54 protein-coding genes (2 of these 54 running past the window's edge) are annotated in these 57,671 nt (G+C 56.7%); 33 read left to right on the top strand and 21 right to left on the bottom strand.

Annotated elements, in window-relative coordinates:
* The 25 genes from nifE to EH206_RS10275 form a co-directional block, all read left to right on the top strand.
* On the top strand, nucleotides 1-558 hold the final stretch of the coding sequence (gene nifE / locus EH206_RS10155) for a nitrogenase iron-molybdenum cofactor biosynthesis protein NifE (RefSeq protein ID WP_009112676.1). Its footprint begins 819 nt before the window's first position; only the last 558 of its 1,377 coding nucleotides appear in the window; the start codon falls outside the window, past its left edge; it ends in the stop codon at nucleotides 556-558.
* A gap of 15 nt (nucleotides 559-573) precedes the next feature.
* The gene (nifN, locus tag EH206_RS10160; RefSeq protein WP_009112677.1) at nucleotides 574-1,974 is read left to right on the top strand and encodes a nitrogenase iron-molybdenum cofactor biosynthesis protein NifN; all 1,401 of its coding nucleotides are present in this window, start codon (nucleotides 574-576) and stop codon (nucleotides 1,972-1,974) included.
* Nucleotides 1,962-2,420, top strand: coding sequence for a NifB/NifX family molybdenum-iron cluster-binding protein (locus EH206_RS10165; RefSeq protein ID WP_009112678.1), 459 nt, complete (start codon nucleotides 1,962-1,964; stop codon nucleotides 2,418-2,420). The genes nifN and EH206_RS10165 overlap by 13 nt, the downstream gene beginning before the upstream one ends.
* Nucleotides 2,421-2,573: 153 nt before the next feature.
* Nucleotides 2,574-2,891 carry a hypothetical protein gene (locus EH206_RS10170; protein ID WP_009112679.1) on the top strand — a complete coding sequence of 106 codons (318 nt, stop codon included), beginning with the start codon at nucleotides 2,574-2,576 and terminating at the stop codon, nucleotides 2,889-2,891.
* A gap of 33 nt (nucleotides 2,892-2,924) precedes the next feature.
* A complete protein-coding gene (gene nifU, locus EH206_RS10175; RefSeq protein WP_009112680.1) occupies nucleotides 2,925-3,791 on the top strand; it encodes a Fe-S cluster assembly protein NifU in 867 nt (288 codons plus the stop codon).
* 11 nt (nucleotides 3,792-3,802) lie between these two features.
* Entirely contained in the window at nucleotides 3,803-4,993 is a 1,191-nt protein-coding gene (gene nifS / locus EH206_RS10180; RefSeq protein WP_009112681.1) for a cysteine desulfurase NifS, read from the top strand.
* A gap of 17 nt (nucleotides 4,994-5,010) precedes the next feature.
* Entirely contained in the window at nucleotides 5,011-6,156 is a 1,146-nt protein-coding gene (nifV, locus tag EH206_RS10185) for a homocitrate synthase (protein WP_009112682.1), read from the top strand.
* Nucleotides 6,157-6,168: 12 nt separating this feature from the next.
* On the top strand, nucleotides 6,169-6,516 hold the full coding sequence (locus tag EH206_RS10190) for a nitrogenase-stabilizing/protective protein NifW (protein ID WP_009112683.1): 348 nt from the start codon (nucleotides 6,169-6,171) through the stop codon (nucleotides 6,514-6,516).
* Nucleotides 6,513-6,959 carry a nitrogen fixation protein NifZ gene (locus EH206_RS10195; RefSeq protein ID WP_009112684.1) on the top strand — a complete coding sequence of 149 codons (447 nt, stop codon included), beginning with the start codon at nucleotides 6,513-6,515 and terminating at the stop codon, nucleotides 6,957-6,959. Before EH206_RS10190 ends, EH206_RS10195 begins: the two co-directional genes overlap by 4 nt.
* Nucleotides 6,946-7,800, top strand: a complete 855-nt coding sequence (nifM, locus tag EH206_RS10200; RefSeq protein ID WP_009112685.1) for a nitrogen fixation protein NifM — start codon at nucleotides 6,946-6,948, stop codon at nucleotides 7,798-7,800. The genes EH206_RS10195 and nifM overlap by 14 nt, the downstream gene beginning before the upstream one ends.
* A gap of 407 nt (nucleotides 7,801-8,207) precedes the next feature.
* The gene (locus tag EH206_RS10205; RefSeq protein WP_009111724.1) at nucleotides 8,208-8,726 is read left to right on the top strand and encodes an Hcp family type VI secretion system effector; all 519 of its coding nucleotides are present in this window, start codon (nucleotides 8,208-8,210) and stop codon (nucleotides 8,724-8,726) included.
* Nucleotides 8,727-8,886: 160 nt separating this feature from the next.
* Nucleotides 8,887-11,196: a type VI secretion system Vgr family protein gene (locus EH206_RS10210; protein ID WP_009112686.1), complete on the top strand. Its 2,310-nt coding sequence runs from the start codon at nucleotides 8,887-8,889 to the stop codon at nucleotides 11,194-11,196.
* Nucleotides 11,197-11,209: 13 nt separating this feature from the next.
* The gene (locus EH206_RS10215; RefSeq protein ID WP_009112687.1) at nucleotides 11,210-11,821 is read left to right on the top strand and encodes a DUF4123 domain-containing protein; all 612 of its coding nucleotides are present in this window, start codon (nucleotides 11,210-11,212) and stop codon (nucleotides 11,819-11,821) included.
* Nucleotides 11,808-12,194 (top strand): hypothetical protein, encoded by a 387-nt coding sequence (locus EH206_RS10220; RefSeq protein WP_009112688.1) that lies wholly within the window; start codon nucleotides 11,808-11,810, stop codon nucleotides 12,192-12,194. The genes EH206_RS10215 and EH206_RS10220 overlap by 14 nt, the downstream gene beginning before the upstream one ends.
* Nucleotides 12,195-12,221: 27 nt before the next feature.
* Nucleotides 12,222-13,181, top strand: coding sequence for an HNH endonuclease (locus EH206_RS10225; protein ID WP_009112689.1), 960 nt, complete (start codon nucleotides 12,222-12,224; stop codon nucleotides 13,179-13,181).
* A gap of 1 nt (nucleotide 13,182) precedes the next feature.
* Nucleotides 13,183-13,698: an SMI1/KNR4 family protein gene (locus EH206_RS10230; protein WP_009112690.1), complete on the top strand. Its 516-nt coding sequence runs from the start codon at nucleotides 13,183-13,185 to the stop codon at nucleotides 13,696-13,698.
* A 48-nt stretch (nucleotides 13,699-13,746) separates the two neighbouring features.
* Complete coding sequence (locus tag EH206_RS10235) at nucleotides 13,747-14,511, top strand: cell division cycle protein 123 family protein (RefSeq protein ID WP_009112691.1); 765 nt, start codon at nucleotides 13,747-13,749, stop codon at nucleotides 14,509-14,511.
* A 13-nt stretch (nucleotides 14,512-14,524) separates the two neighbouring features.
* A complete protein-coding gene (locus EH206_RS10240) occupies nucleotides 14,525-14,881 on the top strand; it encodes a DUF4123 domain-containing protein (RefSeq protein WP_009112692.1) in 357 nt (118 codons plus the stop codon).
* On the top strand, nucleotides 14,868-15,251 hold the full coding sequence (locus tag EH206_RS10245) for a hypothetical protein (RefSeq protein ID WP_009112693.1): 384 nt from the start codon (nucleotides 14,868-14,870) through the stop codon (nucleotides 15,249-15,251). The genes EH206_RS10240 and EH206_RS10245 overlap by 14 nt, the downstream gene beginning before the upstream one ends.
* An 18-nt stretch (nucleotides 15,252-15,269) precedes the next feature.
* Nucleotides 15,270-16,235, top strand: a complete 966-nt coding sequence (locus EH206_RS10250; RefSeq protein ID WP_009112694.1) for an HNH endonuclease — start codon at nucleotides 15,270-15,272, stop codon at nucleotides 16,233-16,235.
* Complete coding sequence (locus EH206_RS10255) at nucleotides 16,195-16,761, top strand: SMI1/KNR4 family protein (protein ID WP_232216585.1); 567 nt, start codon at nucleotides 16,195-16,197, stop codon at nucleotides 16,759-16,761. Before EH206_RS10250 ends, EH206_RS10255 begins: the two co-directional genes overlap by 41 nt.
* Nucleotides 16,762-16,770: 9 nt before the next feature.
* Nucleotides 16,771-17,364, top strand: a complete 594-nt coding sequence (locus EH206_RS10260; protein WP_009112696.1) for an HNH endonuclease — start codon at nucleotides 16,771-16,773, stop codon at nucleotides 17,362-17,364.
* The gene (locus tag EH206_RS10265; RefSeq protein WP_009112697.1) at nucleotides 17,365-17,889 is read left to right on the top strand and encodes an SMI1/KNR4 family protein; all 525 of its coding nucleotides are present in this window, start codon (nucleotides 17,365-17,367) and stop codon (nucleotides 17,887-17,889) included.
* A gap of 46 nt (nucleotides 17,890-17,935) precedes the next feature.
* Nucleotides 17,936-18,700, top strand: coding sequence for a cell division cycle protein 123 family protein (locus EH206_RS10270; RefSeq protein ID WP_009112698.1), 765 nt, complete (start codon nucleotides 17,936-17,938; stop codon nucleotides 18,698-18,700).
* Between the two features lie 13 nt (nucleotides 18,701-18,713).
* On the top strand, nucleotides 18,714-19,013 hold the full coding sequence (locus tag EH206_RS10275; RefSeq protein WP_009112699.1) for a PAAR domain-containing protein: 300 nt from the start codon (nucleotides 18,714-18,716) through the stop codon (nucleotides 19,011-19,013).
* Nucleotides 19,014-19,242: 229 nt separating this feature from the next.
* Here EH206_RS10275 and EH206_RS10280 read toward each other — a convergent pair whose 3' ends face one another.
* From EH206_RS10280 to rsxA, 8 genes are read right to left on the bottom strand one after another with little or no spacing between them, the layout of a single operon-like run.
* Nucleotides 19,243-19,770, bottom strand: coding sequence for a flavodoxin (locus EH206_RS10280; protein ID WP_009112700.1), 528 nt, complete (start codon nucleotides 19,768-19,770; stop codon nucleotides 19,243-19,245).
* A 45-nt stretch (nucleotides 19,771-19,815) separates the two neighbouring features.
* Nucleotides 19,816-20,082 (bottom strand): RnfH family protein, encoded by a 267-nt coding sequence (locus EH206_RS10285; RefSeq protein ID WP_009112701.1) that lies wholly within the window; start codon nucleotides 20,080-20,082, stop codon nucleotides 19,816-19,818.
* Complete coding sequence (locus EH206_RS10290) at nucleotides 20,079-20,816, bottom strand: electron transport complex subunit E (RefSeq protein WP_009112702.1); 738 nt, start codon at nucleotides 20,814-20,816, stop codon at nucleotides 20,079-20,081. Before EH206_RS10290 ends, EH206_RS10285 begins: the two co-directional genes overlap by 4 nt.
* A complete protein-coding gene (rsxG, locus tag EH206_RS10295) occupies nucleotides 20,809-21,459 on the bottom strand; it encodes an electron transport complex subunit RsxG (protein ID WP_009112703.1) in 651 nt (216 codons plus the stop codon). Before rsxG ends, EH206_RS10290 begins: the two co-directional genes overlap by 8 nt.
* Nucleotide 21,460: 1 nt before the next feature.
* Nucleotides 21,461-22,432, bottom strand: a complete 972-nt coding sequence (locus tag EH206_RS10300) for an RnfABCDGE type electron transport complex subunit D (RefSeq protein ID WP_009112704.1) — start codon at nucleotides 22,430-22,432, stop codon at nucleotides 21,461-21,463.
* Nucleotides 22,426-23,871, bottom strand: a complete 1,446-nt coding sequence (gene rsxC / locus EH206_RS10305; protein ID WP_009112705.1) for an electron transport complex subunit RsxC — start codon at nucleotides 23,869-23,871, stop codon at nucleotides 22,426-22,428. Before rsxC ends, EH206_RS10300 begins: the two co-directional genes overlap by 7 nt.
* Nucleotides 23,864-24,412 carry an RnfABCDGE type electron transport complex subunit B gene (locus EH206_RS10310; protein WP_009112706.1) on the bottom strand — a complete coding sequence of 183 codons (549 nt, stop codon included), beginning with the start codon at nucleotides 24,410-24,412 and terminating at the stop codon, nucleotides 23,864-23,866. Before EH206_RS10310 ends, rsxC begins: the two co-directional genes overlap by 8 nt.
* Before the next feature lie 10 nt (nucleotides 24,413-24,422).
* Nucleotides 24,423-25,001, bottom strand: coding sequence for an electron transport complex subunit RsxA (gene rsxA / locus EH206_RS10315; RefSeq protein WP_009112707.1), 579 nt, complete (start codon nucleotides 24,999-25,001; stop codon nucleotides 24,423-24,425).
* Between the two features lie 334 nt (nucleotides 25,002-25,335).
* Between rsxA and nifL the strand changes: the two genes are divergently transcribed.
* The 5 genes from nifL (at nucleotide 25,336) to EH206_RS10340 (ending at nucleotide 30,950) form a co-directional block, all read left to right on the top strand.
* A complete protein-coding gene (gene nifL / locus EH206_RS10320) occupies nucleotides 25,336-26,820 on the top strand; it encodes a nitrogen fixation negative regulator NifL (protein WP_009112708.1) in 1,485 nt (494 codons plus the stop codon).
* 4 nt (nucleotides 26,821-26,824) lie between these two features.
* Nucleotides 26,825-28,411: a nif-specific transcriptional activator NifA gene (nifA, locus tag EH206_RS10325; protein ID WP_009112709.1), complete on the top strand. Its 1,587-nt coding sequence runs from the start codon at nucleotides 26,825-26,827 to the stop codon at nucleotides 28,409-28,411.
* A 179-nt stretch (nucleotides 28,412-28,590) separates the two neighbouring features.
* A complete protein-coding gene (nifB, locus tag EH206_RS10330) occupies nucleotides 28,591-29,991 on the top strand; it encodes a nitrogenase cofactor biosynthesis protein NifB (RefSeq protein ID WP_009112710.1) in 1,401 nt (466 codons plus the stop codon).
* Nucleotides 29,991-30,518 carry a nitrogen fixation protein NifQ gene (locus EH206_RS10335; protein WP_009112711.1) on the top strand — a complete coding sequence of 176 codons (528 nt, stop codon included), beginning with the start codon at nucleotides 29,991-29,993 and terminating at the stop codon, nucleotides 30,516-30,518. Before nifB ends, EH206_RS10335 begins: the two co-directional genes overlap by 1 nt.
* Before the next feature lie 108 nt (nucleotides 30,519-30,626).
* Complete coding sequence (locus EH206_RS10340) at nucleotides 30,627-30,950, top strand: hypothetical protein (RefSeq protein WP_009112712.1); 324 nt, start codon at nucleotides 30,627-30,629, stop codon at nucleotides 30,948-30,950.
* 60 nt (nucleotides 30,951-31,010) lie between these two features.
* Here EH206_RS10340 and EH206_RS10345 read toward each other — a convergent pair whose 3' ends face one another.
* The 5 genes from EH206_RS10345 to EH206_RS10365 all read right to left on the bottom strand — a co-directional run bounded on the left by EH206_RS10345 (nucleotide 31,011) and on the right by EH206_RS10365 (nucleotide 36,355).
* Complete coding sequence (locus EH206_RS10345; protein ID WP_009112713.1) at nucleotides 31,011-31,463, bottom strand: spore coat protein U domain-containing protein; 453 nt, start codon at nucleotides 31,461-31,463, stop codon at nucleotides 31,011-31,013.
* The gene (locus EH206_RS10350) at nucleotides 31,460-33,769 is read right to left on the bottom strand and encodes a fimbria/pilus outer membrane usher protein (RefSeq protein ID WP_009112714.1); all 2,310 of its coding nucleotides are present in this window, start codon (nucleotides 33,767-33,769) and stop codon (nucleotides 31,460-31,462) included. Before EH206_RS10350 ends, EH206_RS10345 begins: the two co-directional genes overlap by 4 nt.
* Before the next feature lie 35 nt (nucleotides 33,770-33,804).
* The gene (locus EH206_RS10355; RefSeq protein ID WP_009112715.1) at nucleotides 33,805-34,530 is read right to left on the bottom strand and encodes a fimbrial biogenesis chaperone; all 726 of its coding nucleotides are present in this window, start codon (nucleotides 34,528-34,530) and stop codon (nucleotides 33,805-33,807) included.
* Nucleotides 34,531-34,547: 17 nt separating this feature from the next.
* Nucleotides 34,548-35,051, bottom strand: a complete 504-nt coding sequence (locus EH206_RS10360) for a Csu type fimbrial protein (RefSeq protein WP_009112716.1) — start codon at nucleotides 35,049-35,051, stop codon at nucleotides 34,548-34,550.
* 230 nt (nucleotides 35,052-35,281) lie between these two features.
* Nucleotides 35,282-36,355 carry a helix-turn-helix domain-containing protein gene (locus EH206_RS10365; RefSeq protein ID WP_168709105.1) on the bottom strand — a complete coding sequence of 358 codons (1,074 nt, stop codon included), beginning with the start codon at nucleotides 36,353-36,355 and terminating at the stop codon, nucleotides 35,282-35,284.
* A gap of 198 nt (nucleotides 36,356-36,553) precedes the next feature.
* Here EH206_RS10365 and EH206_RS10370 point away from each other — a divergent pair, with 198 nt between their 5' ends.
* Both EH206_RS10370 and EH206_RS10375 read left to right on the top strand, forming a co-directional pair.
* Nucleotides 36,554-36,877: a DMT family transporter gene (locus tag EH206_RS10370; RefSeq protein ID WP_009112718.1), complete on the top strand. Its 324-nt coding sequence runs from the start codon at nucleotides 36,554-36,556 to the stop codon at nucleotides 36,875-36,877.
* Nucleotides 36,874-37,455, top strand: a complete 582-nt coding sequence (locus tag EH206_RS10375; protein WP_009112719.1) for a TetR/AcrR family transcriptional regulator — start codon at nucleotides 36,874-36,876, stop codon at nucleotides 37,453-37,455. Before EH206_RS10370 ends, EH206_RS10375 begins: the two co-directional genes overlap by 4 nt.
* A 190-nt stretch (nucleotides 37,456-37,645) precedes the next feature.
* On the opposite strand, the gene EH206_RS10380 is transcribed toward EH206_RS10375, so the two are convergent.
* Both EH206_RS10380 and EH206_RS10385 read right to left on the bottom strand, forming a co-directional pair.
* Nucleotides 37,646-39,007 (bottom strand): NTP/NDP exchange transporter, encoded by a 1,362-nt coding sequence (locus EH206_RS10380; RefSeq protein WP_009112720.1) that lies wholly within the window; start codon nucleotides 39,005-39,007, stop codon nucleotides 37,646-37,648.
* Nucleotides 39,004-39,918 (bottom strand): LysR family transcriptional regulator, encoded by a 915-nt coding sequence (locus EH206_RS10385; RefSeq protein WP_009112721.1) that lies wholly within the window; start codon nucleotides 39,916-39,918, stop codon nucleotides 39,004-39,006. The genes EH206_RS10380 and EH206_RS10385 overlap by 4 nt, the downstream gene beginning before the upstream one ends.
* A 104-nt stretch (nucleotides 39,919-40,022) precedes the next feature.
* Between EH206_RS10385 and EH206_RS10390 the strand changes: the two genes are divergently transcribed.
* On the top strand, nucleotides 40,023-41,072 hold the full coding sequence (locus EH206_RS10390) for an alpha/beta hydrolase (RefSeq protein ID WP_009112722.1): 1,050 nt from the start codon (nucleotides 40,023-40,025) through the stop codon (nucleotides 41,070-41,072).
* 229 nt (nucleotides 41,073-41,301) lie between these two features.
* Here EH206_RS10390 and fyuA read toward each other — a convergent pair whose 3' ends face one another.
* The 6 genes from fyuA to EH206_RS10420 form a co-directional block, all read right to left on the bottom strand.
* On the bottom strand, nucleotides 41,302-43,323 hold the full coding sequence (fyuA, locus tag EH206_RS10395) for a siderophore yersiniabactin receptor FyuA (RefSeq protein ID WP_009112723.1): 2,022 nt from the start codon (nucleotides 43,321-43,323) through the stop codon (nucleotides 41,302-41,304).
* A gap of 130 nt (nucleotides 43,324-43,453) precedes the next feature.
* Nucleotides 43,454-45,031 carry a yersiniabactin biosynthesis salycil-AMP ligase YbtE gene (gene ybtE, locus EH206_RS10400; RefSeq protein ID WP_009112724.1) on the bottom strand — a complete coding sequence of 526 codons (1,578 nt, stop codon included), beginning with the start codon at nucleotides 45,029-45,031 and terminating at the stop codon, nucleotides 43,454-43,456.
* Between the two features lie 3 nt (nucleotides 45,032-45,034).
* Nucleotides 45,035-45,838 carry a yersiniabactin biosynthesis thioesterase YbtT gene (gene ybtT, locus EH206_RS10405; protein ID WP_009112725.1) on the bottom strand — a complete coding sequence of 268 codons (804 nt, stop codon included), beginning with the start codon at nucleotides 45,836-45,838 and terminating at the stop codon, nucleotides 45,035-45,037.
* Entirely contained in the window at nucleotides 45,835-46,932 is a 1,098-nt protein-coding gene (ybtU, locus tag EH206_RS10410) for a yersiniabactin biosynthesis oxidoreductase YbtU (protein ID WP_009112726.1), read from the bottom strand. Before ybtU ends, ybtT begins: the two co-directional genes overlap by 4 nt.
* Entirely contained in the window at nucleotides 46,929-56,411 is a 9,483-nt protein-coding gene (gene irp1, locus EH206_RS10415; RefSeq protein WP_009112727.1) for a yersiniabactin polyketide synthase HMWP1, read from the bottom strand. The genes ybtU and irp1 overlap by 4 nt, the downstream gene beginning before the upstream one ends.
* 77 nt (nucleotides 56,412-56,488) lie before the next feature.
* Nucleotides 56,489-57,671, bottom strand: the 3' end of a protein-coding gene (locus EH206_RS10420) for a non-ribosomal peptide synthetase (protein ID WP_009112728.1). The gene runs 4,925 nt beyond the window's last position; 1,183 of the gene's 6,108 nt are visible here — the last part of the coding sequence; the start codon falls outside the window, past its right edge — the gene reads right to left on this strand; its stop codon occupies nucleotides 56,489-56,491.

Below are 57,671 nucleotides of genomic sequence, written 5' to 3' on the forward strand. Positions count from 1 at the left end.
TTTTACGGCGTACGGGAGATGTCGAGCTCGCTGCGTGCCCTGGCCGGCGCACTGAACGATAAGGATTTACAGGCCAGAACCGAAAAACTCATCGAACAGCAGGAGCGGGCGGCCGATCTGGCGCTGGAGCCCTATCGCCGGCGCCTGCAGGGCAAGCGCGCCCTGCTTTACACCGGCGGCGTGAAGTCATGGTCGGTGGTCTCCGCGCTGCAGGATTTGGGGCTGGAGGTGGTGGCCACCGGCACCAAAAAATCCACCGAAGAGGATAAGGCGCGCATCCGCGAACTGATGGGGGAGAACGCCGTGATGCTGGAAGACGGCAACGCCCGACTGCTGTTGGACACCGCGTATCGCTATCAAGCCGACATCATGATTGCCGGCGGGCGCAACATGTATACCGCCTATAAGGCCCGGCTGCCGTTTCTGGATATCAATCAGGAACGGGAACACGCTTTCGCCGGATATCAGGGGATTGTCGCCCTGGCTCGCCAGCTGTGCCTGACGCTGGAAAGCCCGATCTGGCCGCAGGTGAACAGCCGGGCGCCCTGGCAGAGCTGAGAAAGGAGAAATTCAATGGCGCAGATTTTGAAATCACCGAAACCGCTGGCCACCAGCCCGATTAAAAGCGGGCAGCCGTTGGGGGCAATTCTGGCAAGCATGGGGCTGGAGGGTTGTATTCCGCTGGTTCATGGCGCCCAGGGGTGCAGCGCTTTCGCCAAGGTGTTTTTTATTCAGCACTTTCACGATCCCATTCCCTTGCAAACCACGGCGATGGATCCGGTCACTACCATTATGGGGTCGAACGATAACGTCCTTGACGCCCTGTCTCTGCTGTGCGAGCGCCATAACCCGAAGATAATGGTGGTGCTGAGCACCGGCCTGTCGGAGACCCAGGGCGCGGACCTGGCTCTCGCCTTACGCCAGTTCAGAGAGACGTATCCTAAACATCACGCCGTCGCAGTGGTCACCACCAGTTCGCCGGACTTTTACGGCTCGATGGAAAATGGCTATGCCGCCGTGCTGGAAAGCGTGATTGAACAGTGCGTGCCGCCATCCCCGAACGTCAGCGCAATCCGAAAAAAGCGGGTAAACCTGCTGCTGGGGCATATGCTGACCCCCGGCGACCATGAACAGATCCGCAGCTATGTCGAGGCTTTCGGCCTACAGGCGATCGTTTTGCCCGATCTGGCGGGGTCGCTGGACGGCCATCTGGCGGAGGGCGATTTTTCCGCCTTGACCCAGGGCGGTACGCCGCTACGTCTGCTTGAACAGATGGGGCAGAGCGCGTCGACCATCGCCATCGGCGTGTCGCTCCAGCGGGCCTCGCGCCTGCTGGAGGGCCGCAGCCATACGCCGTCGTTCTGGCTGCCGCATTTGATGACGCTTGACCAGTGCGATGCCTTTATCGAGCACCTGCGCCAGCTATCCGGTCGCGACGTGCCCGCCTGGATCGCCCGCCAGCGCGGCCAGTTGCAGGACGCGATGATTGACACCCACATCTGGCTCCAGGACAAACGGCTGGCGATTGCGGCGGAAGGCGATCTGCTGGCCGCCTGGCTGGATTTCGCCCTCAGTCAGGGGATCCGCCCCGAGTGCGTGGTCGCCCCGGCGAACCAGCCCGGCTTATCCGCACTGCCGGTGGCCGAGGTGCAAATCGGCGATCTGGAGGACGTGGATGACAGGTTACAACGTCACACGGTGGATATGCTGTGCGCCAACTCGCATGCGGCGCCGCTGGCGCAGAAATACCATCTGCCGCTGGTGCGCATCGGTTTTCCGCTATTCGATCGCCTCGGCGAGTTTCGTCGCCTGCGCCAGGGCTATGGCGGGATGCGCGATACCCTGTTTGAGCTGGCGAACGCCATGCGTCAGGCGCATCGCCAACTCCCGGTTTATCACTCTCCTCTGAAACAGGCTTTTCCGTCCGCCGCTATGCAGAACCCCATTATGGAGACAAAGCCATGCGACATTTAACCCGTCAGTTGGCGATCCCCTCCGTCGACAGCTGGATTATTCGCATTGCGTTTGCCAGCGTCGATTTGCGCGTCGTCGATCAGCATTTCGGCTCATCGCCGCGCCTGGCGATTTATGGCATACGCCGTGATGAAGTACAGCTACTGGAAGTGGCCGACTTCACCGTCTTGCTCGGTCACAGCGAAGATAAACTCACCAGCCGCGTCAACGCCGTGGAGGGTTGTTTCACCCTCTACTGTACGGCCATCGGCGATACGGCGTTCAGGCGGCTGTTGGCGATCGGGGTGCGGGCGGTGAACGTGGCCCGCAATACCCCGATAGCGGTGCTGTTGGCCGATGCGCAGGCGCTGTGCTCCGACGGCGGGATCAAGAAATCGTTGCGGAAAAAAGACCGCGGCCGTTTCGATGCCATGATGCGGGAAAGCAGCTGGTACGACGAAGAGTGAAGCTTGTCGGCTGTGCGACAAAACCGACAATTAGCGGCGTGTATGTCACAGCTTGCCAATCATTTATTCCAGCTATCTTACTGATAAAATAGGTTTTTTGTGACTGGCATCACATTTGCTCAGTGATAAGCGTCAGGTACCGGAGCCAGAACCATGATCCAAATCGATGCGACGACCTTAAACCAGCTCAGACAACGCCAACGCCAGCGTGTTCAGCCGACCGCCGGCCTGGCGTTGGTGGTGATGGGGGCCGCCTGCCGGGGCTGGACGCTGCGGATGACATGGCGCGCGCAGCCGCTGCCGGGCGACGAATGCCGCGACATCGCCGGGCTGCGGCTGTTGGCTTCCGAACAACATTGGCGGCACCTGGCGCAGGCGCGCATCAGCTCCGACGCGCAAGGCGTCTGGGTGGAGTTTCAGCCGGTGGGATGCCGCTGCGAAGAGGGGGCGTGCGCGGCGGCAACAGCATAACTCGGCAAGCGGTAACCAACGGGAGAATAGAGCATGTGGAATTATTCCGAAAAGGTAAAAGAGCATTTTTTTCATCCGCGCAACGCCCGAGTGGTTGAACAGGCGAATGCGGTCGGCGACGTCGGTTCTCTCAGCTGCGGCGATGCCCTACGGCTGATGTTGCGGGTCGATCCCGCCAGCGAAGTGATTCAGGAAGCCGGATTTCAAACCTTTGGCTGCGGCAGCGCCATTGCCTCCTCATCGGCGTTGACCGAACTGATTATCGGTAAAACGCTGGAAGCCGCCGCGCGGGTCACCAATCGGGATATCGCCGATTATCTTGACGGCCTGCCGCCTGAAAAGATGCACTGCTCGGTAATGGGACAGGAAGCGTTGCGGATGGCGATCGCCAACTATCGCGGCGAAACCCTGGATGAGGAGCATGAAGAGGGCGCGCTGATCTGCAAATGCTTTGCCGTCGACGAAGGGCAAATCAAACGCGCGGTGCTGACCAACGGGCTGACCACGCTGGAAGAGGTCATCCATTACACCAAGGCCGGTGGCGGCTGCGCCGCATGTCATGAAAAAATCGAGCAGGCGCTGAGCGCGATCCTGGCCGCCGCCGGCGATAACCCGGCGGCGGCGGTGGAAGAAAAAAGCGAACGCTGGCGGGCGGTTGAAGAGATCGTTGCCGGGCTGCGGCCGCATATCCAGATGGACGGGGGCGACATTACGTTGATCCGGGTGACGGACGATGAGGTGCGGGTAGCCCTGTCAGGCAGTTGCAATGGCTGCATGATGACGGATATGACGCTGGGCTGGCTGCAACAAAAACTGCTGGAGCGGCTGGGCTACTTTATCCGCGTGGTTGCCGATACGCCCGCCGCCGCCGGGGTTATTTTCCAGACTTCAGACTGCTAAGGAGCGTGCTCGTGAAACCCATCTATCTGGATAACAATGCCACCACCCGCCTGGATCCGATGGTGCTGGAAGCCATGATGCCGTTTTTGCAGGATCAGTACGGCAACCCGTCGTCGATTCATGACTTCGGCGAACCTTCGCGGCGGGCGCTGGCCAAAGCGCGCGAGCAGGTCGCCAGTTTTCTCGGCGCGCACCACGACAGTGAAGTCATCTTCACCTCCTGCGCGACCGAGGCGACCTCGACCGCCATTCTTTCCGCGGTGGAAGCCTTTCCCGCGCGGCGCGAAATCATCACCACCGCCGTGGAGCACCCGGCCACTCTGGAAGTGTGCGAGCACCTGGAACGGCAGGGCTATAAAATTCACCGGCTGGAGGTAGACCAGCAGGGCGCGCTGGACCTGGATCGCTACCGCGCCTTGCTGCACGACGGCGTGGCGCTGGTAAGCGTCATGTGGGCGAATAACGAAACCGGGGTGTTGTTTCCGGTTGAACGGATGGCGCAGCTGGCCCATGAACAGGGCATTCTGTTTCACTGCGATGCCGTGCAGGCGCTGGGGAAGGTGGCGGTCGCGGTGGCGGATTCGGCAATTGATATGCTCTCCTGTTCGGCACATAAAATTCACGGACCGAAAGGCACCGGCTGCCTGTGGCTGCGTCGCGGTACGCGCTTCCGTCCGCTGTTGCGCGGCGGGCATCAGGAGCGCGGCCGTCGGGCGGGTACGGAAAATATCGCCGGTATCGTCGGCATGGGCATGGCGAGTGAACTGGCCGCCATCCATCTGCCGATGATGGCGGCCAGCGTCGCCCCGCTGCGCGACCGGCTTGAAGCCGGACTGCGGACCATTGCCGGCACTAGAGTGATGGGGGCCGGGCAACCGCGCACGCCGAATACGCTGAATATCGCCTTTGAGTTTATCGAAGGGGAGGCCATTCTGCTGATGCTGAATCAGGCGGGGATCGCCGCCTCCAGCGGCAGCGCCTGTACCTCCGGCTCGCTGGAACCTTCCCATGTGATGCGGGCGATGAGCATTCCCTATACCGCGGCGCACGGCAGCATCCGTTTTTCGCTGTCGCGCTATACGCGTGAGAAAGAGATCGACTACGTACTTGAGCAGATCCCGCCGGTGATCGACCGCTTACGCGCGCTGTCGCCCTACTGGCAGCAGGGAAAACCGGGGGAATTCACCCCCGCCTGGGGTTAACCGGGGAGATTGCGCCGATGAAAACCATCGTCATTAACGACACCACGCTGCGTGACGGCGAGCAAAGCCCCGGCGTGGCGTTCAGCGCCGATGAGAAACTGACGATTGCCGAATCTCTGGCGCGGGCGGGCGTGCCTGAGCTGGAGGTCGGCACGCCCGCCATGGGCGAAGAAGAGCGCGCGCGTATCTATCGCATTCGCCAGCGCCTGCCGGATATCACCCTGATGGCCTGGTGTCGTCTGAATGAACAGGATATCCGGCAGGCGGCGCGGCTGGGCGTGGACTGGGTCGATATTTCACTGCCGGTGTCCGCCTGTTTACGGCAGTACAAAGTCGGTCTGGCGTGGCCGGATATGTTGCAGCGGCTTGGCGAGCTGACCTCCTTTGCGCTGTCGCTGGGGCTTAAGGTCTGCGTGGGCGGCGAGGACGCCTCACGCGCCGACGAGGCGGATTTGGCGGCGGTGGCGCAGGTCGCCGGCGCCGCCGGTGCCGGCCGGTTGCGTTTTGCCGATACTCTGGGACTGCTCGATCCCTTGGCGACCGGGCGGCAGATCCGGCGGCTACGGCGCTATTGGCCGGGCGAGTTGGAGATCCATGCCCACAACGATTTCGGCATGGCGACGGCAAACACCCTGGCGGCGGTGCGCGCCGGGGCGACGCACGTCAGCACCACCGTTCTGGGATTGGGCGAGCGAGCGGGCAACGCCGCGCTGGAGCAGGTGGCGCTGGGGCTGTCGCATATGCGGTTGGGTGAAACCCATATCGATACCCGACAACTACCAGCCCTGTGCCAGTTGGTCGCCAGCGCCGCCGGGGAGAGCGTCCCCTGCCGGCAACCGCTGGTCGGCGAACGGGTATTCACCCATGAGTCTGGCGTGCACGTGGCCGGTTTGTTGCAGGGGGTTGAGAGTTATCAGAGCGTTGCGCCGCAGCTGCTGGGGCGCGAGCATCAGCTGGTATTGGGCAAGCATTCCGGCCGGCGAGCGCTGGAGGCGGTGTTCTCGCAGCTTGGCCTGCCGCTGAGCGCGGCGCAAATCCCGCTGATTCAGCAGGCGCTGCGCGCCTTTGCCGAAAGCGATAAACGCAGCCCCACCGGCGATGAGCTTTACCGGCTTTATCGCGGGATAAGCGAAATACCGGCCGGTGCGCTTAATGTTGTTTGACGGAGAAACAGTATGGACTGGTTTAATGAACTGCCTGGAATAAGCCAGTTGGAAAGCGCCGAAGACTTCCTGCGCTTTTTCGCCATTCCGTTTGATGAACGCAGCGTACGGGTTAAACATCTGCATATCCTGCACGCTTTCAACCTGCGCCTGCGGCGCTATCAATCCCTTGATGAGCCGCCGCTCGCGCCGCAGCAGCGTCAGCAATTCCGGCTGCAACAGGTACGCGCGATGCTGCTCGAAAGCTACCGCCACGTTGTCGGCGGCGAACTGCGGGAACGTTCGCCACTGAAAGTGTATCAGCGTACCGCCCGCTGTTTTATCCCCTGGCTGCTGCTGGATGAAGGAGAAAACGGATGAAGCCGCGTTTTGAGTTTGGTGAAGCGGTGCGGGTGATCCGTACGGTGCGCAATGACGGCACTTTCCCTGCTATGGCGCGCGGCGAGCAACTGGTTCGGCGTGGTGCGGTCGGCTATGTGCGTGAGTGGGGGACGTTTTTACAGGACAATATTATCTACCAGGTCCATTTTCTGGATAACGATCGCATCGTGGGGTGCCGCGAGCATGAACTGATACCGGCCGCGGCACCCTGGGTCGACGGAGCGTTTCAATACGGCGACTGGGTATCCGCCGCCATGATCCTGGCTACCGATCGCCATATCCGGGTACAGGCCGGCGATGTCGGTCAGATAATGGGTGTGGAGCGCGACGTGCGGCCGATGCAGTTTATCGTGTTGTTCGGCGGTACGTTGTTGCAGGTGCCGGAACATGCTCTGGAGGCGATCGATCGTGACGACCTGTAGTGTCGATGTGCCGACCATGTGGCAGCGTTATTCCCGGCTCAAGCTCTCCTTATCGCTTTATCAGTGTTTGCCGTGGCGGCAAACGCCCGAACAACGGGCGGCGTTCGCCGGACAGGTCGCACGGCAATGGCGGCTGGAAGCCGCTATCCGCGACCGGGCGCAACGGCAGGGAATTGACGCGCCGCGGCAAAATAGCGGCGACGCGCAGTATCTGCTGCGTAGCTATTTCGCTGACGAACAGGACTGGCAAAACGCCTTGCAACGCGAGGGCATTGACGCCGTCGGCCTGTCGCAGGCCCTGGTCCATGAAACCCTGCTTACCGCCATGCTGGAAAACGTGGCCGACCAAGCGCCAGAGGTAAGCGAGCGGGAAATCGATGCATGGTATCGCCATAACGCCCATCGCTTCCAACGCCCGGAGCAACGGCTGGCGCACCATTTACTGCTGGTGATTGACGATACGCAGGCCGATTGTGACAGTGTAACGGTTACCGAACGAATCGCCACGCTGCGCCGCCGCCTGCAGACCGACCCGCGGCGCTTTCCCCGGCTGGCCGGACGCTTCTCGGAATGTCCGACGGCGCTGGAAGGCGGGAAAATCGGCTGGGTGAGCCGGGGTATGCTGTATCCGGCACTGGATAGCCAATTATTTTCCCTGGCGGCGAATGACCTCAGCCCGGTAGTGGAAAGCCCGATGGGGCTGCACGTTTTATGGTGCGAGGAAATCCGGCCTGCAAGTGAACTGCCCAAAGCGGACGCATTGGCGCAAATCCGCCGGCAGTGGCGGGAAAAGCGCCGCCAACAGTATCAGCGCCAGTGGCTGGCGGAGATCTTGCGGTGAAATAAATTAAAAAGGAGCCAAGCGCTACGGCTTCTTTTTCTTCGCCTGTTTTGGTTACTGGCTAAACTATTAACTGGCTTGATATTAGGCTTTTAGTAAATATTATCCATAGTCAATACCTTTTAAATAGCCCCCCTTTTTATCTCTAAATCAAACTATCAGAACAACTGCAAAATCTGCGCAATTTCTTGCTCACTTCCCAGCATAAATCCCTGTTTGCGCAATGTTTGCAGACGAAATGCGCAGTCTGCGCAACTTCTTGCTCAAATTTCACTTAGGGATGGTTTTACTTAAGGAAATTACCTTTAAAAACAGATGGATAAAAGTTGGCATGGTCGTTGCTATACAGAGCAGGTGCAACCAAACACATGTTCAATAACCCGTTTTAATCAACAAGGAGCAAGACCATGCCAACCCCATGTTATATCAGCATCGAAGGGAAAACCCAGGGCAATATCACCGCCGGCGCCTTCACTTCCGACTCGGTCGGCAATATCTACGTGCAGGGCCACGAAGACGAGATGCTGGTGCAGGAATTCCAGCACGTGGTGACCGTTCCCACCGACCCGCAGTCCGGCCAGCCCTCCGGCCAGCGCGTTCACAAACCCTTCAAGTTCACCGTGGCGCTGAACAAGGCGGTCCCGCTGCTGTACAACGCCCTGGCCTCCGGCGAAATGCTGCCGACCGTGACCCTGAAATGGTATCGCACCTCGGTGGAAGGCAAGCAGGAGCACTTCTTCTCCACGGTGCTGACCGACGCCACCATCGTGGATATCGACTGCCAGATGCCGCACTGCCAGGACCCGTCCAAGGCGGATTTCACCCAGCTGATTCAGGTGTCCGTGGCGTACCGCAAAATCGACTGGGAGCACACGGTGGCCGGGACGTCAGGCTCTGACGACTGGCGCGCGCCGGTGGAAGCCTAATCCCTCTTTAACCCGGGCTTGCCCGGGTTTTTTGCGTGTGCTGCGGTGTGGGCGGACCCAGACCGCAACACGGGCGTTTTATTTTTCATCAGGGTAGTTGCATGTCGCACCGGGCGGTAACGGGGCGTGCGGTAGCCATGGCGGAGGGAGGAGGTACAAGGTGGCAAACAGTACGGGACTACAGTTCACCGTGACGCTCGGCGCGCTGCCGGCGAGCACGTTCGCGGTGGTGGATTTCAGGCTGGACGAAGGGTTGAACCGGCCGTTCAGCCTGGCGCTGAATCTGGCGAGCGCGCTGCCGGATGTGGATTTCGGCGCGGTGCTGGACCAGCCGTGCGAACTGCTGGTGTGGTACGAGGGGGAACTGCAACGGCGGGTGAGCGGCATCGTCAGCGCCTTCAGCCAGGGCGACACCGGCTTTCGGCGCACGCGTTATCAGGCGGAGGTGCGGCCGGCGCTGTGGCGGCTGGGGCTGCGCACCAACGCGCGGATATTTCAGGCGCAGAAGCCGCAAGCGATTATCGGCACGCTGCTGGAGGAAGCCGGGATAACCGATTACGCGTTTGCGCTGCGCCACGACCATGGGCAGCGGGAATATTGCGTGCAGTACCGGGAGAGCGACCTGGCGTTCGTCAGCCGGCTGGCGGCGGAAGAGGGGATGTTTTTCTTCCATGAATATGAGGAAGGGAAGCACCGGGTGGTGTTTGCCGACGACGCCGGGGCGCTGGGTAAAGGACCGGGGCTGTTCTTCAACCTGGCGAATCAGGGGCTGTCGGAAGGGGCGTATGTGCGGCGTTTCCACTATGCGGAGCGGGTGAGCATGGCGGAGGTGGCGCTAAAGGACTACAGCTTCAAGACCCCGGCGTACGGGCTGCTGCACAGCAAACAGGGCAGCGAGCTGGCGCACCAGCGGGAGAGCTACCAGCACTACGACTATCCGGGGCGTTTCAAACAGGACCCGAGCGGGAAGGCGTTCACCGGCTACCGTCTGGACGCGCAGCGCGCCGGCGCGGTAACGGGCGGGGGCGAATCGAACTGCGCGGGGCTGATGCCGGGCAGCGCGTTCCCGCTTACGGAGCACCCGAACGCGGCGCTGAATATCGCCTGGCAGATAGTGAACATCACGCATAGCGGGCAACAGCCGCAGGCGCTGGAAGAGGAAAGCGGCGGCGAGCCGACGACGCTGAGCAACAGTTTCAGCGTGGTGAAGGGCAGCACGACGTGGCGGACGGAGATGGCGCACAAGCCGATGGTGGACGGTCCGCAGATAGCGACGGTGGTGGGCCCGGCGGGAGAAGAAATCTACTGCGACGTGTATGGCCGGGTGAAGCTGCAATTTCCGTGGGACCGCTACGGGGCGAGCGACGACCAGAGTTCGTGCTGGGTGCGGGTAAGCCAGGGGTGGGCGGGAGGCCAGTACGGTCTGATAGCCATCCCGCGAATCGGGCATGAGGTGATAGTGAGCTTTCTGGAGGGCGACCCGGACCAGCCGATAGTGACGGGGCGGACGTTCCATGCCACCAATCCGACGCCTTATGTGTTGCCGGAGCATAAGACCAAGATGGTGCTGCGTTCCGACACCCACCAGGGCAGCGGGTTCAATGAACTCTCTTTTGAGGATGAATCCGGGCGGGAAAACATTCATATCCACGCCCAGAAAGATATGTCGGTCAAGATATTGCACGACATGACCAAACGCGTGGATTCCAGCGTGGTGGAGAGTATCGGCGAAAATCAGAATACGGAAATTGGAAAACATCACCAGCACCGGGTCGGCGGCAACATGAATCTGACGGTGGGCGGACAGGGACTCGGATTGCTGGGCGGCTTGTTCAGCCTGATAGCCAACAGCGGTAAATTCATGAAGAAAGAATCAGCCAAAGTGGGCGAGCCGGGCGTAGAGCAGTTTGCCGATGATATCAATAAAGTTGGCGCGGCGGCGGAAACGATGTCGCTGACCGCCGGGAAGTCCTTTACTGACGCGGGCGGATTCAAATCCAAAGCCGGGCTGGATATGGTATCGAAAGGCACATCTCTGGCCGGACTGCTTTCCAGCCTGATGCCCGGCTCCGGCATTTTTAATACGGTCGTCGAGAAGTTTCGTTCGGACACCACCGGTATCGCCAGTACCGAACAGGTTGGCCTGTATAAAAATACGCTGGTCGGTCATACCCAGACGCTGTCTGTCGGTCAGGTACTGAAACTATTGGTAGGGGATAAATACGACATTGAGAGCAAAAGCGCCATTTTCTCCCGCACCAAAAAGCATACGCTTTACGCTAAAGAAAAAATGGTGATTGGCGGACCGGGCGGCACCATTACCATCGATGACGGCGGTGTGACCATTCAGGCGAAGAGCATCAAACTGAAAGCGCCATCCATTGATATGTCCGGCGGTGCAGCAGAGCAGGCAGCGGCGCTGAGCAGCGACAAGCCGTTCTCTGAAGAATGTCCGTACAAGAAAAAATAGGCAGGGAGGCAATATGTTAGAGAAGCCTTATGACGCGGTGAGTGATGGTCTGAAACATACGGTATTCACTCCCGTATCCACTATTGTGGATGAGCACGAAAAATCCCTTCACACCTACCTGTTGCTGAACGCGGCAGCCAGCCCTGATATCGCCATCTGTCTGGAGGGTTTTTCGCCAGCTTATCGTTCTCTGTTTGATGTGTCGGTGCTGGATAATCTCGGCCACGTGGCGCCCTATCTGGTGCAGGTTAATGCGCACAGTGATGTGCTGGACTGGTGGCTGGCGGATGGTTATATGCGGCAGTGGGGCATCATTGTGCGCAGCACGCTGCCATTGATACCGCTGGTCAGGCATTTCAAGAAGTTCACCAAAGTTATCAATAACGGTAAAACCTACTTTTTCCGTTTTTACCAGCCTAAGACGTTCAACCAGTTTATTCCACAGTTGACGCCAGAGCAGCAGGCGGACTTCTTTGCCCCGCTTTATGCCGTCTATACGGAAACCACCGATGAGCCAGCGCAGTTAATGCATTTCACTCATGATGCCCGCGGATTAAATGTAACTACGCTGGCATTGCCGGTTACCCCAAACCAGGAGGAGAGCACTGAACATGTGGCACTTTGATGACCTGCAAATGGAGTCGCATCTGATGAGCGATAACGATTTTTCCCGGTGGTTTGTGGATGAAGTGATGGAAGAAACCCTGCCGGAGCACAAGCAAGGGCATAAGCCGGAAACCCTGTATACGATGACGCTGAATGGCCGGGAGATAGCGAAAAAGTTCCATATCCATAAACCGACCAATCAGGCGAAGTTCCTGTATTTCATGTGGGGTGTCGGGTCGAACTTCTTTGAGTTTGATGGCTTTAAGCAAATCCTTGCGGATACAGCGCGGGGCGAAGATGAACGTCTGGCTGCGCTGTTTACCGAGGTCAGCGAAGAGCAGGGCGTTGAGGCGCTGATGCAGAGTCATCCGAATTACTGGTTCCCGGAGTGAAGCCGGTGAGACGACAGGGAGAATAATATGGCGAATATCAGAGCAAGGAGTGAGAGTCCTGAAATTGAAGCAGATCGCAAGAAAGTGCTTGAAATGGAGTCTCAATACAGTGAGCTTATTATTGATGGTGGCTTGGCAGCCGCTGGCGCCGCACCTCCACCGTTTGGCACGGCGGCAGATGTGGCGTCATTGGGGCGTTCGCTTTTCAAAGGCGACTGGAGTGGAGCCGCACTGGATGTATTGGGACTTATCCCGATAGCGGGTGATGCCGCGAAAGCAGGGAAAATAGCGGTAAAAGTTGAAAAAGTGACGGAAGCCTTATCTAAGGCCAAAGCTGCGCTGAATACGAAAGTATTTGCAGCAACGCGTGAAAATGCAAAAAAATACTGGAAAGAATTGATAGCCAAGAAAAAAAAGGAAAAATTGGACAGCGAACTTGGAAAGTGCAAAACAGAAGAATGCAAAAAGCTGGCTTGTGAAAAATTTGAAAATGATAAATCCATGGATCCTGGCCGTCTTCCATCGTCAGAAAAAGGAACCTGGGTAGATAAAGATGGAAAACCTTGTCCTCCAGGTACTGGTATGTACAAGCCAGATCCGGAGAAGAACAAGAGTCTTTATGATGCAGTTCAGCGCCACGGTAAAGAGGGTATTCCGTTTAAAGATGGGCATCCTGACTTCTCAGGATTTCCGCCTTTGAAAGATGGAAAGCCGTTTGGTAACGGAGATAAGCCTTACCAAGTAGAAATAGATAGGAGGGGAGATCGTACTGATTTCACAAAAGCTAAGAGTGCTCTGAATGAAAAATATGGAAAAAAACTTTCTCCAGACGAAAATGATATTGGAACTTGGCACCATGAGCCTGATGGAGTAACCATGAGTTACGTGGATATTGATATACATACTGCTTATAATAAAGCGGGTAAAGTTAATGGCGGAACCCCTCATAAAGGTGGCGATTCAATGTGGCGAAGTGAGGATTTTTAATATGAATATTGAAAAAGAAGACCTGAAAAATTGGGTGGTTAGCGATGATGAATTTATTCCTGATGAGATAAAAGTAAATGCTAGCATTTTGTCTATAGAAAATAGGCTAAATGTAAATTTGCCTAAAGAATATAAAGATTTTCTCGCTCTGACAAATGATGAATCATGCAGTCCAATTGACGATAAATCATCTTGTTTATGTAGGTATAATTCAAAAGTGATAGTCGTTCTTGTGAATGTTTTGTCTAATAGTAAAAGATTAATTTCACAAAAAAATATGTTATCAGATTCTGACGAAAATGGCTTAATAAATGGCCTTGTTGCCATAGGAAGAAATTACGATGATGATGGTGATGCCTATATTATTTATGACGTAAGACCTAATTCTCCTACTTATCAACATGTATTTCATTGGCGATATTATGTTGACAATTTAGTCATCGGTGAGGGATTGGGGTTTCTGGCCCACTCGCTGAAAGAATTTCTAAATACGCCAACATCGGAAGATGAGTTGTAGTTTTTCTATATGCCACTGTCAATAACAGGATATTAAGGTTAATTGAGCATGTACTCTGAGTACAAAAAAACGTTTATTGAAAACTGGTCGGAAGATATTTTGGCTCAGTCGTTCAAGAGTGAAAGTATTGAACTCCATGAACGGGACGTTATCGCCATCGGAGCGAGTACCGATGAGTTTATGAGCGCCAGAGGGCTACAGGAAAAGCCATTTTTTTCTGCGCAATTACATGATGATATTGAATATGCTTTGTCAGTATTAAATAAGCCTGCTTTTGTGCGATTTGGGGGGGTTAGCTACCATGATGCTTCCCTTTCTAGATTGGATACGGTTGATGGAATAGTAAAACAATTGTCGGTATCAAATCGCTGCGTCGCATCCTATCTTTGGGATTGCCTGCAATCGTCAACACCTGTTTGGTTGTTCCTGAGGGAATGGCGCGATATTCCGCGCTGGGGAGAGTTCAGATGTTTCATTCGGGATGCTAAAGTCATTGGTGTTTCTCAATATCATTGTCTGGAATACTTTCCGTTTCTAAAAGAAAAGGAAAATGAAATACGCCTTCAACTGATTATGTTTTTGCAAAAACTATTGCCTGTATTGCATATGAATTCCGTGGTTGCAGACATTGCCATTGATTATCAGGACGGGAAATTTACTACAACATTGATTGAACTTAATCCGTTTATTCAGCGGACGGATGCCTGTCTTTTTTCCTGGGTAAATGGCGGCGATTTTAATGGCCGTATTCGCGTCAACCATAGCATTGCTGATGCACATGCAGAAAAGCGCAAAAGACCTTATTTGCTATAAAGAGGATAATCGTATGGGAAAACCAGTCGCAATATTGGGGCAGCGGCAGTGGGGCATCATTGTGCGCAGCACGTTGTCGCTGATACCGCTGGTCAGGCATTTCAAGAAGTTCACCAAAGTTATCAATAACGGTAAAACCTACTTTTTCCGTTTTTACCAGCCTAAGACGTTCAACCAGTTTATTCCACAGTTGACGCCAGAGCAGCAGGCGGACTTCTTTGCCCCGCTTTATGCCGTCTATACGGAAACCACCGATGAGCCGGCGCAGTTAATGCATTTCACTCATGATGCCCGCGGATTAAATGTAACTACGCTGGCATTGCCGGTTACCCCAAACCAGGAGGAGAGCACTGAACATGTGGCACTTTGATGACCTGCAAATGGAGTCGCATCTGATGAGCGATAACGATTTTTCCCGGTGGTTTGTGGATGAAGTGATGGAAGAAACCCTGCCGGAGCACAAGCAAGGGCATAAGCCGGAAACCCTGTATACGATGACGCTGAATGGTCGGGAGATAGCGAAAAAGTTCCATATCCATAAACCGACGAATCAGGCGAATTTCCTGTATTTCATGTGGGGTGTCGGGTCGAACTTCTTTGAGTTTGATGGCTTTAAGCAAATCCTTGCGGATACAGCGCGGGGCGAAGATGAACGTCTGGCTGCGCTGTTTACCGAGGTCAGCGAAGAGCAGGGCGTTGAGGCGCTGATGCAGAGTCATCCGAATTACTGGAGCCGGTGAGACGACAGGGAGAATAATATGGCGAATATCAGAGCAAGGAGTGAGAGTCCTGAAATTGAAGCAGATCGCAAGAAAGTGCTTGAAATGGAGTCTCAATACAGTGAGCTTATTATTGATGGTGGCTTGGCAGCCGCTGGCGCCGCACCGCCACCGTTTGGTACGGCGGCAGATATAGCGTCATTGGGACGTTCGCTTTTCAAAGGCGACTGGAGTGGAGCCGCACTGGATGTATTGGGACTTATCCCGATAGCGGGTGATGCCGCGAAAGCAGGGAAAATAGCGGTAAAAGTTGAAAAAGTGACGGAAGCCTTATCTAAGGCCAAAGCTGCGCTGAATACGAAAGTATTTGCAGCAACGCGTGAAAATGCAAAAAAATACTGGAAAGAATTGATAGCCAAGAGAAAAAAGGAAAAATTGGACAGCGAGCTTGGAAAGTGCAAAACAGAAGAATGCAAAAAGCTGGCTCGGGAAAAATTTGAAAACGACAAATCTATGTATCCTGGCCGACTACCGTCGTCTGATAAGGGAAAATGGGTAGATAAAGATGGTAACCCTTGTCCTTCAGGGACTGGAAAATATATGCCAGATCCCGAGAAAAACCCAAGTTTGTATGATGCGGTACAACGCCATGGGAAGGATGGTATCCCGTTTAAAGATGGGCATCCTGACTTCTCAGAATTTCCGCCTTTGAAAGATGGTAAACCAATTGGTGAAAATGGCAAACCATATCAGGTTGAGATTGATATGACTGGTAACTCATCTGACTTTAAGAAAGCTAAAAAAACATTTTCTGATAAATATAACTCAACATTATCTGATGCTGAATGGCGCTCTGGTACGTGGCATCATGAGTCTGATGGAGTAACTATGACCTTTGTTGATAAAAAGATTCATACGGCATATTCTGATGCTGAAACTGGTATGGCTAACAGCGGCACTCCACATGTTGGTGGTGATTCTATGTGGAGAAGTGGGGATTATTGATATGAGCATTGTCAAAGAAGACTTGGTGAATTGGCATATGGATGAAACTCTTTTTGAGCAAGATCCTGTTAACATCGAAAAGAAAGTAAAAAATGTTGAATCGGTTTTAAACGTTAACTTACCTAGTGAATTTAAAATCTTCCTTCTTCTAACTAATGATCAAGCTATTTCTCCAGTGGAAGATAAAGATTTTTGTTTGGCTAAATATAATGATGAAAGTAGAGTCGTGTATGTGGACGGATTTTATAGCTGCGAGTCTATTATTGAGATAACAAAATTGTCTCAGGAATCTATTTATGAGCACCGCTTTATATTACCAGAAGGTTTAATTGTTATTGGTGTTAATTATGATGGGGCGACTGATGCACATATAGTATATGATGTAAGGCCTGACTCTCTGACATATCAGCATTTATTTAATTGGCGTTATTCTATCGATAATGTTTTTGTTGGTGAAGGCTTGGGATTTCTTTCTCACTCATTGAAAGAATTTCTAAATACGCCAGCATCGGAAGATGAGTTGTAATTTCTCTATATGCTACTGTCAATAACAGGATGTAACGAGCTTGGAAAGTGCAAAACAGAAGAATGCAAAAAGCTGGCTCGGGAAAAATTTGAAAATGATAAATCCATGGATGCAGGACGACTCCCCTCTTCTGAAAAAGGAAGTTGGGTTGGACCTGATGGTAAACCTTGTCCGCCGGGTACGGGGATGTATAAGCCCGATCCAGAGAAAAACAAAAGCCTCTATGAGGCAGTGAAGCGTCATGGGAAAGAGGGCGTTCCTTTTAAAGACGGCCATCCTGATTTTTCAGGTTTTCCTCCCATAAAAGATGGTAAACCTATCGCTGATGCTTCGGGAAAACCATATCAAGTAGAAATTGAAATGAGTAGTTCCAGAACACGTGACTTTGCTGCATCCAGATCTGCATATGGTGAAAAATATGGTGAAAAATTTAATATGGAATATGAACGAGTTGGTACATGGCACCATGAACCTGATGGTGTTAACATGACACTTGTTGACAAGAAAGTTCATACTGCATTTGATGATAAAGAATTAGGCAGACCAAATGGTGGCACCCCACATCCGGGTGGAGATTCAATGTGGCGTAGTGGAGATTTTTAAATGGATATTGAGGAAAAAGATCTACTTAAATGGGAAATGAGTGACCCCGAAATTGCCGTTGAAAGAAAAAAAATCGATGATTTTGTAATTAATATTGAAAAAGAGTTATCCATAACATTACCGAATGAGTATAGAGATTATATCTTTCTTACAGGAAATCAAACATCATGGCCGAAGGATGATTGTGGTTATTTTCTAGCAAAATACAATAATAAAAGTCTAAAAGTGTTAATGTCTGTGCTGTTTCCTTCTGAAGAAGTAATTGATTCTACGAAATTATTGCAGGAATCAATATATGATCACCGTTTTCTCCTTTCTCAAGGATTAATTATTATTGGCTGTGATTATGATGATTTTTCTGATGGGTATCTGGTCTACGATGTAAGGCGTGAATCTCCAACCTATCAAAATGTTTTTCATTGGATGTACTCTCAAGATAATTTAGTTGTAGGTGAAGGATTAGGGTTTATTGCTCGATCATTGAAAGAATTTCTAAGCATGCCAACATCGGAAGATGAGTTGTAATATCTACCAATAGATCATCAATACAGGATGTTAAGGTTGGTCGAACATGTATTCTGAACATAAGGCAACATTTATTGATAACTGGCCGCAAGACCTGTTGGCTTTATCGTTTCTCAGTGAGGGATTTGAACTCCATGAGCGAGACGTTATTGCCATCGGAGCGAGTACCGATGAGTTTATGACCGCCAGAGAGCTACAGGAAAAGCCGGTTTTTTCTGTACAATTACATGATGATATCGAATATGCTTTGTCAGTGTTTAACAGGCCTGTTTTTGTGCGGTTCGGTGGCGTCAGCTACCATGATGCTTCCCTTTCTAGATTGGATACGGTTGATGGAGTAGTAAAACAATTGTCGGTATCTAGTCGCCGCGTCGCATCCTATCTTTGGGATTGCCTGCAATCGTCAACACCTGTTTGGTTGTTCCTGAGGGAATGGCGCGATATTCCGCGCTGGGGAGAATTCAGATGTTTCATTCGGGATGCTAAAGTCATTGGTGTTTCTCAATATCATTGTCTGGAATACTTTCCGTTTCTAAAAGAAAAGGAAAATGAAATACGCCTCCAACTGATTATGTTTTTGCAAAAACTCTTGCCTGTATTGCATCTCGATTCCGTCGTTGCAGACGTTGCCATTGATTATCAGGATGGGAAATTTACTACGACACTGATTGAACTTAATCCGTTTATTCAGCGGACAGACGCTTGTCTTTTTTCCTGGGTAAATGGTGGCGACTTTAATGGTCGTATTCGTGTCAATCAAAGTATTGCCGATGCGCAAGCAGAAAAACGGAAAAGACCTTATTTGCTATAAAGAGGATAATCGTATGGGAAAACCAGTCGCAATATTGGGGCATATGCATGTTTGTCCGAAAGTTGAACCTGGTCCGGTGCCGCATGTCGGTGGGCCGATTATTGATGCCGGACAGTCGATTGTCACTATCAATGGTGTTCCTGTCGCCGTGGTGGGGGGAAAAGCGCTGTGTACGGGTGTCGGGATGCCGGATGGTCTGGTTTCGGGTTCATCCATCTTCACCATAGAAGGTAAACCAGTGGTCAGGATGGGAGACGGTTGCGCGCACGGCGGAAAAGTCGTTCAAGGGTGGCCAACGGTGACATCTGATTAGTTTTTCAAAGACACTATTACTGATAAAAGACACCGTGGCGGACGATCACGAGATCGGACGCTAACCAGTATCTTGCGCTAAAGTTCACCATGGCGCTGAAATAAGCATAAATAAAAATGTCATGTGCTGAAGCGAATCCCTGCTTGCGCAGGGATAACAGAATCGACCATGATAGATGATAGAGAGGAAAGCGAAGAGTAGGATTGTGGCACAACTTCAATTGTCGCAATCAGATCTCAGCCTGAAGCTGGCTAACCCACCGCGTAACGCGTTCTTCCGTTAAATCCTGCTGATTATCCTGATCCAATACCAGCCCGACGAAGCTGCCGCTTTCCAACGCCGCGGAGTCGGTAAAGGTATAGCCCTCGGCCGGCCAGGCGCCGATGATATTGGCGCCGGCCTCGCTGACGATGTCATACAGCTCGCCCAAGGCGCTGACAAAGGCATCGGGATAGCTCTCCTGATCGCCGAGCCCGAACAGGGCGACGGTTTTGCCGCTCAGATCGGCGTTTGCCAGCTCATCGGCGAATTCCGCCCATGACTCGCTCACGCACTCCGCGTCCAGGCCGGGAAGTTGCCCGTCGCCCAGGGTGGGCGTGCCGAGGATCAGGATATCGTAGGCCAGCAGATCGTCGAGCGAGGCGCGGTTGATATTCACCGGATCGGCGGCCTGTTCGCCCAGCTTCTGCTTGATAAGCTTGGCGACTTTGCGGGTTTTACCTGTGTCAGTACCGAAAAAAATGCCGATAGTGCTCATGGTTTACATTCTCCTTAAAAGGACGTCCGAAAAAGGGCGGTTACATTACTCATCGTCATCGTCATCGTCCGCCGACGCGGCGGCGCGTTCAATCGGTAGATAGATTTCCACCCGATCGCCTTCGCGGACTTCGCTGTCCGGGGAGCAAAGGCGGCCGTAAATCCCCATCCGGTGCACATCCGGGTCCAGACAGGGGTACAAGGCCGGCAGCGGCGAGGCCAGAAAAGCCTCTCGCAGCGTGACGGGCTCCGGCATCTCCATGTCGATGCAGCGGCTCTGGTAACCGTTGGCGTGGGCGATGGTGAATTTCATCCGCGGCAGCCTCCACATCCGGCGCCGCAGCCAGAACCCGACGATTCTTTCTTCAATACGTCGCGGCCGTAGCGCAGCACTTTGGCGCCGCGGATAGCCGCCAGCACCAGTCCCATCACCACAAAACCGCCCGGCGGCAATAGCATCAGCAGAAAACCGTCATAGTCCGGCAGCAGGTGCATTTCCAGAAAATGAAATGCCGGACCCAGCAGCTGTTCGGCTCCGCTGAACAGCGTGCCGCTGCCGATGATTTCGCGGATGGCGCCCATCGAGGTGACTCCGAGGGTAAAGCCCAACCCCGTCGCCATGCCGTCCAGCGTGGCGGCGAACGGCGGGTTATGGGCGGCAAAGGATTCCGCCCGGCCCAGCAGGGCGCAGTTCGCCACAATCAGCGGAATAAACAGGCCGAGTATTTTGTGCAGATCGTGCATCCAGGCATTCATCGACAGGTCGAGCAGCGTCACCAGGCTGGAAATGATCAGGATATAAACCGGAATACGAACCTGGTGCGGGGTGATATGACGCAGCAGCGACACCAGCAGATTCGCCCCCGCCAGCACCGCGGTGGTCATCAGCCCCATGCCGAAGCCGTTGGTCGCGGTGGTCGTTACCGCCATCAGCGGACACAGCCCGAGGATCTGTACGTAGGTGATATTGTTGGTCCAGATGCCGCCGACCAGAATATCCCGATAGGCGGGTCGCTCCGCCGGCGCGGCCGCGGTAATGTCACTCATTGGTTTTTTCCTCCGTCAAGCCAAGCAATTCGGCCCGGTGGTGCTGGAACAACAGCAGCGTTTGGTGAACGCTTTTTACCACCGCGCGCGGGGTAATGGTGGCGCCGGTAAAGGCATCAAAGTCGCCGCCGTCCTTTTTGACACGCCACTGTTTCTCAGTGGTGTTTTGCAGCGATTTACCGTTAAAACCCAGGATCCAGTCGCCGTGGCTGAGCTCGATCTTGTCCCCCAGCCCCGGCGTTTCGGTGTGGGAAATGGTGCGCACGCCGGTAAGTTCGCCGTCGGCATTAATGCCAATCAGCAGGGAGATCGTCCCGCTGTAGCCTCTTTCGGCGCCAAACATCACCACGCCGCTGGGTCGGCCTTGCAGCGCGGCGCGGTAAATCCGCACGTTTTCCCCTTCCAATGTCAGGGTGATTTCACTGTCGCTGAGCGGATTATCGTGCAGCGTCGGCGGGAAGACGGCCGCCAGCTGACGCTGGGTGTCTTCCTGATGGCGCAGCTCAATTTCATGATAGGTTGCCCACCAGACGCCGCCGATCATCAGGCTGACCAGCAGGGTAAAGGCGCCAAGCAGTAAACTCAGGTTCAGCGGGTGGCCGCGCGGCGGCCAGTTCAGCCCGCGGTAAAAGGCAGAGGCCATGTCATTTCTCCTTCTGCGTTTGATAGCCGTAGGCGCGCGGCCGGGTCCAGTTATCGATCAACGGCGTCACCGCGTTAACCAGCAGCACCGCGAAGGCGACCCCTTCGGGATAATTGCCGAAGCTGCGGATGGCCCAGACCAGCAGGCCGGCCAGCGCGCCATAATACAGGCGGCCGCGCGGGCTGCCGGGGCCGGTCACAGGGTCGGTGATAATAAAAACCGCCCCCAGCATCAGCCCGCCGGTGGTGAGTTGCGCCATCGGCGGCAAAATCGTCTCCGGCGCGATAAGCCATTGCACCAGGCCGGGAAACAGGCAGCCGGCCAGCATGGCGACCGGCGCATGCCAGCTGAAAACACGCTGCTGCAACAGCCACAGCCCGCCCAGCGCCAGCAGCAGGGTGGATGTTTCGCCAAAGCTGCCGTTATGGGTGCCGAGCAGGGCGTTTTGCCATGAAAAATCGACCTGGAGACGTTCGCGGAACGCGCCCAGCAGGGTGGCGCCGGTGGCGCCGTCGGTATGCAGGGAATAGACCGCGCCGTGCCAGAACTCGCTGGGAACGACCCAGTGGGTCATTTGCACAGGAAAGGAGATCAGCACTACGACGCGCGCCAGCATGGCGGGGTTAAACAGATTCTGACCGAGCCCGCCATAGATATGCTTACCCAGCAGGATGGCGATGGCGGAACCCAGCGCCCCCAGCCACAGCGGGGCATGGGGCGGCAGGCTGAGGGTAAACAGCAACGCGGTCAGCAGCGCGCTGCCGTCAAAGACATGGCCGAGGGCCAGCGGATGCATTCGCAGGCACAGCGCTTCACACAGCAGGGCGGTAACAACGCTGGCGAACATCAGCATCAGCGCCGGGGCGCCGAACTGGATGATGCCCAGCAGCACCACCGGCAGCAGCGCCAGATTGACTTTATACATCAGGTTTTGAGTGCTGAGTCCCTGATGCACGTGGGGTGATGTCAGCATGCGGGATCCTCCAGCGGCGTATCTGGCGCAGCGCGGCGGCGCGGCGGCCTGGCGGCTTTCGCCGCCGCCTTTTCCGCGGCTTCGCGGGCGAGGCGCGCCTGCCGGCGGAGACTATTGGCGCCGGCGCGCGCTATTTTTTGCTCCTGGCGCCGCTCCAGCCTTAGCTGCTGCTGTCCCCAGTCGAAGAACTGCGTCAACGGCAGCACCGCCGGGCAAACCCATGAGCAGGAACCGCACAGCAGACAGCTGTTTAATCCCAGATTCCGGGCATTATTCAATGCATCCATTTTCAGCTCCGCCAGCATGGCCAGCGGGGCCAACCCCATCGGACAGGCATCGACGCAGCGGCCGCAGCGCAGGCAGGCGCTGGCGTGAGGCTGGGGGATTTCATCTTCGGTCAGCAGCAGCAGGCCGCTGGTGCCTTTGGTGATCGGCGCGTTGAGGTCGGTGGTCGCCCGCCCCATCATCGGCCCGCCCAGAATGATTCTGGCGGGGGTGCTTTTCATGCCGCCGCAGGCGGAGATAATGGCGTTTATCGGCGTACCGATGGGCACCAGCAGGTTGCCTGGCTGTTCAATCGCCCGGCCGCTGACGGTGATCACCCGGTGGGTCAGCGGCTGACGAAAGCGAATGGCGTGGAAAATGGCGATGCAGGTGCCGACGTTCTGCACCAGCACGCCCATTTCCGGCGATCGTTTGTCGTGCGGAATTTGCCGGCCGGTCACCGCCTCAATCAGCTGCTTGGCCGACCCCATCGGATAGAGCGAAGGCAGGGCGACCACGTCCATCGCCTCCTCATCCTGACATAAGCCGTCAAGACGCCGGATCGCCTCGCTTTTGTTGTCTTCAATGCCGATATAGACGTGCCGGGCCCTGGTCAGCTGTTGCAAATAGCGGATGCCGCCGATCAGGAATTCGGCCTGCTCCTGCATCATGCGCTCGTCGGCGGTAATATAAGGTTCGCACTCGCCGCCGTTGATGATGAGATAGTCGATTTGATGGCGCATGGCCAGGCGGATTTTATCCGCCGCCGGGAACATCGCGCCGCCCATTCCCACAATGCCGGCCTGGGCGATCAGCGACAGCATTTGCTCCGCGGGCGGGGCCTCCGGGAGCGCAAGCCGTACGGCTGGCGCCGAGGAGGGCAAAACGCGCAAGCGGATATAACCGGACTCGCCGGGAACCACCTCGGTCACCATACCCTGCGCCGGGCTGTGCAACGGCGCGGACATGCGGCCGAACGGCCGGGCCAGCAACTGACCGTATGTGACGGTGTCACCTACATGTACCTCGGGAAGCGCGGGGGCGCCGGTATGCTGGCGTAGCGGCAGGGTAAGCCTGTCCGGCGTATCGAGGGTACGGATGGCCTGGTGACGGGTTAACGATTTGTGGCTATAAGGCCGAATGCCGCCGTGAGGCGTGGTGAGGGCTTTAAGCATAATCCGCCTCCTGACGTAAAGGTAAACCCGGTTTGACGACCGCGGGGGTGAGATGAGGATCGGCGTAAAGACTGATACAACTATTAGGGCAGGCGGCCAGGCAGGCGCCGCACCCGGTGCAGTCTTCGCTGAGTACGCCGTGCAGCTGACGGGTCGCCCCGACGATGGCGTCAAACGCGCACTGTTTTAAGCAGCGGCCGCAGCCGTCACAGTCCGGCGCGGCGATCGCCGCCACCACCGGCCCTTGAGGGCCGTTATCCTCCAGATTGACGCCCAATAATGCGGCGATGCGTTGGGCAACCATACTTCCGCCGGGCGAGCAGATGGTTACGGCCGCTTCGCCGCCGGCCATGGCGACGGCGGCCTGACGGCAGCCGGGATAGCCGCATTGGCCGCACTGTCCGCTCGGCAGCAGTGCCACAATGCTTTCCACCATCGGGTCGCTTTCGACTTTCAGGTAGATGGCGGCATAGCCCAGCAGTGCGCCGATTATCGCGGAAATAAACGGGATGGCGAGCAGGGAAAGCACCAGTAAAATCATCGCCGTCTCCCTATGATGACAAACCGGCGAAGCCGGTAAAGGCCAGCGCCAGAATGCTGGCGGTAATAAAGTTGAGCGGGGTGCCTTTAAACAGCAGCGGCGGCAAGGCGCTGGCCTGCCGCTCGCGCAAACCGGCGAAGATGACCATCACCAGCGAATACCCCAGCGAGGCGCTAAAGCCGAACAGCACACTGTGGGTGAAACCGAGATGCTCCTGAAGTATCAGCAGCGCTACGCCGAGCACGGCACAGTTGGTGGTAATCAGCGGAAGAAAGATCCCCAGCGTGCGGTAGAGCGCCGGGCTGTATTTCGCCATCACCATTTCAATCAGTTGCACCAGCGAGGCGATTACCAGAATCACCGACAGCAGACGCAGATATTCCAGATCGAGCGGTATCAGGATCCAGGATTCGACCATCCAGCTCAGCCCGGCGGCCAGCGTAATGACCGCGGTGGTGGCGACGGATATGCCGACGGCGGCGTGTACCTGATTGGTGACGCCCATAAAGGAGCACAGCCCCAGGAAGCGCGCCAGTACAACGTTATTGACCAGAATATTGGTCAGCATGATTAGCAGTATCTCTTTCATATTATTCCCCCGACGTCACATAGCCGCCAAGGGTATTGCGAAAGCCATGCCAGTTTATTCAGCTCAATTAATGCGCGATAAGGAGGCAATACCCTGCGCCAAAAATGCGCAGAGGGGAAAATCCAGGCGATGTGATTGCGCTCACAGACAGCGGCAAATCCCCTTATCAGGGCCAAAACCCCTATCAAGATCAAGGTTTCGGCGTTTTTTTATCCACAAGGAATGAATCTTGCACATTTTTTATGGTTATTTCGTGTCGTTCTACGGCTGTCCCGCAATCTGACAATTTGTCATGAAGCCGACAGAATCCGCAATGCAAACCGGAGGAGCCAGGATGAGTTCATCATTGGTCTTGGATGATGTACAGCTGATTACATCATCCTGGGGGGGCAAGGGGCTGCATGCGGCGGTGTTTCACACCGCCGTGGAGCAATCTTCGGTCGCTATTTCGATTACCGATCCGCAGGCGAACATTGTCTACGTCAATCCGGCATTCTGCGCGCTGAGCGGTTATACGCGGCAAACGCTGATTGGCGCCAATCACAATCTGCTTTCCAGCAATCAGACGCCGGAATCGGTTTATCAGTCGATGTGGGAAACGATAACCGCCGGTAACGCCTGGAGCGGCCAGTTGATAAACCGGCGCCGGGATTCGTCGCTTTATCTGGCGGAAATCACCATTTCCCCCATCGTCAACGCGCAGGGTGAAATCGAACACTATCTCGGGATGCATAAGGATATCAGCGAACGCTACGCGCTGGCGCAGCGGGTGCGTAACCAGATGACGCTGATCTCCGCCGTGCTGAACAATATTCCGGCCGCCGTGGTGGTGGTGGACGGCCAGCAGAAAATCGTGATGGATAATCTGGCCTATAAAACCCTCAGCGCCGACTGCGAAGGCCGGGAACCACTGGTATTGCTGGACGGGTTAAACCGTGCGGCGCCGGACGCCTTGCTGCCGCTGACCATTCGCGGCGCGCAGCGTTGGTTTTCGGTCAGCTGCTGGCCGCTGCACGCCGTTAACGAAGAGGCCAGCCTCTATTTCACCGACAGCGCGCCGCCGCGGCGATTGGTGATGATTGTGGACTGCACCGAGCAGCAGCGGCAGATCAACCAGGATCGGCGCGCCCAGCTCGAACGCCTGATTAACGTCAATAAGATGATGGCGGCTATCCGCGAAACGCTGGACGCGGCGCTGATCCAGCTCAGTTGCCCGTTAAATATGCTGTCCGCCGCGCTGCGCCTGAACCCCGATGCCGACAGCGTCGCGCTGCGCGCGGCGTGGCATGAGGGCAAAGAGGCGATAGCCCGTCTGACGGCATGCCGTCCTTCAATGCATCATGAACCGCCGGACAGCTGGCCGGTGGCCGCGATGCTGGCGGATCTGGCGGAGCTCTATCAATACCGCATCGGCAAGATAGGGAAACTGGTCTGGTCGTGCTCCGCGGCGGATTTAACGCTGCGCGGCCAGCGGACGCTGATCCTGACCGCGCTCAGCCTGTGGCTCGACCGCTGTCTGGCGCTGTCGGCAAGCGCGGAGGCCGAGACGGTGATTGAGATCCGCGCCGCCCGGCAATGCCGCCGCATCTGTTTTACCGTCGGCGATAACCTGCCGCCAGCGGCACGGAATGCGCCGCACCCGATGATGGAAATCCTGGCTACCGGGCAGTGCATGGAGTTACGTCTGATTCAGATGATCGCGTCGCAGCTGGGCGGCACGGTCAATATCGAGAACATCTCATCCGGTGCAACCAGGATGATGCTCGCCCTGCCGCTAGATGGTTTATGCCTCACCGATACCGCCACTTCGAGGGGATGAAAAAATGGCTCATTTTCCGACGACAGAACGGGTGACCCGCCGCCTGGATCTGCAACAACAGGTTGTCGCGCTGCATAAAATCAGCGTGGCGCTCAGCCATTCGCTGGATTTGCAGCATACGCTGGAGGCGATGATTCAGGCGCTGCACGACCATGCCTTTATGCAGTACGGCATGGTGTGCCTGTTTGACAAAGATCGCGCGTCGTTATTCATCGAGGCGCTGCAAGGGGCGGATACCCAGGTCATCAAAGGAGGGCGGAGCGTTCGCTACCGGGTTGGCGAAGGGATTTTAGGTTCGGTGATGAGCCAGCGGACTTCGCTGGTTTTACCCCGGGTATCGGACGATCCGCGCTTTCTGGATCGCCTTAACCTGTATGACTACGCGCTGCCTTTTATCTGCGTGCCCATTCCGGGACCGGACGAGATGCCATTGGGGGTATTGGCCGCGCAGCCGATGGAACTGCATGAGGACCGCCTGCCCTCCAGCACCCGTTTTCTGGAAATGGTCGCCAATCTGATAGCGCAAACCGTCCGCCTGGTCGGCCATGCCAATGGGGAAAGCGAGGCGCTCCGCACCGAGCGCGACAGCTTGCGCAGAAAAGTGCAGCAGCAGTACGGCTTTGACAACATCGTGGGTAAAAGTCTGCCGATGCGGCATATTTTCGACACGATGCGCCAGGTATCGCGCTGGGACACCACGGTGTTGATCCGCGGCGAAAGCGGCACCGGCAAGGAGATGATCGCCAACGCCATTCACTACAACTCCCCGCGCGCCGGCGCGCCTTTTGTCAAATTCAACTGCGCGGCGCTGCCGGACTCACTGTTGGAAAGCGAACTTTTCGGCCATGAAAAGGGCGCGTTCACCGGCGCGGTGAAACAGCGCAAAGGGCGTTTTGAGCTGGCCGACGGCGGCACCCTGTTTCTGGATGAGATAGGCGAAAGCAGCGCCTCGTTTCAGGCCAAGCTGTTGCGCATCCTGCAGGAGGGAGAAATGGAACGGGTCGGCGGCGACGAGACCCTGCGAGTGGACGTGCGCATTATCGCCGCCACCAATCGTAATCTTGAAGACGAGGTGCGCGCCGGCAATTTCCGCGAGGATCTCTATTACCGTCTGAACGTAATGCCTATCTTTTTACCGCCGCTGCGCGAGCGGATTGAGGATGTACAGGATCTGGCGCAGTTTCTGCTGGCCAAGCTGAGTAAACGCCAGGGGCGGACGCTGCATATCAGCGACGGCGCGCTACGGCTGCTGATGAACTACGACTGGCCGGGCAACGTGCGCGAACTGGAAAACTGTCTGGAGCGTGCGGCGGTGATGGTGGAGGACGGGTTGATCGACCGAGATGTGATCCTGTTCAACTACAGGGAAAACGCCCTGATGCCGTTTAACGGCAACAAAGCCAGCGACGCGCCAACCGCCGGCGGCAGCGAACCGGGAATTGAAAATATTCAGGATGAACGGCAGCGGCTGATCGCGGCGCTGGAACGCACCGGCTGGGTACAGGCCAAGGCGGCCCGGCTATTGGGCATGACGCCCCGGCAGGTGGCTTACCGTATTCAGATTATGAATATCAATATGCAGCGTATGTAAGGCCTCCGTCGGCATTCCGCGCCAATGTCGCATTCGGTACATTGTCCGACAATGTCGCTTATCAAGCTCCTTAGCTAACAGTTAACCCTCTATTAAATAGAGGGTTTTTATTTTCTTCTTCCCGGCATGGCGTTTGCAGAAAATGAGACGAGGTTCGCACATTACCGGGGATTAAGCCTATGGCAGACAACGCATCATCTTCAGGCCGACGCGCATGCGGGCCGATGAACAGGGCGCACTTTACGCCTTTACAGGCGGATAAAGTTTCCCGCCACCCCTGCTATTCGCCGCTGGCGCATCACCGCTATGCACGAATGCATCTGGCCGTGGCGCCGGCCTGCAACCTGCAGTGCAATTACTGCAACCGGAAATACGATTGCAGTAATGAGTCCCGGCCCGGCGTGGTCTCCGAGCTGTTATCGCCGCAACAGGCGATAGCCAAAGCCAGGTATGTTGCCTCGCAAATCCCCCAGCTTTCAGTTATCGGTATCGCCGGACCCGGCGATCCGCTGGCCAATATCGCCCGCACGTTCAACACTCTGGAAGGGCTGCGCGCGGAACTGCCGGATATCAAACTGTGCCTGTCGACCAACGGGTTGATGCTGCCCGATGTGATCGACAGGCTGGTTGATATCGGGGTCGACCACGTTACCGTCACGGTGAACGCCATTGACGCCGTGGTGGCGGAAAAGATTTACCACCACCTGTGGTATGAAGGCGACAAACTGCACGGGCGTATGGCCGCCGATCTGCTGATAGAGCGGCAGGGCGAGGGCATCCGCAAGCTGGCCGAGCGCGGCGTCATGGTGAAGGTGAATTCGGTGCTGATCCCGCAGATCAACGCGCGGCATCTGAATGAGGTCAGTTTGCAGATTCGTCAGTGGGGGGCGGTGCTGCACAATGTCATGCCGCTGATTTCACGGCCGGAGCACGGCACGCAGTTTGGTTTGCAGGGCGTACGCGAACCCGACGGCGAAGAGTTGAGCGAGGTGCGCGGCCGATGCGGCCAGCACATGCCGCAGATGGCCCACTGCCGTCAATGCCGCGCCGACGCGATTGGCATGCTGGGCGACGACCGTAGCCAGGAATTTCCGCTGGCCTCGTTGCCGGAAAAAAATGAACCCTTGCTGCCGGCGCTGTTTCGCCGGGCAAGCATTCAGGCCAGCATCGCCTCGCAGGGGGAGTCCGAAGAACCCGATGCCTGTCTGGTGGCGGTGGCGACCGGCAAGGGCGAGGTGATCGACCAGCATTTCGGGCATGTCGACCGTTTTCATATCTTCAGTATTTCCCAAGCCGGCATCATTCCGCTGGGGGAGCGTTTTACCCAACGCTATTGCCGGGGGCCGGCCGACTGCGGGGAGGATGAGGAACCTGGCGAGCGGCTCGACCGGCTTATCGCGCTGCTGGCGGACGTCAAAGCGGTATTTTGCGCCCGTATCGGCCTGGCGCCCTGGCAACGGCTGGAGTCCGCCGGCATCGAGCCTTGCGTCAGCGGCGCATGGCAGCCGGTGCGCGAAACGCTTGAACGGTGGCGCGCCCAGCGCGTTCAGCCGGGGGGCGTCCGCAAGGGGGTGGCATAATGGTTATCGCCCGGACGACGGATACATGGCTTCGCGCCTTGGTCGGCCATCACCTGCGCGGTCAGGCCCGCTTCCCGACGCGGATGAATCTGGATGACGCCGCCTGGCGCGGTCTGCTGTTGCGGGTAGGCTTATCCGCGTCGCAGCCGCGGCCGCGGCATCTACAGCAACAGGATGAGCTATTGACGCGCCTGCTGATGCCGCGCCGTCAGGAGTGTGAACAGCTCGCCGACTGGCTGAGGCAATATATGGCGCCGGACGCCGCGCCGATGCACCGCCTGGTCGCAGGCGCGTCGATGGGGTTTAATCATCTGTGGCAGGATTTAGGGCTGTCGTCGCGCGCGGAACTGCGCGAGATGATGGCAACCTGTTTTGCGCCGCTGATCGCCATGAATGCGAACAACATGCGTTGGAAAAAATTTTTCTACCGCCAGGTTTGTCTGGCGCAGGAGGGCGAGCTGATCTGCCGTTCACCCTCCTGCGAAAACTGTAGCGAAATTGCTTTGTGTTTTTCACCCGAAATCTGATGGTCCGCCCGGCGCCGATTTTTCAGACAAAATCTTAAATATCCCGTTATTCAACTGTCCTATACTCAAAGTAGTTTTTGAGCAGGCGGATGAATGGAGGGAAGAACAATGAACCTTATCAGCACATTTTCTTCAGTGCCATATAACCCTATCAGCAGCCACGATAACGTACAAAGGATTGCCCGGGTGCAGTCGTTGGCCGGACAGGCCAACCAGGACGCCTCTTCCGGTGCGTCCGAGGATAATGAAGCCTCGCAGCTGGCGGATAAAATGCTGGAAACGCAAATCGAAACGCTACGCCGGCAGCTTTCCACGCTACAGTCGCGGCGCGGTCAGGCAACCGGCTACGACAGCGCCGCCGATATTATTTCCCCCGCGGCGGACGGCATTAATCGTCCGACGGCGACCAACCAGATCAACGTCTACGTTTAAGCGTCCATCGCGGCGCACAGTATTGACGAGCCCCATTAAGGTGGGGCGCATACCGTTCGACTAATACAGCAGACTTACGCTACGGGTATCGATATATGTCCCTGGCGCATCCTGAAAAGAGGGCGTCATTCGGGCATATACGGTATAGGTGCGCGTCTCGCTGGTGTTGGCGGTCAGCGTGTAGCTGTCCGTCAGCGCTCCGCTGCTGCCGTCCCAGATCTGCTGGTAATTGTTCGAGGTATAGAGCTGGTAATTGGTGGTGTTATTTCCGTCGGTCATTTGGCGCTGTTCCCCCGTCTCGGCGCCGTCAATCATAATCTGATAGCTGATGGTGCTGTCCGCGCCGGTATCCGCCTGACACTTCACCGTGAGGGTGGCGGTGCTTTGCTGTGAGACGCCGGTAATCCCTTCTATGGCGCCGAAACTTAACGCCGTGGCGTCGATCGCGCAGCTGTAGGCCAGCGCTTTTACCGGAAGCAGGGCGAGCAGGAACAATAACGTGGTTAATCTCATGGCTTTTCTCCGCTAAGGCATATCAACGGACCGATTTCGGGGATCGCGTTGGCCTGGGGCTGATAATCAAACGCGACGCGACAGGCGGGCTGTTCATTCCGCTCTACGGCCAGCGTGTTATGCGGGTCCAGATTTTCAAAGAAAACAATCCCGTCATAGCCGACCACCTGTTGCACGCCGTTCTCGTTCAGGACGGCGCTACTGCCCAGAGGCAAGGGCTGATGGTTTGCGTCAATCAGCCGGATGGTGGCGCTGTTGCTGCGGCGAACGGGAAATTTGGCCAGGATGCCGGCGCGATCGCCGGGGGTGAGGTTGAGTTCGGTATAGCGTAGCGAAACGTCCATCGGCACGTCGTCAGGGTTAATCGACAGATGATTATTTTCATAGGCGTTGAGTTGCTCAATAAACATCACGCCGTTGCGGTCGGTCTTGCCCAGAGGACGGTTTTGCTGCAATACGGTAATGCCGGGTAAGCCATCGGTCTCTACCACGCCGAAGCTGTCATAAATGGTATTCGAAGCGAAAAAATGACCGCCAAGGGTGGAAATCGCCCCTTGCGCGCTGGCGCGAAGCGCATTTCCTTCTTTGCTGCGTTCGATCTCGGTGCCAATCAATCCCCATGGAGATTTGTAATCCAACGCCATATTTTGCCGGGCGCGGCTTCCGCTCTGATTGGCGACTTTCCAGCCGATATCGCCGCGCTGTACCGCGGATTGCCGCGCCTGTACGGTCTGATAGTGATTACCGTTGCTCATACTGCTATTGGCGCTAACCGTGGCTCTGCGGCCGAAGGGGATGGCGAAACCGATAAAAATACCGCTTCCCTGATGATTGTCGAAATCATGCAACAGGGTGACATAGCCATAGGAATCATAAGGCAGCGAAGCCGAGTAGGTGGCCGACAAGGTCGAAGTGGCGATGCGTTCCGAGGTTAAATAATAGTCATTATAAAAATTGACCATTCTCTTGGCGTAGATCAGGCTGAACGAACCGTTGCCCGGCGGCACGGGAAACCCGATGCTGGCGCGCAGCGTGCTGCCCGGCATGGTGTCGTCGTTGGCGGCGGCGATATCATAGAAATTTTTATCCGCCTGTAGAATGCTGATGCCGTAGTTCATGGCCGGCAGAAGATGGGAAAACCCCAGCCCATATTGGTTGCCCTGCCGGCTACCGAACTGGCTGGTCGCCAACGAGGCGGAGAGTATGCCATGGCGGCTGAGCAACAGATCGGCGCCGATCCCGCCCATGGCCAGCTTTTCGGTGGCTTCGAAATGGCTGGACAGCGTCATCCCGTCGGTTACGCCGCGACGATAGCTCAGGGCGGCGGCGCTCTGGGTATAATCGCTGGAGCGGGTGGCGTAGCGGCGGCGCACCATCCCCGTTTCCACGGCCAGCGAGTCCAGCCCTTTTTGCAGCAGCGACGCGCCGGTATAAAAAGGCAGCGTCTGTCGGGTTTGCCGGCCGCTGGCGTCCTTGACCACCATCGCGATCTCCCCGCCGCCGCTGGTAACCGGTAACTGGCTGACTTCAAAGGGGCCCGGCTCTACCCGGCTGGACAACTGATGGATGCCGTTGATGTAAATATCAACCGATGAGGGCACCGCGACCTCGCCGGTGATGCCGGGGCGGGGAAAGGTCACCAGATCCGGGCGCAGGCCGAAATTGGTGGTCATCTGCATACCCGCCATGCGGATTGGCCGGGTCCAGGGCAGCCCGCTATTGATAAAATCGCCGACATGGTAGGTGCGCAGTTTTTCCACATCGGAAATACTGTAGGTGCTGTCTAGCCGCACGGTACGGCGCAGGTAAGGATTGTGTGTGCGCACGGCGCTGGTTTCAAACACGCCGTAATTGCCAAACAAGCGTAAATCGCCCGTGGTGCTATCGCTGAGCTGCCCGTCATAGCGGGTTATTTGGGTGTCGTAATTGAACACCGCGCCATTATCACTGTGCGCAACTGCGCCGCTGTCCGGCGTTTGCGGCGCGTTTAGCTGCTGCGCGACCAGATTCTGGTTGGGAACCTGCAGATAGAGCGTTTGCGTTTCACTGTCCAACCGGTAACGCCAGTCGCGGATGGTGGCGAGGTCGACCAATTCATCGCCCGTGCTGGCCGAAGAGGGCGGCAGGATCAGTCCCAGCCGGGTGAGCTGCGGCGCGGTAACGAACAGCGTTCCGTTATCTTCGACAAAATCATCAACGCCGGCGCGTTGTTGGCCGTTCACCACCACGTTAAGCAACAGGTTTTGTCTGACGGGGTCTTCCGCCCAGGCAATGCCGCTTAACCCTGTGTAGGCCAGGCCGATCATGCCCCAAAATAATCCCGCCCGGTTACAGGCTGCATTCAATCTTTGCTACCCACGGTCAACCACCGATCGGCATGACCCGTAACGCCGGGATTTTGCAGGCGCAGGCGCATGCCGGGAGTTAACCGCTGTGAGCGATCGTCTATCCGCCAGTGACGCTCGCTGCCCGCCAGAATATAAGGCAGCCCCGGCCCCTTGAGTCGAAGCTTGACGTTGTTGTCGGTGTTGAGCGAGATATTGGTCAATACGGCATGTTGCAGGCCATGATTAACGGCGATCAATAAGGCATGATCCTGGCGTTTTTCAACCCGCCACTGGACATCCGCCGTGGTTGCGGACGGGGGTTTGGAAAATACCGGGATGGTAAAACGCAGCGCCAGTTCAACCTTATTTTTATTGTTGTCCGGAATTTGGTCAAAGATAACCCGATATGCCTCTTCGGTTTGGCCGGCGGGTTCGCGCAATAACAGGCGGATGGTTTGGGATTTGCCCGGGGCTATGGTGGCGAAAGGCGGGCTGATCGCCAGCCTGGCGGTACTTTGGTAACTGTCGCCGTTAACCGTTTGCGTCCAGGCGTAGCTGCGGATCTGGATTTGGGTATTTTTATCGCCGTGGTTGGTCAGGGTAAAGCTGGCGGCCCGTTTATTGGCTGACAGCTCCTGGCTGATCGGAACAATGGATAGCGCTTGCGCGAAGGCCTGTGGCGCGATGTTGCACAGGCCTGCAAGTATCAGCGCCCTGAATATTAATCTATTACGGGGCATAATCGCTGACCTTTATATCAATAGTTGATGGTAACGGCGATGGTATCCGAGTAGGTTCCGACGGCGGAGGTAAGCTGATTAGCGGCGATTTCCCCATACACGGTCAGCGTTTGTGTCGCCCCGGTGCCTGTTCCTGCCACGGTATCCGTATCAATGGTATCGCCCCAGTTGGTGGTATGCGCGGCTTCCTGATACAGGCCGTAGTTCAGCGTTGACCCGGCAACCGAGCCGGTCAAGGCACGCAGGGCAGTGGTGGCCCCGACCGCCGTACCCGCGCCAAGTCCTACGGTATAAGGCGCGGCGTTGGAGCAAAGTACTGACAAGGTGGCGGTGGAATCAACCGCTACGCCTGAATAATCGGGGAAGGCGAGAGCCGTGGTTGATATCGTACAGGCGGCGACAACGGTCGCACTGACGGCCATATTGGTGGTTGCGGTAGCGGCAAGTGCTGGAGCGGCTATTACACCGCCGAGACACAACGAAGAGAGCAGAGTCGTTTTAATTAATAGTTTGTTGGACATAATAAGGATGCCTTGAAAACGCAAAAGGGAACTGAATGGATTTGGCGTAAAAACAAGGTAGCCATTTCTCATTGGTAGTTTAACAGTTACTTAAGGGAATATTGGGGCGAAACCGCTTCATATCCGGCCCGATATACTGCAAAACCGGCCAATAATAAAACTGGCTGATAAAGAAAGGGACTGCGAAATCCTTTTAGGCGCCTTATAACTTATAGCGACGCGACCATGGCCTAGCGTTGTAAATATATCAGGATAGACTGTTTTTTTTCCGGACTTACCCTGGTTAAAAAACGGGATAGCCATTCCGGCAAGGCGCGCGCATTAAATAAATCGCCATACGCGGGATGGAGTGCGGCTAAATTTTCTTGCCGGTTTGTCTCCCGATATTGATGCGGAGAAGTACCGATAAATCTCCTGAATATTCTGGCTAATTGTTGCCCGTCCAGTAATCCGCAGCGGCGGGCGATTTTATCAATTGGCAAGTCACTGTCAATCAACGCCTGCCGGCAGAGTTCAAGGCGTAATAATAATAAAAATACCGAGGGTGAATAGCCCGTCTGTAGTTTGAAATGACGCCGAAAGCTGCGTTCGCTCATCGCTAAAAAATCGGCGGATTGGGCCATATTTAAATCCTGGTCAATATGGGTTAGCCACCAGAAAGTGACGCGATAGGCGATGGATTGCGGGCGGGTGAAAACGGAATTTAACGGGCATAAGTCCGTGGATACCGAGGATTCCACCCGCCGGCTATCGTTGCCGTTTTCTCCGCGATCGGAAAGTAATAAAAGCTGTGCCATTTCTTTTATATTGATACGTTCGCTGGTGGTATAGAATTTGCCGTCTCTTTGAAAATCGGCGCTCTTTTTCACCCGTAGGGTCGGATAGCCGGCTATCAGCCTGCTTACCAGAGATGAATAGGTCGTGACGGTTCGTTGATGCAGCAACCCGGTGGCGGCCAGCAAGAAAATACCGGCGCCGAGAGCGACGACGCAGCGTGACTGGGAACAGATAGTACGTAACCAATTAACAGTGGAGTCCGGCGGGGGGGATATTGCCTCTAGAGAACCGTGCGCAATAATAAGCATATCAATATCTAACGGGCGGGAGATCTGCATTGCCTGAGTTTCCATATTCATCAGGGCGGTTGCAGGAGAAGAGACTGAACCGCCATATAAAGAATAAATATGAGTGACGTACTCTATTTTTTCCGCGGATAAACCTGGCCGACTGGAATTAAGCGACGTCAGCATCTCTAATAATTTCACCACGTCCCCGAGAAAGCAGTCGGTATAAGTCAGGATCATAATCTGCCTGATATCTACGCCGGGGCCGGATAATAAGGGCTTATTTGTTTGTGCGGACCATAAAGGCCCGCCGTTCGTATTCATGTTAGGCCGCTGTTTCAGGGGTGATAAATCAGTATAGTTCACCCCCGTGATTGACAGCAGGGTCATCATTAATAACAATAGTTGAACATTAGTTCAACTATATGGAGTGCATTAATGACTTACCTTCTTCTGGCCGCGGCGATAGCCTCGGAAATCGTGGGCGCGCTGGCGACCCGTTTTTCCAACGGTTTTACCAAGCCCCTGCCAACCTTGCTGGCGATAGTCGGCGTTATCGGAGCCTACTATCTGCTTTCCCTGGTGCTGAACCGCGGCATGGCCATCGGCGTGGCCTATGCCGTCTGGGCGGCCCTTGGCGTGGCTTCCGTGGCGTTTATCGGCGCGTTTTTCCTTGGCGATAAACTCACCTGGATACAAATAGTCGGCATCGTGCTGGTGGTTGGCGGCGTCCTATCGCTTGAACTGGGCGCCAAACAGTGAGCGCCGCGTCTGTCGCCAATAAAGACGGTCGCCGGGCCAGGGGGGATGCCCGGCGCCGGAAATTGATCGCCGCCACGCTGACCGTCGTGGAACGTGAAGGCGTTTCCGGCGTGACGCACCGCAGCGTTGCCAAAGAGGCGGGCGTTGCCGCCAGTTCGGCGATCTACTACTTCGCGACCATCGACGATCTGCTGCTCGCCGCGCTGACGGCGGCGGCGGCGGAATATGCCGCGCAGCTGGAAGCGCTTATCGAAAGCGGCGGCGATGAGATTGACGGCATCGCCGAGATGATTTCAGACGCCAGCGGAGCAGGGCGCCGCCGGGCGCTGGCGGAGCACGAACTGACCCTACAGGCCGCGAGACGCCCCGCATTACGACCCATCGCCAGGCACTGGCGCGATCTGGTCGCCCGCGCCGCCGGCAAGCATACCCGGGATCCCTTGACGATTCAGAGCGTGGTGGTGGCGGCAGACGGTATCTGTGCCAGAGCACTGCTGGAAGACGAACCGATCTCGGCCGCCGAGGTCAACCGGCTTCTGCGGCATATTCTCCACGGCGCCTCTTGCGGCAACGATTAGATCTTTATCGATCGTCAACGATCCTCCGTGAATGGCGCGCTGAACTGACATGGCAGCCGGTGGAAACGCTTATCCACAATCAGCAGCAGACGTATTGTTCAATTGGCTGATAAGCCAGGTGTGAACCGGCGCACCGTGGAACGCAATATCAAAATATTGCGGCAAAAAGGGCGCCTGACGCAAGGGCAGATCAGGCAGGAGGCGCTTTCCTCTCTGCATGCCGATGCTGGCGCAGCGTGTAAACGCCCGAAAACACCCATGCGCAGGCGATCCCCGCTCCTGCGACCGCTCCCATCTGCGGGGTCAGCAGGAGATCGGAAGCGGCCTTCATCCATCCGCTGACCGCGTCCGCACCGCGATAGACAACCGTATCAATAAAATTTTTGGCCTTGTATTTATCGGCCGTCGGCACCGATGTGTAAAGCATCTCACGGCCGGGCCGGACGAGCGCGTATTCGCCGACACGGCGGATCACCATGACCACGACGTACATACCCAGCATCGTCGAGAAACTCAGCATCAGGAAGCCCGCCGTCATCAAGATGGGTACGGTCAACAGCAGGGCACGGATGCCGAGGGTTGAAGCGATGCGCCCGGTCAGGAAGATCTGGATCAGTAGCGTCAGGAACTGGACGACGGCATCGACGCTTGAGAAGAACCGGGTCTGCTCGGCGCGGCCGGTGAAATGCTCCGCGACAAAACGCGCCTGCTCGAAATAGAGAAAGGTACTAACGCTCGCGAGAAGTACGACGAAGATAGCGATACCGAGAAGAAGGGGCGACGTGAAGACATGTGCCGCGCCCTCGAAAGGATTGCCGCCGAGCTTCATTTCCACCGAAGCGTCGGGCAGGGGATGGTTTTCGTTACCTGAGCGAACATGGCGTGCCTGAAGATAGTCGGCGCACAGGCCCGTCAAGATGAGCATCATCGCGGCAATCACCAGCAATCCCGCATTGCCGATATGGATGACGAACAGAATCCCGATAAGCGGCCCGACCAAGCCGCCGAGGCTGGCCCCGGCAGCCATCATAGCGAAGAGGCGTTTAGCCTGCGCGAAATCGAACACATCGACCAGCACGCTCCAGGCGAGAGATATCGTCATCAGATTGAAGACGGAAAGCCAGACGAAGAAGAGACGAGCGAGCCAGACCGCCTCGCCATGCAGGTAAACCGCGGTTGCGAAGCCCAGAATGTTCAGGCCGAAGAATCCGAACGCCCATCGAGTAATGTTGCGCCTTTTTACCCGGGATACCAGCCATCCGAACAACGGCGAAACCGCCAGCGTGGCCACGAAGGTTGCGGTGAACAGCCATTGGAGATTGTCGACCCCGCCGACCACGCCCATGGTTTCGCGAATGGGACGCATGGAAAAGAGCAGACAAACAGTGAAAATTGCATCAGGAAGCCGGCAATCACCGGCGCGGCTTCCGATCGCTGGATGTTCAGCAAACGTGTGGCGAAGGTTAAAGTCATAGCTGTGTTGTCTCCCTTGTGGCAGAGCGCGAAGAAACTCGCCTGACTCCTCGGAGATTACCATAGATGACAGCATCATGTGGCGAGGTCATCAGCATGATTGCGCGAAAGCCGTCTCAGTATCCGAAGGCAATTCTCATGAAGGCTGGAACGCCGGCGCTCATCCCGAAAGACCGCCAACGGGAGTCGTAAAGTGGCCGGATAGGGCTTGATGGATACGCGGGCCGTTCCTTCCACCTGCAGGCTGCGCGACTGTACAGGCGCCAGTCCCACCCCCAGACCCGCGGCGATAAGCGAGCACTGACTGTGCAGTCGCGTTGCCGTCTGGCTGGTGACCAGGGGATGGCCCGCCAATCGGCATTGATCTCGTATTGCTGCGTACAGTACCGGTCCTTGCTCTTCGGGGAACAGCACGAAGGGATACGCAGCCAATTGCAAAAAGGATACCGATGACCGGTGAGCTAAATCATGATCCGCTGGCAATAAAGCATCAAAATGGTCACTAAAGAGTATTTCATTCACGATGCGGCCTGCACGTTCGACCGGTGGATGGCCCAGCCCAATGTCAATATCGCCACCAGCAAGTAAGTTCAGTTGCTCCTGTGTCGACGCCTCTCTTAATTCCGTGCGCACGCCAGGGTGCGTGGTGCGTAGTTCGCGCAGCATAGCCGGCAGCAAATAATACAGAGCGGCGGAGACAAAGCCGATGCGTAGCACCTGTTTCCCCTGGGTCGAGGCGGCACGAGCGAGCAGAGCTGCTCGCTGCCGGCCGCGCATCAGTTCCAGTGCTTCGGACTGAAAGACTTCACCAGCGGCAGTAAGTTGTACCTTGCGGCTGGTACGCAGGAACAGCGATATGCCCAGTTCTGCTTCCAACCGCGCAATGGCCCGGCTTAGATGTGGCTGGGTCATTCCCAGTTCTTCGGCGGCCTTGCCGAAATGCAGCGTCCGGGCAACGGCCAAAAAATGGCGGAGCTGACTAAATTCCATTAATGCCTCTCAATGCATCAATTAATACGTTTCAATATCATTGATTGCATCATATCCTGCCATTACGCTCAATCTCCAGGTTCTTCAACATGGGAGAAAAGCGCATGAAACGCGTACTAACCACGGCTTGCATAAGTCTTTTTCTGTCATTTCCCGTCACGGCGGAAACCGTCCGGCATGACTTTACCATCACCACTGAAGACGGCATCAGGATCTTCGTTCGTGAATTGCGTGACACTGACGCAACGGCCGATCGGGGCCCTATGCTGATGGTCAATGGCGGCCGTTCAGGCGTGCTGGCCAGTTGGGACGTTGATGCTCCCGGCACGTCGGCGGCACAAGAGATTGCCAAGGCAGGACATCAGGTGTACCTGATGGATGTCCGGGGCTTTGGCCGCTCGGAGTTCCCTCCAGAGATGCATGACACATCCGAGGCGCGGAACGGTCCCGTCGCCGTCCGGTCAAACGAAGCAGTGCGTGATATTGCAGCGGTAGTGACGGAGATCCGTCGTCGCCATCCTGGCGACAAGCGTCTGACCGCCATCGGCTGGGCGACCGGTTCCCAGTGGTTGGGCCACTATGCGTCGCTATATCCGGAACGGCTATCCCACCTGGTCTACTACAACGCGGCCTATGGCGGACCAGCGGGCAGGTGGCAGCTTCAACAGGAATTCGGCGATCCGCAGCAGCCAACGGAACTGAACCGTTCACGGCACGGGGCCTACCGGTTTGCAACGGTCGACAACTTGGTTGGCCGCTGGCGTGACGAAGGAATTGATGCGGCGTTCCTCGCTCGCTACGTGCAATTGTCGATGGAAGGTGATGTGACCGCCAACACACGCGAACCGCCCAGCTTCCGATTTCCGTCAGGCCCTACGGCCGACACGCTCAAGCTGGTCAACGGACGCCAAATCTTTGACGCGTCATTCATTCGCTCTCATGTACTGATACTACGCTCGGAGCGGGAGTTCTGGTCACGTCCGACTGATGTAACCACACTGCGGTCGCATCTGACGAATGCGGCGTCGGTAGAGGTAGTCCAGATCGCCGGCGCATCGCATTATGTTCACCTGCAACCCACGGCGGATCGTCAGAAGTTCCTTAACGCCATACTGGCCTTCACGGCACCGCTTGCGAAAGGGGCGCATCCATAACATCACATTCAGTCTACAATCCTTAATCGGGCAAAAAAAACGGCGAGGTGATAAATGGCAAGTGAAAAGGTAAAATTGCCTGGTATAAAGGAGAGTCAGCGCTTACTGAATTTTGAATCAGCCTCGCGTAAGGTTGGGTTCGTTACAATTTTGGCTGTGCCTTCATGATGCGAAGCGAGACATTATGAATAAGTATCCCCGGCATAGCCGGGGATACTTATTTAAATGGTCAGAAGAAGTCAATTCGCGTATTGATACCTACGGTGCGGCCCATATTGACCTGCGCTACGGCGCTGCTGCCGTTCATGTAGCCATAGGTACGGTAACGACGGTCGAACAGGTTATCGACGTAGACGGAAATATTCATCCGTTCAGACGCCTGCCAGCCCAGGCTGCTGTCCAGTGTGGCATAGGTGCCTTGCCGAAACTGATTGTCGCCATCAAAATAATGCGGCCCGACCAGATTGACCGCCAGTCGGGGCATCAGTGCGCCATAGCGGGTATCAATAACGCCGTTCAGACTACTTCCCGCGCCATAACGTGGTACAAACGGCACCCGATTGCCGTGATACAACTCACTGTCATTGGCGAATTCGGAACGGATCACATTGCCATTGATAGCCCATGACCAGCCTGGCGCAAACCGCCATTTCGCTTCAAGCTCAACGCCGGTTGCGTCGGCTTTACCCGCATTGCTTAATGTTTGCATCCCGACCGGGCCAGAGTAGAGCTGCATGTCTTTGGTGTGAGTATAAAACGTCGCGGCTTGCAGCGTGACATCCGCGGTTTCGTAGCGTGTGCCAAGTTCATAGTTGATGGATTTCTCTGCGACGAATGGTTTGGCATCAAGACCCGCGGTAGGAACGATGTTGTATCCGGAAGGTTTATATCCCTGCGCTACACGGGTATAAACTCTCCAGTCGTCAGTCAGCATATAGCCTGCGGATAGCTGCCCGAGCACCTGATCGTCATTGCTCTTACCACTGTCGCCAAATGGGTTACCGAGCACGCTGCCCTGGTATTGCGTACTGGCCTTATCATGAGAGAAGCGAACGCCGCCGCCGAGATCGAACCGCTCGGTCAAATGCCAGGTCAGGTCGCTGTAGGCGGCCAGGGTTTCAGCGGTGGTATAGCCGGTGCTATTTAAATAAGGCATTGTCGGCATGTCGTAGGTTGAATTTAACTTCTCGCGGGTATTTTGCCGATAGAGTCCAAAAACCATATCGACGGTACGCGCGTCGCCCCAGGTTGCGGCGCGTAACTCCTGCACATCCTGATTCCAGCGTTGGGGCATATTGACGATCAACGAACCGGAAGGGAAAGTCCGTGAATAATGCTGCTGCTGCCAGGCGCTGATCAGGTTGAAAACCCAATTATCGGTGGTGTATTTGCCGCTCAGCGTTTGGCTGTCAGTACAGCGACGTATATACGGGTCCGGTGAGCCATCGCCGAACGCCAGATTACGGCCTTTAATATCATGCCATGCCACATAGGCGTCCTGGGTGGCGCGGGTACATTCGCGTGAGGCTGCAAAGCCCATTTCCCAGGGTTGGTCGTCCGGCGCCAGACGCAATTTCACATTCCCTACGCTGGCGCGGGTGCCGCCTAAATCGTCGCTTCCCGTCGCGGGGTTAATCATGTCGCCGTCATCAACCTGGCGTAACAGGGTAACGCTGCCGTACAGTAGGCCATCCTGTATTGGGCCGCTAAGATTGAACTTACTTCGATAACTGTCGCGGCTGCTGACGCCGCCTTCAATATAGCCGCGCGGCGTGCTGTCCGGCTGCTGCGTGACGATGTTGATGATCCCGCCCTGAGCGCTTTTTCCATATAACGTCCCCTGCGGGCCACGCAGTAACTCCACGCTTTGCACATCGGTGAGCGCCTGGATGGTGCTGGTGGAAAGCTGGGGAACGCCATCGACATACAGGGTGACGGCGGGGTTATAGAAGTCCTGCGCTGAAGAGACGCCGCGTAGCGAGATCGTCGAAAAAAGCATGTTGCCGCTATTTTCAATATTGAGTCCAGGCAAGACCGTGGGGAGTTTATCGCTTGTGGTGACGCCGGCATTGCTTAACTCCGGCGCGCTGACAACGGTAGAGGAGACATTGTTGGCTGATGCCGAGCGGGAAGATTGTTTACTGGCGGTAACCACCAGCGTGCTTTCATCTTGCTGTGAAGTTTGGGCATTAGCAATGGCGGGGAGCAATAATCCCCCCAAGGCCAGAGGATAAAACCGTGTTATGTTCATGGTTGTGAGTCCCTGTAAGATGGCGAAACGCCAAAAATAGCGACAATGGTGAATTGAAAATGATAACTATTTCCAATAGTGGTGCTACCCGAAACGGGTTTATTTCAACCTGTTTCGGGTCGGTTTGTGCTTATTGGGCAGTATTGCGATGACGGTCGACGGCGAGTGCTGTCAGGCGCTTTTTATCTATCTTCCCGACGGCGGTGAGCGGCCAGTGGCTCAGGAACTCTATTTGGTCAGGAATTTTCCACGCGCTGAGTCCCATATTGTTCAACTGTTGACGCAGTTGCTGGTAGTCAGATGGTGTTTGTTGCGCAATGACAAAAGCGCAAATCCGCTCGCCAAGGAGCGTGTCCGGCGCGGCAACCACGGCGCAATCTTTCACTTCCACTAAACGCATCAGTACCGATTCAATTTCAGCGGCGGCTATTTTTTCTCCGGCGCGATTGATCTGCTCTTTTATGCGCCCCTCAACGTGCAGGTTCCCCGCCTCATCCATCCTGACATTGTCGCCTGTACGGTAAAACCTTTGCGCAGTAAAGGCCTGCGCATTGTGAGCGGGGGCGCGGTAATAGCCGGAAATGGTATAAGGGCCGCGCGTTAACAACTGCCCGGTTTCGCCCGGCGCGACATCATTCTCGTCTTCATCAACGATTCGGACCTCATCCAGGGGGGACAAAGGGCGCCCCTGGCTGTGGAGAACGGTTGCACGCGGATCGTCCAGCCGGGTAAAACAGAGCAGGCCTTCCGCCATACCGAAGACCTGTTGCAGGGTACAGTCAAACGTCGCGATAACCTGCTCAGCAAGCGTCGGGTCGAGCCGGGCGCCGCCCACCTGAATGACGCGCAGCGAAGAGAGATCGCTGTGTTCCCACTCCCTGGCCTGCATCCATAATTGCGCCAGCGCCGGAACCAGCGCGATGTGAGTCACCCTTTCATGAGCGATTAAAGGCATCACTTCATCGCAACTGGCGCTGTCGGCCAGCACAACTTTTCCGCCGCAGGAAAGTGTCCCCAAAATACCCGGGCAGGCCAGCGGAAAGTTATGCGCCACGGGGAGGACGGCGAGATACACGCTCTGTTGATTGATGCCGCACAGTTCAGCAGAAGCGCTGAAGTTATAGCTATAGTCGGCATGCCTGCGCGGGATAAGTTTTGGCGTACCTGTAGTGCCGCCTGAGAGTAGCAGCAGCGCGGTGCCGGAAACATCAGGCAGCGGCCACTCCTGTCGCTCACCGCGAAGGGAGAAGAGAGGCGTAAAATCGTTGCTTACGCTCTCTTCCTCGGACAGAACATGACGCAAGCAGGCGTGTTTTTGCGTCATCTGCCGTGCCAGCTCTGCGTGGTTTTCCCCGTGAATAACGTAAGCTACGGGTTGCGCCAGCTCAATCAGCGCGTCGATATCCAGCGCCCGCTGGGAGGGCATCGCCAGAACGGGGATAACGCCCATTCTTAACAAGGCAAACAGCAGGATCACAAACGCGTTGCCGTTGGGAAGCTGGACAATCACATGTTCCCCCGGACGTAAGCCCAGTGATGAGAGTCCTGCGGCAAGCTCATCTACCCGTGCATCGAGCGCGCGGTAGGTTAGCGAACCCTTTGCATCAACGACGGCAATTCGCGAGGCATAACGTGCCGCCCAGCGGCGCAACTGTTCGGCAATGGGTAAGGGATACTGTTTAATCAGGGATTCAAAGGAGGAATGCATGCGTCACCTTTTTGAAGCGTCGGGCTGTTTTTGCAAATCGGTTATTGCAGAAAATGCGCGGGAAAAATGGCGGACAATCTCAGTAAAAAAGGACTGGGATTGTTGGATGGGATAAAAATGGTCGCCGTTAATCACGACAGGACCTGCAACGCTGGCCAGCCACTGCCGCCAGGCATCGACCTGCTGCCGGGAGGCTTCCCGATCGTGGCTGCCGCGCAGCAACAGCGCAGGGGTGCGAAGCGGCGGATAAACCCCGGGCGAGTCGTAGTGATAGCGCTCCGTCGCATAAAAATCAGCGCGGAGCAAAGGAAGAAACAGCGACATTAACTCCTTGTTTTCCCGCAATTCTGGAGAGCATCCGCCAATATCTATCAGCTCAGCGATAAAGTCGGCATCATCGCGGTGGCTGAGTTGGCGTTCGGAATGCAGATGAGGGGCATGGCACCCGGAAATAATTAGCCCTTGCGGCTCATGCCCCCGTTGTTCCAGAAGTCGGCAGGTTTCAAACGCCACCTGAGCCCCCATACTGTGCCCGGCGAGTAAAAGCGGAGTGTCAGGCGATACTGTCTCTTCCAGTTCGTTCGCCAGCAGCGCCGCCAGTTGCGTAATACTTCTGACCGCCGCCAGATGGCGAAGGCGATCGCGCCCCGGCCAGGTCACCAGGGAAAGCGCGATATTCTCCATTTGCTTCTCTCGCCAGTGGCGAAAGGCGCTACTGCCGCCGCCGGCAAAAGGGCACATAACCAGATGTGCAGTACCGGCGTTCCTGGCAGGCCACAGCGGGGTACACATTGCAGATTGAATCACAGCGCCTCCTTATCATCATCGTAGAAACTGGCTAACCGCTCGTGGCGCGGCGGCGTAAGGCGCCTGATCTCGGCATCGCCGGTCTTATGCAAAATCAATTGCCATAAACGTGACAGCGCGACCTGATGATCGCCGTGACAGGCCGCTGGCGGATGTTCGCCCGCCAGATGGATACGCAGTTGCTGTAGCAACCAACTGACGCCCTCCGGCCCGGCGGTTTCACAGCCATCACGCCAGGTCAGAGGCGCTGCGCTGCGCGTCATCGCCGGCGGATCGAGCAGAATCTCCGGCCTACGGTAGAGACTGTGGACATTCTCCTGGTGTTCTGCGACGAACAGGCTGGATGACCAGATGACGGGACCGTAGCTCGCCTCCAGCGAAAGATGGCCTTCCGGCCAGCCCAGCAGCAGGCGGTGCATGATAAGGCTATGCATATCCGGATCGTCAGGGTCGAGATAGCGCTGAAGCAGCAGGCAGGCTTCCCCCTCCGGCCAGAAGAGTCTCAGGCAGTGAAAATCGGTAAAGCCGCCGACCAGGTCGCACTCCACGGTGGAAGCATCAATCCCCAGAGCCAGCAGCAACATATCCAGAGAGGAGTAGAGCAACTGTCGACTGGTAGTGGAGTGGACAACCGGCGGCGCTTTAGCCAAACAGCGACGCAGTTGCTGCGCATCGCTGAGCCATGTGCGTCCTGCGCGCGTATGCGCATAAAAAGTGTTTACCCAATAGCAGCAGCCCTGTTCCTGCGCCAGCGTTTGCAATGAAATGATGTCATCCGGATGGAGGGGATGTTCCTGAATGACGTGTACGCCGCGCGTCAGAAAGTGTCTGGCAAGCTGCGTACCCGTCCCGCCGGCGACGGTCGAACGAACGACAATACAGGCGATATCCGGCATCTCCGTTATCTGTTCCGGAGAGGTATACAGTGGAATGCCAAACGCATGGGCCAGCTCTCTTGCGCGCGAACTTCCCCGAGCCAGCAGGCCAACCAGTTCCAGCCCCTCCAGGGGCTGCATAAAGGCATTCAGGTACATTTCGCCAAATTTGGCGCCCACAATCAGTACGCGTTGTTTTGGGGAGGCGGACTGCATCATAACGTGTTCTCCGGTTGCTTTGAGGTTGCGCAAAGCCAGCGCTTAATGTGTTGCGCACAAGCCTGAACGTGAGGGGCCTCCATCATGATTTGCCAGTGGCTGGCTTCAATCGAATAGTCGTCGGCGTTGTTTATCCAGGTCTGCCACTCGGTTTCAACTGGCGTCCAGTGCGCGGGTCTCCCTGCGGCATACACAATGAGACCGGGGACGGGAACGGTTTCACCCGGCGTATGCTCAGTCAGCAAACGCAGCAGATGAGCGATGTTGTCGAGCCACGTTTCTGCCGCTTGCAGCGTCAGGTTTTGCGACACCATACCGGCCGCTTTGGCGAGTCCGATAAAGTCGGCAAGCTGGCTGGCGGGCGCCTGTTGGTCGAAATGTTCTGGCAGCGCCAGAGGCGTTTGTCCTTCGGCTAACAGACGCAGCAGGGCTGCCCGGTTTTCGCAACAGAAATCCTGTCGGCACACGGGATCGATTAACGCGATCCGAACCTGCTCGCCTTTGGCGTAAAGGCGCTGTGCGGCGCCCGCCGCAAGAAAAGCGCCATAAGACCATCCCGCCAGCACATAAGGGCCGTGAGGCTGCTGACGGCGGATGCACTCGGCATACTCATCGATCATCTGATCAAGCGTTGCAAAGCGCCGCGGCGATTTTGCCTGCAGGCCGAAAACGCGCGTATTCAGCGCGCTGGAGAGCGGCAGCCAGGCGCTGATATCGCCGTCCGAAGCGTGGAAGACGAACAGGGTTTCGTCGCCATCGCCCTGGCAAATGGGGACAGGGTTGTCCTCTCCCGACGAACAGGCCTGCAAATGGGCGCAGAAGTCGCTCAGCGTCGAATGGGTGAACAGATCCTGAAGGTTGGCCCTGGCAATCCCTCTTTGGTTCAACTGCGCGACCATCCTTGTCGCCATCAGACTGTCGCCACCCAACTCGAAAAAGTCGTGATGTCTTGCTACGGGGCGAGACAGTAGCGCTTGCCAGAGTTCTGCCACCTGTTTCTCCTGCGCCGGATTTCCCTCAGCGGCTGACGTAGGTTCGGCTGGCTCAATCCGCGCAGCAGACTGTGCCCGTAGCGGGGTAAAGAGCTCCTCTCTCTGACGGATCTGTAATCCGGGCAGGCCAGTACCAAAACGCTGCTGTAAATAGCGGCTCACGGCCGCTTTATCCGGACGATTTACGCCGGGCGAGCGCGCCACCAGCAGATGCTGGCGCAGCGGCGACGATTGCTGCGCAGGCCAGGCCAGTTCGTTTTCAAACCCGGCCTGAACAAGAACCTCCTGCCATGCGGAGCGGGTGAGCATCGGTTTCTCGTCCCGGCGGCGGAAATCGCGGTATCCGCTTAGTCCCTCAATAAAGCCCACGCTCGCCAGCTGGAATACGCTGTTTCGCTCCGTCGCTTCAACGATCAGCAAACGTCCGCCCGCCTTCAACAACAGTCTTAATCTGCGCAAGGCCTGGACGACATGGCTGGCGTCGTGCAGCACATTGGCGGCAACGATCAGATCGTAACCCTCTTCAGGGTGAGCCGTGAAATCCAGCGGCTGGTTGATGTCGAATAAGGCATAAGACACTCGTGATTCATCGCGGAAATACTCTCTGGCATCGTTGAGGAACTGCACGGAGACGTCCGTGAAGTGGTACGACTGTCGCGTGTTCCGCGTGGCCGTCAGCATTGGCGCGGTGGTGGCCGCGGTTCCGGCGCCAACCTCCAGAATTCGTTCTGCGCCGCACAAGGCGGCGATCTGCGCGGCATAGCGATTCAGGCAGGCGCTGGCGGGGTTGTCGCGATACAGCGCGTCGGTGACGCTATGCTGCTCGTTGAACAGTAATTCCAGCGGTGAACAATGCCCGGAGAAGAGGGCGTCGTGCCGGGCGATACAGGTTTCCAGATACTGCGCCAGCGCCTGGCTCCATTGGCTTTCCGGGCACGCTTGCTGCGGGGCGGGAATGTCGCTGAGCGGAATGCGGCAACGCCAGATTTCCCCCTCGCGGATTAACCACTCTTTTTGCGTCAGAGAGTGTAGCCACTGGCGCAGCAGGCGCTGGTAAGACGCTTGCGCGGCAAGCGCCTGCATCATTTCGGTAAAGCGATGGGCCATCTCCGGCGCGGTGAACAGGCCGTGGCGATTTAGCGTTGCGGCAATCCCCTGCAAGGCGCGCGCCTCCAGCCAGCGCCAGGTCGCATCCAGCTCATCAAGCTGCGCCTGCTCAGGTAAAGGCTGCGCCAGTTGGGCGAGGGCAGGCTCATCAGGAATCGCCGCTGATGGCGACGGATCGTCGGCCATTACAAAATCCAGCGTCAATGAATCTTCGGCGGTCATTTCCGCTCTGGCCTGTAGGATGCCGGGGAATTCGAGCGTCGCCTGCTCAATATCCCGCAGATCGTAGTCGGTACGGGCATTCAGCGGCCAGCGCTGGCGGGAAATGTGTTCAGCCACATTGTTCAGGCTTTCCGGGCGGGCAATGACGGTCTGCAATAAAGTGCAATAGTCATTAAACATGGCCTCAGCAACGCCAGGCTTCAGCACATTGTCCATGCAGTACCAGCTAAAAATCAGCTCGCCATCACTCTCCATGACCTGATGATCCAGCCAGACCTGCGGCGTTTGCGTAAACACATAGCAGGGTTCGCCGAGTAGATGGCTCATCGCCTGATCGATGGTCATACCTTCCAGCGTCATCCCCAGCATGCTGGTGAACACCACCGGCATAAGCGGTTGACGCTGCGACCCGCGCAGGCGGCCCAGCTCACGGATCACCTCAACGCCGTTCATTTCACTATGCGCCATGTTTTGCCAGAGGCGCTGTTGGGTCTGTTGCATCTGCTTTTGCAACGTCACCGGCGTTGAGAAGCTAAAATCGACCAGCGTGACGGAGGTGAAATCACCAATCAACTGGTTGATTTGCGGATGGATCGGCCGGCGATTGAAGAAGGTCAGGTTCAGCGTAAAAGCCGTGGTGCGGCTCCAGCGCTCGAGGGTGGCGGCAAATAGCGTGAGCAGCGCGGCGGACGGCGTGACGCCCTGTTGCTGCCAACGCTGTTTCAGTGCCTGCCACTCTTTATGGGCGATCGTCGATTTGAAGGTGGTGAAGTGCGGCGTTTCCGCAGGTGTCTTAACCACCGGCAGTTCCGGTGCTAAGGGTAAATGCGGCAGCTTTTCCTGCCAGTAATCCCAGGCATCGTGCCATTCCGATGTCTGCCGGCGCGCCTGTTCAGCCACGACATAATCACGGAAGGTAATATCGAGCGGCGCCAGCGTTTCCCCGCGCCATACCTGCGCCAGATCGTCCATCATGACTTTAAAACTCTGCACGTCGAATTGCAGCAGATCGAGGTTCATGTGCAGGCGATAATGGCGATCGTCGATTTCGCTGACCACCAGCTCAAAGAGAGGCCACCGATCAGCAGGTAAAACGCGATAGCTAAGCTCATGCCGCCGTTTTTCCAGCGCTATTAGCTGTTCTTCCGGGGGGAGTTGGCGCAGGTCATGACGCGGGATCCGATATTTCGGCGTTTCCGCCAGGATCCGCTGCTGCCCGTCGGCATCGACGACCATTCGCAACATATCGTGGCGTGCAATGAGCTGGTTCCATGCTTTCTCAAGTACGGCGAGAGCAAACTCGTCATGTCGTTTATCCCACTCAAACAGGACGTGACAGGCGACGCCGCCGTAACCAATGAGGTGGGTACGCCCCAGCCAGTAGGCGTGCTGAATGGGCGTCAGAGGGAAGGGGGCGTAACGCTCGCCGGCGTCGTGCTGCAACATTTCCGGCTGTGAAGCAGCTGGCGTCGCGGTTTGCTGAGAACAGATAAGCTGCGTTAGCCCGCCGGGCGACAGATCCTGCCACGCCCGTTCCGCATTGATGCGTACGCCCAGATAGTGCTGAATGTCGCTGCTGAGTTCAAGGAAGAGCAGCGAATCCATGCCTAACTGCAACAGATCCTGATGCGGGGACAGCGAAGCGGGATCATTCAGTCTTAACTGAATCGCAATACGATTTTTTAGCCATGTCATAACGGCAGTTTCATCGCTCAGGCTACCGCTAAACGTGTTGTCGTCAGCCCGAAGGATGACGGATGGCGCGGGTTTTTCTGCGGCCCCAGCGCTGAAAAGAGCCTGCTGTAACGGGGGCATTTTGTCGGTGAAGACGCGCATCGCCAGTCGCCAGGGGGCACCGCGCATCACGGCCTGTTCCAGGTGCCAGCAGCCTTCGGCATCGCTTAAAACGCCCATCCCGCGGCTGGCGAGCGTAGCCAGCATTTCCGGCGTGGCCGCGCGGCCGCTTTCTCCCCATGCGCCCCAGGCGATGGAGAGTATCTTCGGCGCATCAAGGGTGGAGAACTGCCGGGACAGTCCGTCCAGGTAGCCGCAGGCAAGGGCATGGGCGCTCTGGCCCGGCGCGCCGAGGGTGGCGGCTGCGGAAGAGTAGAGGATAAGATAGCGTCCGTCGTGGCGGCGCAGGGTTTGCAATAGCTGGTTTGCCGCCTGCGCTTTTACTGCGAAAACGGCGGATAATTGGTCTTTATCAAGCTCTTGCAGGGGCGCATCAGCCAATACTCCGGCGGCATGAATCGCGCCGGCAATGCCTCCGTTAGCCGCGAGTTTTTCAAGCACTGCGGCCAGTTGCCCGGCGTCGCCCACATCACAAGGACAGACACGGATCTGCCCGTCATCAACGTCGCGTAACCATGACTCATCCACGCGCGGCGCCAGCAGTGCAATTCGCCTTGCCCCTTTTTCTCTAAGCCAGCTAACGGCAAGGCGGCCTAATCCGCCAAACGCCCCGGTCACCAGGTGCCAACGGTCGTCGCCGACAAACACGTTTACAGGTAATTCGGCGACGCATCCCTCATTGGGAACCAGTGAAGGAAGCCAGATGTTGTTATCACGCACGGCGAGCCAGCGCTGAGATAGCGAAACGGCGCTTAATCCTTGATACAGCGTTTCCCACGAGTCGTTTTCGTCGAGATCGATTGCGGCAATCAATCGTTCTGGCTGCTCGTTGGCCGCCACGCGAAGCAAGGCCCATAAGGCGTGATGGGACGGAGAGATGCCTTTATTTTCCTGTATACACCATGCGCGGCGAGTCACAACAACCAATCCGGCCTCGCAGGTGGAGAGTGCCTCCGCCACTTTCTCCGCTAATGCCAGGACATCCTCGGTCTCCTCGACGATCATCAGTCCCAAAGAGGCTTTTTGAACGTTGATGATGCCGTATTGCGCCAGTTCATCGCCCCGCGCAAGCGTGTCGGAGCTGAAACAGAATGCGAGGGGGCGGTCGACATTGGAGACGTTTAATGTCGACCACTGCCATTGATAATGCGTCTGCGGCGCGGGAAGACGCGTGGCGGGCGATAACGGCCGCCACTCTCCATCAGGATGACGGGCTTCAACGCGCATCCGCCCGCGGAAAAAGGCTTCGTGCCGCCAGCTTAAGCGAACCTGTCCCAGCCATTCAGGAACAGCGACGAGGGGCAACTCCACCACGGGTAAGTCGTCGCCATGGCGTTGTGAGAGCAGACGCCAGGCTTCCTGCCAGCGGGCGTTAAACCGCTCAGGTTGACGTGCGCAATCGGACCAGTCGGCAAGATAATAACCGTCAGCCGTCAACGCCTGTCCCAACACAGGTTCGGACTGCGCGGTCAGCGCGACCTCGGAAACCGGTTTGCCGGGCAGCGTGGCGAGAATGATATGTTCGCTCATCCCGGCGGTCTGGCTGCCATCCTGCGGTAGCCAGTCTACTTTGCTGAATCCGGCGTGGCGACACTGCTGCTCCCACTGGCCGGTGGTGAGGAATAATTCGCCTTTGCGTGCGTCGATATCCTGTAGCGGGAGGACCAGAGGACCAAAAACAAAATCAAACAGACGCATTGGCTGAGTGATTTCGCGCATCAGCAGACGCCCGCCCGGCTTGAGCAGGGGACGCAGATTGTCGAGCGTTCGGCCAATATGGCGAGTGGCATGAATGACGTTAGCCGCAACGATAAGATCATAAGACTGCGCCCGGAAACCCTGGGACTGCGCCTCTTTTTCGAGATCCAGCTCGTTGTAATGCACAAAGTCATAGCGGGCAAATTTTTGCTGCGCGCGACGGGTAAACAGCGCGGAGATATCGGTGAAGTGGTACTCCAGCGCCGACTCTTCTTCCAGTTCCGGCAGCAGCCACGCGGTGGTGCCGCCGGTGCCGCCGCCGACTTCAAGAATACGCAAAGGCTGATGGGACTGACGCGTCTGTACTATACCGCGTAATACCCCGGCGGCGATTTGGTTGAAATAGCGGCCAAAGCTGAATTCCTGATACAGTACCTCTACGCCGTCAGAAGCTCCTTGTGGGAAGATGATCGCCACCGGCTCTTCCGCGCCGCTCATCATTTCATACAACCTATCGCCCGCACGGGCGATGGTGTCGGGGATAGCCTGAAAACCTTCACAATAACCGGCGAGTTCCGTCAGTAGTGATTCCCGCTGTTCATGTTCAATGGGACGGGCGCGGTAGTAACGCCCGTCTGTGCACCGGTAATCGCCATCGACCACGCAGTTATTTAACAGACGCCGGAGTAATTGCTGGTAGCGGGGCAACAGACGTCCACGGCGCATGATGGTCGTGGCGTCCACGCCATTCTCAATGGTATCGCCCGTACAGCGTCGTACCAGTTGATCCACATAGATGGCGTGCAATCTTGTGGCGCACTGTTTAAGCGCCTCTAAGCGGGGGAGATCGAGCGCTGTCGCCGCAGTACTCGCCACTTGCAGCCCGGCAGACAGCGCCGCATCGGCAGGCTCGCTGGCGTGAGATGCGCTTTCTTTCCAGTAACGCTCAGTATCAAACGGATAGCATGGCGCAGAGATACGTTGCCCATCGCCCGCCAGTAAGTCGGCCCACGGCAAGGCGACCCCGGCTGCGTAAAGCCGGAGCAGCGCCTGATTCAGGACATCGCTCGCCTCTTTGTGGCGGCGGGCGCTGGCGATCCAGAATACGTTATCGCGGTACTCGCGCTGCCCGGAAGCAACCAACTGGGCATCGGGCCCCATCTCAAGAAAAACGCTGGCGCCAAGCTTGTGCGCGACCTGAATACTCTGGATAAAACGTACCGGCTGGCGCATGTGTCGGCGCCAGTAGTCCGCCTGGTTGAGTGCTGACTCATCAATGGCCGCGGCGGTGAGCGTGGAAATAAGCTGTATTTGCCCCGGCGCCGCATGCAGCCCCGCGCAGGCTGCCTGGAATCGATCGAGTATCGGTTCAAGCAAGGCTGAGTGCGCCGCGCCGGTCACGCTCAGGCGGCGATAGCTGATGTCCTGCTGCGAGAGCGCGGCGCAGAATGCGGCGAGACGCGCTTCCGGCCCGGAGAATACCGTATGTTGCGTGCCATTGTTGGCGGCGAGATCCAGCTCAAACCGGCGGGCCAGCGGCATCAGCGCGTCTTCTTCAGCAAACACCGCTACCATGGCGCCGCTGGCGCACTGCTGCATCAGCGCGCCGCGCTGACAAACTAATGGCATGACCTGTTCGATCGTATAGTGCCCGCAGACGACGGCAGCGGCGAATTCACCGACGGAATGGCCAATGGCGAAATCAGGCTTCAGTCCTTCAGCGCTCCATTGCGCTGCCATCGCTATTTCAAAAGCGACAATCGCCGGCTGCGCCCAGGCCATATTGTCCAGCAGCGCGGAGTCGGGGTTAAACATCGCCTCCTGCAATGCAGGGGCGAGTATTTCTTTGCAGGCGGAAAAACAGCGATCCAGCGTGTCGGCAAACGCCGCTGAGTGCTGGTACATCGCCTGACCCATGGTGCGCCAGTGCGAGCCCTGACCGGTAAACAGCCACACCTGCTTGCCGCAGGCGCCGTGGCCGCTATAGACCGGCGGGCCCGATTTCTCTGTGGCCCAGGCACTGAGCGCCGCGGCGGTTTCAGTGTTTAGCGGCGCCGCCAGGCGGAAGGGAAGATCGAGACGGCGCGCGTACAGTGCCGTGAAGGCCAGATTGTTGGCATCCACATTCTGCCTCAGCGCCCCGGCATAATCCGCCGCAAGCCGTCGTAGCGCGCTGTCGCTGGCGGCGCTGAGTAGCAGAGCGCGACTTTTGTCTCCGCCATCCGTTTGCGGGAGGCGCGCTTTAAGCGCGTAGGGAATCGAGGCGACAATCATATGGCAGTTGGTACCGCCAATACCAAACGAGGACACGCCTGCGTAACGCATTTCGTCAGGCCACTCCTGCGCGGCGAGCGGTATGGTAAAGGGACTCTCTTCGAGCTTAAGCGCCGGGTTGGGCGTGTGAAAATGCAGCATCGGCGGAATTTGCCCGCGGCTCACCGCCAGAACGGTTTTCAGCAGTCCGGCAATACCTGCCGCGGTATCCAGATGGCCCATATTGCTTTTTACAGAGCCGAGCGCACAGCGTTGATCCTGAGGGCGAGGCGCATAGACGTTGCGCAGCGCTTCCATTTCAATCGCGTCTCCCAGCGGCGTGCCGGTGCCGTGCGTTTCAATGTAGCCGACCTGCTTGTCGTCAATTGCCGCCAGCATCAACGCCTCTTCGATAACCGCTTGCTGCCCTGCGGCGGAAGGGGCGGTATAACCGACCTTTCTGTTTCCGTCGTTGTTGACCGCGCTGGAGAGGATCACCGAGATAATCGGATCACCTGACAGCAATGCGTCTCTCAGACGACGCAGAACCACGCAGCCCAGGCCGTTACCGGCCCAGGTCCCCTCGGCTGAGGCGTCAAAAGGACGGCAACGGCCATCGGGAGAAAAAATCATCCCAGGCTGGTAGCGATAGCCCGCCTGCTGAGGGAAAGAGAGCGCCACACCGCCGGCAACCGCCATATCTGATTCGCCGGCGCGCAGACTTTCGCAGGCCAAATGCACGGCAACCAGCGAGCTGGAACAGGCGGTCTGCACGGATAACGCCGGGCCGTGCAGATTGAGTTTGTACGCGGCGCGGGTGGCGATATAGTCCTTATCATTGCCCATAAGGGATTGCAGCCCCTTTACCTGTGCGACTTCCGTGACATTCAATGCTTCGCGACCGGGGTAGGTGCTCATCCGGGAAGAGGCAAAAACGCCGGTCTTATGCGGTACGGTGCCGGGGGCATAGCCGGCATGCTCCAGCGCCTGCCAGACCGCCTGCAAAAACAGGCGCTGCTGCGGGTCTATCGATTCCGCTTCCTGTCGCGAATAGCCAAACAGAGCGGCGTCGAAGCACTCGGCGTTTTCTAAAACCGTTCCGATGTTCACGTAATGAGGATCGTCAATGATGGCGGCATCCAGGCCGGCGACCAGAAGCGCTTCGCGCGTAAAGCGTCTGCTGCATTCACGTCCCGCCAGCAGATTTTGCCAGAACGTTTCGCCATCCGGCGATTCAGGAAAATGGCAGGCATAGCCGATAACCGCGACAGGTTCGCAGTCCGGATAGTGTTGAGCGATCGATGCATCAATGGCATCTGCTGTCGGCGCAGAAGAGAAGCGCAAGTTATCCATAATCGGTCCCGTTTCCTAAGATTCACAAAGTCAATGGAACGCCATGTACCAGCTATCGCGTTCCGGTTTTGTTCGCGCTATATCCGCCTCTGGCGGCGGCGAGCAGGGCGAGAGCGTTTTGTTTTCTCCACCGTGGCGGCGCCAGCCAGATAATCGGCCAGGGCGGCAGGAGAAGGGTGGGTGAAGAGATCAAGCAACGTCAGTGCAGGGTATTTGTGACGTTGTAACAAAATATGTAATTGAACCAGGTTTAGCGATGTTGCGCCCGCTTCAAAAAAGTTTTCTTCTGGCGTAATAGACCCGCCTGCCACGTCGTGGAAGGCGGCGCAAATCAGGCTGACAGCGTGCTCGTCCGCCGCAATTTGCGGATGAGCGTGCTCAGGGCGCACCCGCTGCGAGCGCTCTGAGCGTTGCCCCGCTAGCTTAACGGGCGGAACCAGCGCGGCGAGCGGGAGTCGCCAACAGGTTTCATCCTCGCTAAGTCGGTTTAGCAATGCGCAATACTGTTCAAATTGACGCTCCGCCTGCCCGGCGGGAAACAGCGCGGCGACAAAATCCCAGTTAAAGCGCAGTTCACCTTCGGATTCATAAACCTGGTGATCGAGCCAAACCTGGGGCGTCTGGGAGATGCCCCAGACCGGTTTGAGCAGATTGCGCTGGGCGAGGAAGTTATCCTGCTCAAAGCCCAGCGCGCTGGTAAAGACGACGGGCATCGGAACGGCGGGCACGTTTTGCCGTTGCGCCAGTTGACGCATGACGCGGATCGCCGACACATCGCGGTGGTTGAGGTTTTGGCTCAGTCGCTGCTGTAGTAACTGCGCGCTGTGCAGCCAGCTCTCGCCGGGACGCCAGCTCAGTAGCATCAGCGAGGTGAAATCGCCCAGGATTTGGTTGATTTGCGGGTGCAATGGCCGGCGATCAAAAAGCGTAAGGTGAAGCGTGAAGTCAGGCTGTATGCTCCACGCCGAGAGTACGCTTGCCCACGCGGACAACAAGACTGCCGAAGGGGTGAGATGCGCGTCAGCCGCCAGTTTTTTCAGACGACGCCAGCGCGTTTTATCCATTGCGCCGTTCAGGCGAGCGAAGCGCGGCGCCTTAATATCCTGTGGTAAGCAGCGCAACGGCAAAGCGGGAGCCGGAGGAATATCATCAAGCTGCGCCTGCCACCAGGTCAGAGAGTCCTGATTGGGTACCTGCAGCGAGGGATGCTGCAGATAGTCCCTGAAGGTGACGGGGAGCGGCGGAGGCAGTCGTTGCGGA

This window comes from Brenneria nigrifluens DSM 30175 = ATCC 13028 (assembly GCF_005484965.1).
Classification (GTDB): Bacteria; Pseudomonadota; Gammaproteobacteria; order Enterobacterales; family Enterobacteriaceae; genus Brenneria; species Brenneria nigrifluens.

Coding starts and splice junctions, on each gene's coding strand:
- EH206_RS10220 (WP_009112688.1), top strand. CDS start 11,808: ATGTGGCACTTTGATGACCTGCAAATGGAGTCGCATCTGATGAGCGAT.
- EH206_RS10255 (WP_232216585.1), top strand. CDS start 16,195: ATGTTGGTGGTGATTCTATGTGGAGAAGTGGGGATTATTGATATGAGC.
- EH206_RS10165 (WP_009112678.1), top strand. CDS start 1,962: ATGCGACATTTAACCCGTCAGTTGGCGATCCCCTCCGTCGACAGCTGG.
- EH206_RS10270 (WP_009112698.1), top strand. CDS start 17,936: ATGTATTCTGAACATAAGGCAACATTTATTGATAACTGGCCGCAAGAC.
- rsxG (WP_009112703.1), bottom strand. CDS start 21,459: ATGGCCTCTGCCTTTTACCGCGGGCTGAACTGGCCGCCGCGCGGCCAC.
- EH206_RS10380 (WP_009112720.1), bottom strand. CDS start 39,007: ATGATGCTGTCATCTATGGTAATCTCCGAGGAGTCAGGCGAGTTTCTT.
- nifL (WP_009112708.1), top strand. CDS start 25,336: ATGAGTTCATCATTGGTCTTGGATGATGTACAGCTGATTACATCATCC.
- EH206_RS10225 (WP_009112689.1), top strand. CDS start 12,222: ATGGCGAATATCAGAGCAAGGAGTGAGAGTCCTGAAATTGAAGCAGAT.
- EH206_RS10300 (WP_009112704.1), bottom strand. CDS start 22,432: ATGCTGACATCACCCCACGTGCATCAGGGACTCAGCACTCAAAACCTG.
- EH206_RS10230 (WP_009112690.1), top strand. CDS start 13,183: ATGAATATTGAAAAAGAAGACCTGAAAAATTGGGTGGTTAGCGATGAT.
- rsxA (WP_009112707.1), bottom strand. CDS start 25,001: ATGAAAGAGATACTGCTAATCATGCTGACCAATATTCTGGTCAATAAC.
- EH206_RS10240 (WP_009112692.1), top strand. CDS start 14,525: ATGGGAAAACCAGTCGCAATATTGGGGCAGCGGCAGTGGGGCATCATT.
- EH206_RS10360 (WP_009112716.1), bottom strand. CDS start 35,051: ATGTCCAACAAACTATTAATTAAAACGACTCTGCTCTCTTCGTTGTGT.
- nifB (WP_009112710.1), top strand. CDS start 28,591: ATGGCAGACAACGCATCATCTTCAGGCCGACGCGCATGCGGGCCGATG.
- EH206_RS10205 (WP_009111724.1), top strand. CDS start 8,208: ATGCCAACCCCATGTTATATCAGCATCGAAGGGAAAACCCAGGGCAAT.
- EH206_RS10390 (WP_009112722.1), top strand. CDS start 40,023: ATGAAACGCGTACTAACCACGGCTTGCATAAGTCTTTTTCTGTCATTT.
- EH206_RS10340 (WP_009112712.1), top strand. CDS start 30,627: ATGAACCTTATCAGCACATTTTCTTCAGTGCCATATAACCCTATCAGC.
- fyuA (WP_009112723.1), bottom strand. CDS start 43,323: ATGAACATAACACGGTTTTATCCTCTGGCCTTGGGGGGATTATTGCTC.
- EH206_RS10250 (WP_009112694.1), top strand. CDS start 15,270: ATGGCGAATATCAGAGCAAGGAGTGAGAGTCCTGAAATTGAAGCAGAT.
- EH206_RS10235 (WP_009112691.1), top strand. CDS start 13,747: ATGTACTCTGAGTACAAAAAAACGTTTATTGAAAACTGGTCGGAAGAT.
- EH206_RS10195 (WP_009112684.1), top strand. CDS start 6,513: ATGAAGCCGCGTTTTGAGTTTGGTGAAGCGGTGCGGGTGATCCGTACG.
- rsxC (WP_009112705.1), bottom strand. CDS start 23,871: ATGCTTAAAGCCCTCACCACGCCTCACGGCGGCATTCGGCCTTATAGC.
- EH206_RS10365 (WP_168709105.1), bottom strand. CDS start 36,355: ATGATCCTGACTTATACCGACTGCTTTCTCGGGGACGTGGTGAAATTA.
- EH206_RS10265 (WP_009112697.1), top strand. CDS start 17,365: ATGGATATTGAGGAAAAAGATCTACTTAAATGGGAAATGAGTGACCCC.
- EH206_RS10345 (WP_009112713.1), bottom strand. CDS start 31,463: ATGAGATTAACCACGTTATTGTTCCTGCTCGCCCTGCTTCCGGTAAAA.
- EH206_RS10170 (WP_009112679.1), top strand. CDS start 2,574: ATGATCCAAATCGATGCGACGACCTTAAACCAGCTCAGACAACGCCAA.
- EH206_RS10245 (WP_009112693.1), top strand. CDS start 14,868: ATGTGGCACTTTGATGACCTGCAAATGGAGTCGCATCTGATGAGCGAT.
- nifN (WP_009112677.1), top strand. CDS start 574: ATGGCGCAGATTTTGAAATCACCGAAACCGCTGGCCACCAGCCCGATT.
- nifU (WP_009112680.1), top strand. CDS start 2,925: ATGTGGAATTATTCCGAAAAGGTAAAAGAGCATTTTTTTCATCCGCGC.
- irp1 (WP_009112727.1), bottom strand. CDS start 56,411: ATGGATAACTTGCGCTTCTCTTCTGCGCCGACAGCAGATGCCATTGAT.
- ybtE (WP_009112724.1), bottom strand. CDS start 45,031: ATGCATTCCTCCTTTGAATCCCTGATTAAACAGTATCCCTTACCCATT.
- EH206_RS10290 (WP_009112702.1), bottom strand. CDS start 20,816: ATGAGTGACATTACCGCGGCCGCGCCGGCGGAGCGACCCGCCTATCGG.
- EH206_RS10370 (WP_009112718.1), top strand. CDS start 36,554: ATGACTTACCTTCTTCTGGCCGCGGCGATAGCCTCGGAAATCGTGGGC.
- nifV (WP_009112682.1), top strand. CDS start 5,011: ATGAAAACCATCGTCATTAACGACACCACGCTGCGTGACGGCGAGCAA.
- EH206_RS10215 (WP_009112687.1), top strand. CDS start 11,210: ATGTTAGAGAAGCCTTATGACGCGGTGAGTGATGGTCTGAAACATACG.
- EH206_RS10355 (WP_009112715.1), bottom strand. CDS start 34,530: ATGCCCCGTAATAGATTAATATTCAGGGCGCTGATACTTGCAGGCCTG.
- EH206_RS10285 (WP_009112701.1), bottom strand. CDS start 20,082: ATGAAATTCACCATCGCCCACGCCAACGGTTACCAGAGCCGCTGCATC.
- EH206_RS10275 (WP_009112699.1), top strand. CDS start 18,714: ATGGGAAAACCAGTCGCAATATTGGGGCATATGCATGTTTGTCCGAAA.
- nifA (WP_009112709.1), top strand. CDS start 26,825: ATGGCTCATTTTCCGACGACAGAACGGGTGACCCGCCGCCTGGATCTG.
- EH206_RS10280 (WP_009112700.1), bottom strand. CDS start 19,770: ATGAGCACTATCGGCATTTTTTTCGGTACTGACACAGGTAAAACCCGC.
- EH206_RS10335 (WP_009112711.1), top strand. CDS start 29,991: ATGGTTATCGCCCGGACGACGGATACATGGCTTCGCGCCTTGGTCGGC.
- ybtU (WP_009112726.1), bottom strand. CDS start 46,932: ATGATGCAGTCCGCCTCCCCAAAACAACGCGTACTGATTGTGGGCGCC.
- EH206_RS10310 (WP_009112706.1), bottom strand. CDS start 24,412: ATGATTTTACTGGTGCTTTCCCTGCTCGCCATCCCGTTTATTTCCGCG.
- EH206_RS10385 (WP_009112721.1), bottom strand. CDS start 39,918: ATGGAATTTAGTCAGCTCCGCCATTTTTTGGCCGTTGCCCGGACGCTG.
- EH206_RS10190 (WP_009112683.1), top strand. CDS start 6,169: ATGGACTGGTTTAATGAACTGCCTGGAATAAGCCAGTTGGAAAGCGCC.
- EH206_RS10350 (WP_009112714.1), bottom strand. CDS start 33,769: ATGATCGGCCTGGCCTACACAGGGTTAAGCGGCATTGCCTGGGCGGAA.
- EH206_RS10260 (WP_009112696.1), top strand. CDS start 16,771: ATGCTACTGTCAATAACAGGATGTAACGAGCTTGGAAAGTGCAAAACA.